A 56,854-nucleotide genomic window follows, 5' to 3' on the forward strand; every position below is an offset into this window, starting at 1 on the left:
CGGAGGTCGATCCGGCCGTTCTTGCGGTGCTGCGGCCCGGCGAGCAGCAGCTCGGCCGTCCCGTGCAGGAATCGCCGGGTGGTTTCCAGGACCGTCTCGGTCATCGTCGAACTCCTCTGTAACGCCGGGCGCCGGTCGGGGCACTGAGTCTGCCGTGAACGCAGTGTGCTGGACCATCGGAGGCGTTACATGACGGAGAACGGCTGGCACCGGATCGCCCCGGCGGACGTGCCCGCGGACGGCCGGGTCCGCAGCGTCACCGTCGACGGCCGCAGCGTCGCGCTGTCGCGCTGCGGTGCGCGGCTGGGTGCGCTGGAGAACCGCTGCCCGCACCAGGGCGGCCCGCTCGGCGAGGGCTCGATCGAGAACGGCCTGCTGCGCTGCCCGTGGCACGGCTACGACTACGACCCGATCTCCGGGCAGCCCCCGGAGGGCTTCTCCGACGGCGTCGCCACCTACCCGGTCGAGCAGCGCGAAGACGGGGTGTACGTCCGGCTGCCGGAACCGGCGAAGGCCGTGCGCACGGTCGCCGACGTGCTCGTCGAGACGCTCTTGGCCTGGGGTGTCACCCACGTGTTCGGCATGGTCGGGCACTCCAACCTCGGGTTCGCCGAGGCGCTGCGCCGCGCGGAGTCCCGCGGCGAGCTGACCTACGTCGGCATCCGGCACGAAGGCGCGGCCGCGTTCGCCGCGAGCGCCTACGGGAAGCTGACCGGCCGTCCGGCGGCGTGTTTCGCCATCGCCGGACCGGGGTCGACCAACCTGCTCACCGGGCTCTACGACGCGAAACTGGACGGCGCGCCGGTGCTGGCGATCTCCGGCCAGGTACCGTCGAAGGTGCTGGGCCGCGGCGCGTTCCAGGACGTCGACCTGTCCGCGGTCTTCCGCGACGTCGCCGTCTCGACCACCACCGTCCACAGTGGAAGCGACCACGCCGAGCTGGCCGCGCTCGCCGTCAAGCACGCGATCGACCGCCGCGGCGTGGCCCACCTGGTGCTGCCGGACGAAGTCCAGGTCCAGCCCAGTGACGCGCCCGCGTCCACCCCGGACGGGCGGGCGGCCGACCGCCGGATCCGGCCGGAGGACGCCGCGGTCGAAACCGCGGCCGCGCTGGTCCGGGACGCGCGGCGGCCGGTCCTGATCGCCGGGCACGGCGCTCGCGGCGCCGAAGCCGAGGTCCGGAGGCTGGCCGAGGCGCTCAACGCGCCGGTGCTGACGACGTTCAAGGCCAAGGGCCTGGTCCCGGACACCCACCCGCTCGGGGCCGGCGTGCTCGGCCGCAGCGGCACCCCGGTGGCGAGCTGGCTGATGAACGAGGCCGACCTGCTGATCGTCGTCGGCGCGTCGTTCTCCAACCACACCGGGATCGCCGCGTACAAGCCGGTCCTGCAGATCGACGACGAGCCCGCGGCGATCGGCCGGTTCGACGCGGTCACCACCTCCCTGCTCGGCGACGCCCGGCTCACGGTGGCCGCGCTGACCGCCGCGCTCGGCGTGCCCAAGGCCGAGGACCAGCGCCCGGACGTCGCGGCGCGCTGGGCGATCTGGCGCGCGGAGAAGGCCCGCCGGGCGCGCGACGACCGGGGCCGCGGGGTCGCCGCCGCGGCGGTGTTCGACGCGCTGTCCCGGCACCTGCCCGAGGACGCCGTGGTGACCGTGGACGTCGGCAACCACGCCTACTCCCTCGGCCGCTACCTGGAGTCGAAGGGCCAGCCGGTGCTGATGTCGGGCTACCTCGGCTCGATCGGCTTCGGCTACCCGGCGGCGCTCGGCGCGTGGGCGGCCGCGCCGGACCGCCCGATCGTGGCCGTCACCGGCGACGGCGGGTTCGGGCAGTACGCCACCGAGCTGACCACCGCCGTCAAGTACGGCATCCCGGTCAAGCACGTGCTGCTGAACAACAACGCGCTCGGCAAGATCAGCAAGGAACAGCTCGCCGTCGACTACCCGGTCTGGCAGACGTCCCTGGTCAACCCCGACTGGGCCGCCTACGCACGGCTGTGCGGGGCCACCGGCCTCCACGTCACCACCCACGACCGGCTCGACGACGCCATGACGGCGCTCTTCGCCGCCGACGGTCCCGCCCTGCTCTGCGTCGAGCAGGACGCCGAACTCCTGTGAGGGCGGGGTATCCGCCGTGATGCCGGGTCACCGCCCGGGTTCCGCCGGCCCACACGGCCTGCTGCCGACCGGCCACGAGCTGCTGGAGCGGACGGCCCCAGGCGATCAGCCCCGCGCCTGGATCTCGGTAGCCGGCTCCTCCCGCCCAGCCGCCCACGACGCCAGCAAAGCCAGGCCGTCTGCCATCGCCGTACCGGCCTGCGCGGTGTACACGTTCAACAGCAGGCCGGGTTCCGCCGGCAGCTCCAGTGACTCGACGTCCAGGTCGAGCCGGCCCACCACCGGGTGGTTCACGCGCTTGCGGCCCGACCGGTGGAGCCGGACGTCTCGCGAAGCCCACCGCTGCCGGAACGGTTCGCTGCGGGTGGACAGCTCGCCGACCAGGGCGAACAGCTCCTCGTCGTGTGGGTTGCGGCCGGCCTCCATGCGGAGCTTCGCCGCCACGTCGCCGACTATCCGGTCGTAGTCGACGAAGAACGCCTTGGCCGCGGCGGGATCCAGGTACACGAACCGGGCGGTGTTCGCCGGTCGGCGGGGGTTGGCCAGCATCGGTGCATACAGGGCGCGGGCGAGGTGGTTCGTGGCCAGCACGTCGTACCGGCCGTTGCAGATCCACGCCGGCGCGTCGGTGACGGCGTCCAGCACCTGCTGGAGCGCCGGACGCACCGTCGCCGCGGGTCGCCGGCGGCGTGCGCCGCCGGCGCCGGGTGACTGCCGGGCCAGGTGGAACAGGTGGTCGCGCTCGGCCTCGTCCAGTTGCAACGCAGCGGCCACCGCGTCGAGCACGCCGTCGGAGGCGCCGGTGAGGCTGCCGCGCTCCATGCGGACGTAGTAGTCGACCGACACCCCCGCCAACAGCGCCACCTCTTCGCGGCGCAGCCCCTTGACCCGCCGGTTGCCGCCGTAGGCGGGCAGTCCGGCCCGCTCGGGCGTGAGCCGCGCGCGACGGGAGCTCAGGAACTCCTTGATCTCGGTGCGCAGATCGATCTCGGCCACCTCGTCACCGTAGGCCCTCGCCGCGGGCCGAGGGAGGTTCTGCCGGTACCCCCCGGCGCTCAGGTCCCCGTTGCGGTCGTGGCGATGCCGCCGTCGACCGGGACGACCGTGCCCGTGACGTAAGCTCCGGCCCGGCCGGCGAGGAACACGGCGACGCCCGCCATGTCGTCGTCGCGGCCGAGCCGGCGCAGAGGGGCCTTCGCCGCGATCGCGTCGCCGACGGCCTCGAGCGTGGACGCCATCATCTGCGACGGGAACGGCCCCGGGGCCACCGCGTTCACCGTGATGTGCTGCGGGCCCAGTTCCCTGGCCAGCACCCGGGTGAGCTGGTGGAGCGCCGCTTTGCTGCTCGCGTACGAGTAGTTGGGCGCCTCGGCGACGTGGATCGCGGCGATGCTGCCGATGTTGACGACCCGCGCGGGATCATCGGCCGTACCTGCCTTGCGAAGGGCCGGGAGCAGCGCCTGCACCAGCCAGAACGGCGACTTGAGGTTGAGGTCGAGCACGGTGTCCCAGGCCTCGTCCGGGAACGTCTCCAGCGGCTCGCGCCACATCGCCCCCGCGTTGTTGACGAGGATGTCGAGACCGTCCGAGCCGTCCTGGACGAGCTCGGCGAGGCGCCGGCACTCCTCGTGCCGGGACAGGTCGGCGGGGATGGCTCGGACATCGCCGAACTCGGACAGCAACCGCTGTGCCTCGGCGCAGTTGCCGGCCTTCCGTGAGCTGACGACGACGCGGGCGCCGGCCTGGAGAAGGCCGCGCGCGATCATCAGTCCGATGCCCTTGGTGCCGCCGGTGACGAGGGCGTACTTGCCGCTCAGGTCGAAGAGATCGGCGTGAGCGGTGCATGGGTGGTCCACGGTTGTTGGTTCTCCTCGGAGTGGCAGTGAGCCGACTCGAACAGGTTGCCCGGCGTCCCGGGCGACTGGGAGACCCTGGTGATCCGGGTACCGCAAGAGCCCCTTTCAAGGCCGGAGCTCCACGAGGTACCGCGCCAGCTCGGCGACTGTGGGCCGGTCGAAGACGACGGTGACCGGCAACCTTCTCGCCCGTTTCAGTGCTCCCGTAGCCGTCGACGAGGGGACGGCCGAACAGCTCCCCGGACCGCGGTGCGGGTCGCCGGCGTGCACGGCGCACCGCCGGTCAGGCACAGCCTCGGCGGGGTCACCGGACCGACGGCCTCCTGGCGAAGCCGGTGGTAGGTGGCAGGCACCCCGGCGAGCAGCTCCGGCGTGCAGCCGTCGGCGAGCCGGGTGTGGGCGCCGAGCGCGATCGTGGTGGTGAAGGCGAGCGACAGGGCGTAGGCGTGGTGGGTCGGCAGCGGCCACACCACGGTGTCGCCGGCCTCGATCCCGAAGACGGGGACGTAGCAGGCGGCGGCCGACCACAGCATCGCGCGTTGCGGAAGGAGCACGCCTTTCGGCCGCCCGGTGGTGCCGGAGGTGCAGAGCAGCCAGGCCGGCTCGTCCAGCCCCAGGTCGTCCCGCGGCGGGCCCGCTGCCGGCGGCGGTGGCTCTTCGACGAACCGCGCCCGCAGCCGGCCTGGACCAGCACGCGATCGCCCCGGGCGACCTCGAGGCCCGCGGCCGGCTCGGCGCTTGCGCGGTCCAGCCGTAGGTCAGCGTCCGACGGCCGTCGGAGCAGGCGGGCCGGTCCGCGGGGTGCGCGGACAACGACTTCGGCAGCGGCTGGAGGAATCCGGTCCGGATTTCCTCCACCGCTTCGGGTACACCGCAATCACCGCGGCTTCGTCGGCGGCGTGGTGCCGGTCCGTTCGTCGCCGTAGCTCAGCCAGGTCCCGATCGGCGGACGCTGCCCGACGCCCGGGCGGCCGTAGTCGCAGACGCCCTCGGGGAACGCCGCCCGCAGCCGCGTGCGCTCCGCCGCGGTGAAGGTCACCGGGTAGTCGCGGAAGTCCAGGGGCTTCAGCCGGCACTTCAGCACGTCGAGGGCCAGGCTCTCCCCCGCGACCATCCGGGTGTTGGCCGCCACCGGGTACTGGGCGCCGCACCGGCCGCTCGCCGGGTACGTCAGCGGCTCGGTGATCCGCGATGCCGGCGAGAGGTAGCAGCCGTCGCCGAGGTCGCCCGGCCGGTTCGCCAGCACCTTCTGCTGCCGGCTGCGGTGTGAACGGTCGGCGTCGATCGCGGTGAGCCAGCGGTCCATGGCGTCGAGCTCGTAGGCGCCGGCGGCCGCGGCTTCGGCCGCGGTGGCGTGGTTTTCGATGATGACCTGGTTGCCCGCGGTGCCGTTGGCGCGCAGCAGCCGTTGGCGCAGCACGTAGGACCACTCGGTGGTGTGGATGTCGTTGCCGAACCCGGCGAGGTCGAGATCGGTCCGCTGGTCGATGATCGGCGTCTCCCGCAGGCCCTGCGACGCGGAGTTCAGGATGTCCTCGGCGTACACCGTGGCCAGTGCCCGCGGATCGGCCGCGATCCGCTGCGGCACCGGCGTTCCGGTGAAGTCGAGGCCGCCGATGGTGGCGTTGAGGTCGACGAACTGCGCCGCGGTGATCGTCCCGGCCGTCAACGCGGCCAAGCCGTACTGCACGCCGACGGTGTCCAGCGGGCTGCGCACGAACCCGGTCTTCGGGTCCCGCCCGAGCTGGTTCACCAGCTGCTCGTTCGAGTTGCACTTCACCCCGCCCGGGTTGGTGACCGGATCCCACCGCGCCGGAACCGGGATGGCCGCGTTGCAGCTGCCGGTCGCCGTGGCGCGGCTGGCGAAGGTCTTGTCCCACGAAACGCAGGTGTCGTAGCTGCCGAAGCCCGCGACGGCCTGCTTCTGCGCCGCGGTGAACGACGCGCCCGGCCCGGCGAAGTACCGCTCCAGCAGGCGGCAGTCCGACACCGGGCCGCCCGTGCTCAGCGGGTCGGGGAAGGAGACGCCGGGGATGATGCCGTCGACGATGCCGGGGTAGTTCTCCGCGATGTCGTACTGCTGGATCGCCCCGCCCGAGCCGCCCCAGCCGATGGTGTGGGCGACCGGGCCGTAGGTCTCGACGAAGTGTTCCTTGACCATCATCGCCGCCTCGGCCGAGATGATCGGGCTGCAGTTGGTGTCGAGCACGTTCAGGGTCGAAGACGCGACCGCGTAACCCCGGGCCAGGAACAGGTCGTTGACCACCCCGCCGGTCGAGCTGCCCTGGTGGTAGCCCGCGTTGCAGCCGCCGCCGAAGGTGTAGACCAGCTTCCCGTTCCAGCCGGCGTCCGGCGCGACGGGTGACGGCGTGCCGTCGTGGAGCGCCGCGATCTCGTAGACGGCGCGGTCGATCGTGCCGCGTTCGACGCGGACGACGTACGGCACCGCGTGGCCGTTCACCGTGGCCGTCGCGAGGTCCGCCGGCCGGGACGCCGGGTCCGCCAGCGGCGCGAAGGTCCCCGCGGTGGTCCGGTACTGGTAGCTCACCAGGGTCGGCGCGCTGCAGAGCGGCGGCGAAGCCGCGGGGAGGCCGAACGCCGTGGTCTCGCAGTAGAACGGACGCTGCTGGGCGCCGGAGAAGACGGGCCCGGTGATCGGGTGGTTGGTGACGCGCAGGTGCGCCTGCCGTCCCCTCGTCCGGGCGCTCAGGTCGTTGACGCCGTCGCGCAGCCCGGTCACCAGGCCCAGCAGGCTACCGTCCGGCTGGGTGCGGAAACCCGGCGTCACGTCGTGGCCGTTGGCACTGACGGTGACCCGCCCGTCCGCCGGGCCGACCCTGACCAGGACCTGTCCCCCGCTGACGAGCCCGGGCCGCGGGTTCGACACCGTCTCGATCGACGGCTGCCACCCGGGTCCCGCCACCGCGGTCGCGGCGCCCGGCAGGAGCAGCGACGAAGTCAGGACCGCCACCACGACGGATGAGCGCACAGCACGGTTCGCCACCGGACACTCCGCTCGCTAGTGGCGCCGCGCCCTCGCGACACCAGGCTGCAGCGGGTATAGCACCTGCGGCCCGCCCGGAACAACAGCCGGGCTGGCGAGATCCAGTCGTCTTGTGTCCGGATAGCCAGTGGTCGCCGACGCCCGGAGTGCGCAGCATGGCTGGTGATCATCACCGGCGAAAGGACCGTTCATGCCCCACCCCCGCGTCACCGGCGAACGGACCGGCGAGTGAAGGCGTTCCTGCTGTCCGTCCACGTGCTGGCCGCGATCCTCGCCGTCGGGCCGGTCGCGGTCGCCGCGAGCATGTTCCCGCCCGCGGCCCGCGCCGCCCTGCTGGCGCCGGACGATCCGCGCAAGAACGCGGTTCCCGGTGTGCTGCACCGGATCACGCGCGTCTACGCGGTCATCGGGATCGTCGTGCCGGTGTTCGGCATCGCCACCGGAGCCGCCTTCGGCGTGCTCGGCGAGGCCTGGCTGATCGTCTCGATGGTGCTGACCGCGGCCGCCGCGGGCCTGCTGGCCGGGCTGGTGCTGCCGGGGCAGCAACGGGTTCTCGACACGGGCGTCCCGGACCGGCGCCTGGCGATGTCGGCCGGGTTCTTCAACCTGCTGTGGGCGGTGGTCGTGGTGCTCATGATCGTCCGGCCGGGCTCGACCACCGGGGTCGGACGGTGAGCCGGCGCCGCGTCCTGCACGTCCTCGGCACGGCGGAACTCGTCAGCCTGGCCGTCCTGCTGCTGAACCTGGTCACCGTCCACCACCGGACGATCTCCGGCATCCTCGGCCCCGTCCACGGCTTGGCCTACACCACCACGATCGTCGCGGCGGCCCTCCTGGCCGACGGCCGGAGCCGGGTCTGGCTGCGCGCCCTCGTCCCGGGGATCGGCGGGCTGCTGGCCGCTCGTGCCGTCGGCTGAGCGTCGATCGCTCAACCGTGGTCGTTTTCGGCTTCCTCGGCGCGCTCGCGGTTGCGCTGCTGGCGCTCCTGCTCCCGCCGGCCGTAGGTCGCCCGGCGGACCCGGTCCTCGTCTTCGACGCTCGAACCCACCGCCCCGGCGACGATGCCCACCGACGTCGCCAGCCACACCAGCTTCAGATACGACCCCGGCCCAGCCGGATGCCCCAGAACCTGCCCGAAGTAGGTGCCTTCGACCAGCACGATCGACGCCACCAGCGCCAACCCGAACAGGATGGCGTACATGCACGCCACGCCGATCGACAACGTCAGCGCGGTGGACGCGTTGTACAGCAGGGCTTTGCGCCGATCGAGGTGCCCGGACGGCGAATCCCACAGGTGGTTGTGCACCATCAGCCAGCCCGCCATCACCACGATCGCCAGCACCGTGATCCCCGCCAGCCGCAACGCAGGCAGCGCTTCGGCGAGCTTCCAGAATGACGTCGTGATGATGCCGTACGCAGCAGTCGCCGCCGCGGCCGCCGTGGCTCCGGCGAGATTGGGCACCAGCCGCCACGGCCGGTTGTCCCGGATCATCCCGGCCAGCAGCCGCACCCGGCCGCGCAGGCCCACCAAAGCCAGGTGCTCGTCGGCGGGGCCGCGGCCGCGGATGTGCCGCGTCGGAGCCACCAGCTCCCGCAGCCGCTCGAGCATCCCCCGCGGCGGATCGGCCTCCTTCGCCGTACGGCGCGCCACCAAGTGCCGGACCAGGTGAACGACCAGCCGGGACACCCGGCCCCGCAGCCGCAACGCCCCGAGCGCAGGCAACGACACCATCGCCACGCCGTGGTCGACGTTGTAGTCCGAGGCGATCGGGACCGTGCCCGCCCGCCGCGGAAGATCGGTCACCAGCACCAGTAAGTCCCAGCCGTGCTCGGCCCGGCGCTGCCGCGCCAGATCCAGCATCGGGATGTCCCCCTCCTCGTTCAGCGGGAGAGACTGCGTCTCGTGCTCGACGCGCCAGTCCGTCCCCTCCCCGAGATCGCGGGAAAGGCGGGCGGGCAGACCGTCCGCGATCCTCCCGGCGAGCTGCCCCGGCAGCCCGTCATCGGTCAGCAGCCCCACTACCAGGGCCTCCGGCGCACGCTGGGCGGTCATCCTCGAGCCTTTCGGTTTCCGGGCGAAGATCTCCGGGTTCCCGGCCCGGCCCCCGGCAAACGAGCGCCTCGGTCACCCCGGCGAGATCGGCCGCGTGCGCACCGGGGCCGGGTCACCTTGCCCACCGTTGACCTGGGCTTCGGCTCCTGAACACCGCCGGAAGGCCGGGCCGCCACCGCCTCACCGAGTTCGAGGCTCGGCTTCTCCTCCGAGCTCCGGCGAGACCGCGCGGAAGCGCACCGGCTCGGGTCGCGGCCCCCTTGTGGGGGCGAGCAGACTGGGCTGATGGTGTCACCACCCCGCGAAGCGCCGAGCGCGCCGAGCCAGGCGGTTCCGGTCCCGGCGTCGCCGGTCGTCGCGCTGGTCGCGTCCGCGGGCGGGCTCGGGGCGATCACGTCCGTGCTGAGCACCCTGCCCGCCGGTTTCGGGTTCCCGGTGGTGGTCGCCCAGCACATGGGCGGGCACGGCGGGCTGCTGGTCGACATCCTGCGCCGCCGGCTGCCCCTGCCCGTCGAGTGGGCCGCCGAAGGTGCTCCGCTGCGGCCGGGCGCCGTGACCGTGTGCCCCGCGCGGACCGTGCTGGAGCTGCTGCCGGACGGCACGCTGTCGCTGGCCCCGGCCACCGGCCGCGGGTCCGGCGGCGTGCTCGACGCGTTGCTGGCCTCCCTCGCCGGTTCGGTCGGCGACCGCGCGGTGGCCGTGGTGCTGTCGGGGATGGGCCAGGACGGCCTCGAGGGCGCCCGGGCGATCAAGCAGGCCGGCGGCACCGTCATCGCGCAGAGCGAGCACTCGGCCGAGCACTCGTCGATGCCGCTGGCCGTGACCGACGCCGGCGTGGCGAACCTGGTGCTCGACCTGCCCGAAATCGGGCCGGTGCTGTGGGACGTCGCGCAGGGCGGCCCGGTGCCGCGCGACACCGGGGACCGTCCCGGCGCCGACGTCGTCTTCGCCGGGACCGGCGAAGTCGCCGCGCTGGCGCGGCAGGTCGACTGGAGCCAGACGCCGCTGGGGCCGGTCCGGCAGTGGCCGGCGCAGCTGGTCACCCTGGTGCGGACGGTGCTCGACAGCCCGGTGGGCATGTGCCTGCTGTGGGGCCCGGACCTGCTGCAGTTCTACAACGACGCCTACCGGCTGGTGATGGGCGCCAAGCACCCCGCGGGCCTCGGCCAGGCCGGCCGGGAGTGCTGGCCGGAGGGGTGGCACCTCAACGAACCCCGCTACCGGCGGGCGCTGGCCGGGGAAGCCGTCTCGCTCACGGACGCGCTCTACCCCATCACCCGCCACGGCGTCCCCGAGAACGCCTGGTTCGACCTGACCTTCAGCCCCCTGCGCGACGACGGGGCGGCACCGGTGGGCGTGCTGGTCACGGCCATCGAGACCACCCGCGAAGTGCTGGCCCGCCGCCGGCTCGACCTGCTGAGCACGCTGGCCGGGTACACGCGGAAGTCGGCGTCCGGGCGCGCGGCGCTCGAGGCGTTCGTCGGCGCGCTCGGCGACGACGCCCTGGACATCCCGTTCGCGGCCGGCTACCTCACCGACCACGCGCGGCAGCGAGCGGAACTCGTGGCCGCCGTGGGGACCCCGGCCGGCGGGCCGCTGGCGCCCCACACGGCCCTGCTGTCCTGGCGGCGGCCGAAGTGGCCGCTGGCCGAGCTGGTGGCGACCGGCGAACCCGTGCTCGCGACCGGCCTCGCGCACGCCTTCCGCGGGGTGACCGTCGGCGCGGACGACGAAGAACCCGGCTGCGCGCTGCTGTTCCCGCTCGGCGAGACCCCCGCCCGCACCCCCGCGGGCGTGCTGATCCTCGGCGTGAGCCCCCGGCTGCCGCTGGACGAGGCCTACCGGCACTTCCTGAGCCTGGTCGCCGCCCAGGCCACCGCCGCGCTCACCGACGCGGTGCACCGCCGTCGCCAGAGCGACCGGATCGAGCAGCTCGCCGAACTCGACCGCACCAAGACCCAGCTGCTCTCCACCGTCAGCCACGAGCTGCGCACCCCGCTCACCCTGCTGCTCGCCCCGCTCGACGACCTCGCCGCGCCCCTCACCGAGTTGCCCGCCGGCCTGCGCGACCAGGTCGGCATCGCCGCCCGCAACGCCCGCCGGCTGCTCGGGATGGTCGAAACCCTGCTCGACTTCTCGCAGCTCGAGGCGGGCCGGCTGCGGGCGCGATCCGAACCCACCGACCTCGCCCGGCTCACCCGGGACATCGCCGGCACCTTCCGCGGCGCGACCGACCACGCCGGGATCGCCCTGCTGGTCGACTGCCCCGCCCTGAGCGCGCCGGTCCCGGTCGACCCGGAGATGTGGGAGAAGATCGTCGCGAACCTGCTGTCGAACGCCGTGAAGTTCACCTTCACCGGCACGATCACCGTCACCCTGCGCGAACTGCCGCGGCACGTCCAGCTCGTCGTGCGCGACACCGGCGTCGGCATCCCGGACGACGAGCTGGCCGACGTGTTCACCCGCTTCCACCGCGGCACCGCCACGCGCTCGCGCACCCACGACGGCGCCGGCATCGGCCTGGCGCTGGTCCACGAGCTCACGCGGCTCCTGCACGGCCGGGTCAAGGTGCGCAGCACCGTGGGCGAGGGCACCGAATTCACCGTGTGGATCGCGCGCACGCCGGCGCAGACCGCCGACAAGCCGGCTGCCGGCCGCGTCCACCGCGCGACCGCCGTCGCCCTCGCGGAGGCCGCGGAGCACTGGGACACCCACGCCGACGACCCGCCGCCCCCGGCGCGGCCGGACCGCGCGCGGCTGCTGGTGGTCGACGACAACCGCGACATGCGGGACTACCTCACCCGGCTACTGGCACCGAACTGGGAGGTGCACGCGGTCGGCGACGCGCAGCGCACGCTCGAGTCGGCCCGCCGGGACCCGCCCGACCTGATCGTCGCCGACGTCATGATGCCGGGCATGGACGGGCTGGAGCTGGCGCACCGGCTGCGCGCCGATCCCGCGCTGCAGAGCGTGCCGCTGATCATGCTCAGCGCCCGGGCCGGCGAGGAAGCCACCGTCGAAGGCCTCACCGCGGGTGCCGACGACTACCTCGTCAAGCCGTTCGCGCCCAGTGAGCTCGTCGCCCGCATCGCCGCGCAGCTGGAGCGCCGCCGCGTCCGGGAGATCGGCGACCGCCGGTTCCGCGCGCTGGTCGCCGCCACCTTCGACGCGGTCTACCGGATGAACCCCGACTGGAGCGAGCTGCGCGGGCTCGACGGCCGCGGCTTCATCGCCGACACCACGTCCCCCAGCCATTCCTGGCTCGACAGCTACATCGCCCCGCAGGACCAGCCGGGACTGCTCGCCGCCATCGACGAAGCGGTCCGCACCAAGAGCGTGTTCGACGCCGTCCACCGCGTCCGCCGCGCCGACGGCACCCTCGGCTGGACCCACTCCCGGGCCGTCCCCCTCCGCGACGACAACGGCGAAGTCGTCGAGTGGGTCGGCACCGCCACGGAAGTTCCCGGTCCCGCCGGGCAGCCGTAGGGGGATCATGCGCGAAGAAGCCGAGGACGACGCTGCCCGGCTGCGCGACGACCGCGCCGAATACATCGCCCGCGCCGTGGCCAACGCCGACCGCCTGGAGCAGCGGGCGGACCGGCTGGCCGCGAACGCCGAACGGGCGTACGCGGAAGCGCGGGCCGCCCGGCAGCGCGCCGAGCAGCGCCGGCGCCAGACCCGGGCCCGGCTGCGCTCCACCGCGCCGGAGCCGTGACCGATCGATCGGGTCGGCGTCAGGACCCGAGGGCCCGGCAGAGCAGCGCGTCCGGCGTCCGGCTCGAACCGATCCGGCCGGTGTAGGCGACGCCTGCGACGTACTCCCCCGGCGCGCACTGGCCCTTGTAGTTCCCGGTCGCGAAGTCGCCGCCGGGGCCGCCGGAGGGCCGGTTGTCGCCGCGGTCGAACCACACCGTGCGGCCCGTGCGGCCCAGCGGTTCCACCGACCGGCCGCACAGCACCGCCGAGAAGGCCGCGCCCTGGACGCTGTACCCGACCACGGCGTGGCCGGGCGGGCACTGCGTCTTGGTGTAGCCGGAGGCCCAGTCGGTGTCGACGTAGGTCTCGTCGCGCACGACCACGTACCCGGCCGGCGCGGCGAATGTCCCGGTGCACAGGCCGCGGTTGCCGGTGTGGGCCAGCCCGGCGAGCCGCTGGCCGTCGGGGCAGACACCCTTGCGGGCGCCGGAGTTCCAGTCCGGCAGTGCGCGGACCTGGCGCGACTCCTGGAAGTCGGCGTAGTCGAGGTTCAGCATCGACCAGCGCTCGGCTGCCGGGACCGGCCCGGTCCGGGCGGGGGCGGAGATCAGCCGCCGCCACGCCGGGCCGCGCCAGTCCGTGCCGTCGAGCACGTCGATGCGGCGTCCCGCCGGGTCGTATTCGAGCAGGGCCCAGCCGTCGCCGGAGCCGTTGGCCTGGAAGCCGACCGCGGGCCAGTAGGCGAAGTCCGCGTCCGTCTCGGCCAGGTAGTCCACGAAGTTCTCGAAGAAGGCGCGCGACGCCGGGTCGGTCGTGTTGCGGCCTTCGCCGAACTCGCTGATCCACAGCGGGGCGGTGTAGTGCTTGCCGGTGTCGGCGGAGACGAAGAACGCCTGCCGGTAAAGGGTGTCCCGAAGGTCCTGCGGGGAAAGGTCGCGGTAGCGCGGGTCGTGCGTTTCGCCGATGCCGGTCGCGCCGGAGTGGTTCGGCCCGGTGTAGCCGTAGAAGTGCGCCGAATAGACCAGCTTGCCCGAGTCCACGAGCGTGTGCGACAGCGTCCGGGCGGGTTCCAGCGTCGGCCGTCCGTGCGGGAAGCCGTCGATCGGCAGCCCGGTCCAGTTGATGCCCTCGACGAAGATCAGCAGGTCCCGGTTGGCCTCGGTGAGGATGCGGTCGGCGACCTGCTGGCTCGCGCGCTGCCAGTCGGTGCCGTTGCCCCAGCCCCAGTTGGGGTCGTCGAAGGTGTTGCGGCGGACCTCGTTGTACAGGTCGGCGCCGACGACGCGCTTGTTGGCGGCGTAGCGGCGCGCCATGAACAGCCAGTCGTCCTGCCACTGCTGCTCGGTCTGCGCGGTGTTCCAGCGCTCGTTGCCGTCGAGCCCGCAGCACCAGCGGGACGTCGTGGTGTGGTTGTTGAGGATGACGGCGAACCCGCGCGCGGTCAGCCGGTCGACGACGCGGTCGTAGACCTGCAGCGGCGTCAGGCCGTGCAGGTCCGGGTTGGCGGCCAGGTCCGGGACGGGCCGGGTGTCGTGGAGCATCGCGTTGGAGAACTGCAGCCGGACGCTGTTGAGGCCGAGCTGCGCGAGCCCGTCGACGACGGTGTCGATCGACGCGCGGTCCAGCCCGAGCGGGGTCTGGTAGGCGATCTCGCCCGCGTGGTGGTTGGCCGGGTCGGTCACGTCGCCGGAGCCGGTCCACGTCCCGCTTGCGCCGTGCCAGTTGGCGGCCTTCAGCTTGAAGCGGTCCCCGTGCGCGTCGACGATGTACCGGCCGCGGGTGCTGAGCGGCCCGGCGAAGGACGGCGGGTCCGCCTCGGCCCGGGCGGCGGGAACGACGACGCCGGCGGCGGCGACCAGGACGGTGAGCAGCGCACCCGTGATCCTCACCCGGGAAGTCAACCAACTCGCGAGCCGCCGGGTAAGGGCCATAAGTCGGGAGTGGTATGGACCTTCCGGCTCAGCGGCGGACTGCGGGGCGACGCGCCGGCGTCGCCCCGCAGCCCGTCCCGCGCTACTGGATCGCGAACGGCGCCGACACGTCCACCGCGTACGGTGTCGTGCTGTTCTTGTTCAGCTGCAGCACATAACTGCCCGGCACCACGGCGGGCGGGCCGGCCGCGTTGACGTCCGGCGCGCTTTCGGCCAGCGCCGCCGCCGGGAAGGACACCCGCACGACCTGGGACCGGCCCGGGTCGAGCGTCACCCGCGCGAAGCCGACCAGCCGTTGCGGCGGGACGACCACCGGGCTCACCGGCTGGGCCACGTACACCGGCACGATGTCCGTGCCGGCACGGGTTCCGGTGTTGGTGACGGTGAACGTCGCGGTGGCGGTGCCGTCGCGCGCGACCTTCGGCGTCACCGCCAGGTTCGTGTGGGTGAACGTCGTGTACGACAGGCCGTAGCCGAACGGGAACTGCGGGTTGTACGCGTTGCCCGGCCCGGACGCGGTGCTGGGCAGCTGGTCGAAGAACTTCGGCTGATCGCCCAGCGGGGACGGGGCCGTGCCGGCGAAGTCGGCGCCGACGGCGAGTGCGTCGGACGGCCAGCTGATCGGCAGCTTGCCCGCGGGGTTCACCTTGCCGAACAGCACGTCCGCCACCGCCGTGCCGGCTTCGGTGCTGCCCTGGTAGGCCATCAGCACCGCGTTCGCCTTCTCCGCCGGGCCCAGCCCGACCGGACGGCCCGCGACGACCACGACGATCACCGGCTTGCCGGTCGCCTCCAGCGCGGAGATGAGCGCCTGCTGGTCGGGCGCCAGGGCCGGCGCCGGGTGGTCGCCCAGCCCTTCCGCGTAGGCCTTCTCCCCCACCACCGCGACGTACGCACTGGTGTCCGCCGCGGCCGCGACGGCGCTGGCCTGGTCCGGCGCGTAGACCGCGGCCGGGTTCGCGGCCCGGATGCCGTTCAGCACGGTGGTGCCCGGCGGGATCTGGTTCTCCGGGCCCATGCAGCAGACGTGCCCGGCACCGGCCACGCCCTGCCAGCTCACGCTCCAGCCGCCGAGCTGGTTGGTCATCGAGTCCGCGCTCGGGCCGGTCACCACGACCTTCGCGCCGGACGGCAGCGGCAGCGCGTTGTTCTCGTTGCGCAGCAGGGTGATCGACTCGCGCGCGGCCTTCAGCGTCTGTTCGCGGCCCGCGGTGACGGCGGCGTCGGCGGCGTTCGCGTCGACGCACGGTTTCGCCGGGTCGGCCGCGCACGGCTGGTCGAACAGGCCGAGCTGGAACTTCAGGGTGAGGATGCGGCGCACGGCCTGGTCGATCCGCCAGCGCGGGATCTTGCCGGTGTCGACGGCCTGCAGGATCGCGGCCTGCCACCCGGCCGGGTCGGCGACCTGCATGCTCATGTCGACGCCGGCGTTCACCGCGGCGGCGATGGCCCCCGGGAGGTCCGCCGCGACGTGGTAGGCGGTCTGCAGCGCGGTGACGTCCTGGTAGTCGCTGATCACGACGCCCTGGAAGTGCAGCTGGTTGCGCAGGACGTCGGTCAGCAGGTAGTGCGACGAGGTGGCGGGAACGCCGTTGATCGAACCGGAGTTGACCATCACCGTCCCGGCGCCCGCGTCGATCCCGGCCGCGTACGGGGGCAGGATCGTGGTCTGGAGGTAGTTCATCGGGAGCAGCGCCTCGGCCCGGTCGTGGCCGTTGACCGACTGCGAGTAGCCGGCGAAGTGCTTGACCGTCGCGCTGACGTTGAGCTCATCGCGCTTGCCGGGCGCCTGCATGCCCTTGATGTTCGCGGCGCCCATCGCGGCCGCCAGTGCCGGTTGCTCGGCCCACGTCTCGTAGGTGCGGCCCCACCGGTTGTCGCGCGCGATGTCCTGGACCGGGGCGAAGTTCCAGGTCCAGCCGGTGGCGCGCAGGGCGTCGGCGGTCGCCTTGCCGCCGGCCTGGGCCAGCGCCGGGTCCCAGGTGGCGCCCATGCCGATCGACTGCGGGAACAGCGGCGCCTGCCACGGGTGGCCGAAGCCGTGCACCGCGTCGACGCCGAACACGACCGGCAGGTGCAGGCGCGAGTTCTTGATCGCGAACTGCTGGATGGTGTTGTACTCGGTGGCCCAGTCGTAGCCGGTGTTGCCGACACCGCCCTTGCCGGTGGTGTCGACCGGGTTCTCGGTACCGCCCGCGAGAATCGAGCCGACGTTCGCGTCGATCAGGACCTTCCGCATGCAGTCGGGGTTGGGCAGGTTGAAGCCGTTGTTCCCGCACGTCGTGCCGTTCGGGTCGGTCAGCGTGCTGACCAGCTGCTGGTCCATCTGGCCGACCTTCTCGGGCAGCGTCATCACGTGCAGCAGCGCCTCCACCCGCGCCGGCACCGGCCGGCGGGCGTCCAGCCAGGGCGTGGCGGCGGGATCGGCACTGCTGCTGGCGGTGAACGCGGGAACCGCGAGCAGGACCGCCGCCGCGAGCACCGTGACGGTGGCGCGGGTACTGCGTCTGTGGTTGCGGAACACCTGACCTCCTTGAGCCGTGGTCGCGCGGACCGGCCGGATGGGTGCGAGCGCACCGTAGGCACCTTCCGCAGGCCTGTAAAGCGCCGAACGGCGGCTGGACGGCCATTCGTGCGGGACTTCAAGTAAGTGCTGTCCGCTGCCGGAGGCGGCCACCTCATCCGACGTACGGCGCGATCGCCGTGTAACCACCGTCCACGGCCAGCTCCGCGCCGGTCACGAACGAGGCGCGGTCCGACAGCAGCCACGCCGCCGCCTCGGCCACTTCCTCCGGGCGGGCCAGCCGCTTCAGCGCGTTCCACCCGGCGACCCGGTCGCGCTCGCCGGGTACCGAGTCGAGCCACGGCCCGGTCTGCGGGGTTTCGGTGACGCCGGGGTTCACGACGTTGACCCGGATCCCCGAGGCCCCGTATTCGGCGGCCGCCGCCTTCGACAGCCCGACCACACCGTGCTTGGCCGCGGAGTAGGCGGCGGAGAACGCGGTCCCGAAGAACGCGGCCGTGCTGGCGTTGTTGACGATCGCGCCGCCGGCGCCCGCCCGCATCGCCCGGATTTCGTGCCGCAGGCACTGCGCGACGCCGGTGAGGTTGATCGCGAGCGCCGCCTGCCACGCCTCCGGTGACGTGTCCGCGAGCGGCGTTCCCTCCGGGCCGATGCCGGCGTTGTTGAAAGCCACGTCGAGCCGCCCGAACCGCTCGACCGCCGCGGCGACGACCGCCGCGCAGTCCGCGTCCCGGGCGACGTCGGCGACCACCGCGGCGGCCTGCCCGCCCGCGGCCCGGATCTCCTCGGCCAGCGCGGCGAGCTTGTCCGCCGAACGCGCGCTCAGCACCACGGCCGCGCCTTCACGGGCGAACAGCCGCGCGGACGCGGCGCCGATCCCGGTGCTCGCTCCGGTGATCACGGCGACCTTGCCGGCCAGCAGCATGACGCGACCTCAACTCCCCGCGCCGGGCGAATCCACGGTTCGCGCCCGGCGGGCCACCACCCGGTACGCGTTGGACCACCCGCGCCGCCGTCCCCACGGCGCGACGACCCGGTCCACGATCGAGGCCGTCACGAACACGGGCACGCACAGGACGAACGTGGCCTTGCGCAGGATCCGCCGCCACCGCGACGGCGGGGAACCGCGCCACGGAAGGTCCTCCCCGGCGATGGTCAGTGCGTTGATCGCCATGAGCGACGCGGCCAGCACGTCGATCGCGGCGTGCGGCTCGGCCCGCTGCTCGGCGACCACGGTGAAGCCGAGGCTGGTGAGCGCGGCACGGAGGTTGCCGATCGGCACCAGGTTCAGGTGCTGGGGTTGCAGCCACGGCATCCACCACCGGCCGAGCAGCTTCGCCCAGCGGCAGTCCGGATCGGGCAGCTCGATCGCCAGCAGCCCGCCGGGCCGCAGGACGGTCAGCGCCGCCGCCAGCTCCCGCCGCGGGTCCGCGGTGTGTTCGAGGTAGTGGTACATGCTGACGACGTCGTAGCGCCCGGCGAGGTCCTCGGCCAGGTCCACGAACAGGCCCCGGTAGCCGGTGCGGACCCAGCCCTGCCGGCGCGCCAGGTCCACTCCCTCGCCGAGGTCGAGGCCGTCGAAGTCGACACCGGGCAGCACCGCGGCGGCTTCCCGGCAGAAATGGCCGTGCCCCATGCCGACGTCGAGCCACTCCCCGGCCGCGCCGGCGTCCCGGGCCAGCTCGGCCCGCGAGCGGTAGCCCGCCCGGTTGCTTTCGAACATCCCGGTCATGTTCTTTTCCCCGAGCCCGTCGTAGCAGTCCCGGTAGTAGAACTCGAGCCCGATGGGATTCAGCCGGGGATTCTGGAAGACGTGCCCGCAGTCCCGGCAGCCGTCGAGCACGAACCGCCCCGGCTTGTGCTGCAGCAGGTCGGTCGTGCGCAGCCGGGTGCGAAGCGCCTCGGAGCCGCACCACGGACACCGGCTGCGGCGAGGCTCGAAGAACCGATCCACACCACCGGAAAGGTCAGCCGAATAGCCTGGACGGCGCAAGGCGACCGGATCGGCCGGCGCGTGATCCTCGATCATGGACGCGGAGCCTAGTGGGCGAACCACCGGGAAGTGCACCGTCGAACGGACGAACCGGCGGCTTCCGCGACGGCGGCCCACGATTCGCTCCTGGACGGCTACGCGCGAACGAGGAGGCCGATCGCGGTTGCCATCCGGCCGAGGTACGTCTCCCGCGTCTCCACCTGGTGCTTCAACCCCACCGACACGCTGATCAAGGTCTGCGCGACACCCCGCTCCCCACCCACCGCGGCGGCGACGAGCTCTCCGAAACGCTTCGGAGCCTCGTGGGTGATCGCCCCCAGCAGGTCCGGGTTCTGTTCGATGACCTCCGGCAGGTCGCGGCTCATCGGCCCGACGTAGCGGCCGGCCCAGCGGTCGAACGCGCCGATCAGCCTTTCCTGCACCGGTTTTCCGGTGTCGGCGAGGATTTCCCCGGCCGCGGCGAGGTCCCGCTCGATCGCCCGGGTGACCGCCGTGCGAAACAGGTCCTGTTTGGACGCGAACAGGAAGTACAGCCCCGGCCGGGAGATCCGGGCCGTGCGCGCGACTTCCTCCATGGAGGTCTTGCGGTACCCGTACCGGGCGAACGTCAGCAGCGCCGACTCGAGCACCGCGTCCCGGCGACCGGACTCGGCGGCGTCCGGAGCTTCGGAAGTGGCCATGCGGCAACTCTACCTCACTATACAAGATGGGCTTAGTCTGTATAGTGCGTCGAGTGACCTCACCTCGGCTCATCACCACCCCGTTCACCGCCGCCAGTACGGCCGACGACGTCCTGGCGGGTGTCGACCTCTCCGGTGTCCGCGCGATCGTCACCGGGGCGTCGTCCGGGATCGGTGCGGAAACCGCGCGGGCACTGGCTGCCGCTGGGGCGGAGGTGACCCTGGCCGTCCGGAACACCACCGCCGCGGTACCCCGTTCGCGAGTCGCCCGGCTCGACCTCGCCGACCGGACATCCGTCCGCCGGTTCGCCCGCGAGTGGGTGGGGCCCTTGCACCTGCTGGTGAACAACGCGGGCATCGTCACCGGCGGACCGGCCTACACCGCGGAAGGCTGGGAACTGCAGTTCGCGACCAACCACCTCGGCCACTTCGCCCTGGCGACCGGCTTGCACGCGGCGCTCGCCCGCGGCGCCGCCGAGCGCGGCGAGGCGCGGATCGTCTCGGTCAGCTCGACCGCGCACATGCGCGCCGGCGTCGACTTCGCCGACCTGCACTTCACCCGCCGCGCCTACGATCCCCAGATCGCCTACGCCCAGTCGAAAACGGCGAACTCACTGTTCGCGGTGGAAGCAACCCGCCGCTGGGCGGCCGATGGCATCTACGCGAACACCGTCAACCCCGGCGGAGTCGCGACGGGGCTGCAGCGGAACTTCACCGCGGCCCAGAGGGAATCCCTTGCCGCGGCCGAAGCGGCGGGCATCTTCACCTACAAGACGGTCGGACAGGGAGCGGCGACGAGCGTCGTCGCGGCAATCGCACCGCAGTTCGCCCACACCGGCGGTCACTACCTCGACGACGCGCAAGAAGCGTACCGAGTCCCGGACGACGCCGAACTGGCCGACCACCCGCACGGGGTGAAGGAATGGGCCCTCGACCCGGCCACCGCCGAACACCTCTGGACGGTGTCGGCGAACCTGACCGGGGACTGACGACGTCACCAGTCGTACTCTTCGGCGACGGCGTCCTTGTCGCGCAGCAGCCCGCCCCCGCGGCGGCGACCGGCCTCACCGAAAACCGGGTTGGCGCCCAACGCCACCATGCGGAACCGGAGCGGGTGGCGCACGGTGAGGCCGGCCGGGCCGACGACCCAGTCGGCCTCGACGTAGTGGCGCGCCTCGTCGAAGTCGGCCTCCACGGCGTTCCGGAGGGTCAGCAAGTCCAGCATCTCGGGGCCCTCTCGTACGCCGTGCACGAGACCCGAGACCAGGGTCGGGGTGAACGGGCACAGCTGGTCACCGTTCGGCGGCCCGAAGCTGGACCCGGCGAGCACGAACGAGGCCGGCGCATGCTCCCGGAACGGCCCGGCGCCAACCCCGTCGAGCACGACGACGGACCGGACGGCCTTGGCGCCACCGATGATCCCGGCGATCTCGCCGAGACTGCCCACGACGTTTTCGGCCTGGTTCGGGCCGGACAGCACTTCCCCGGGCACCGGCCGGTAGGGCGACGTTCTGGCGGCAAGGTAGAACAGCAACGTGTCACCGGCAGCCGCGGCGGCCACCGACACGGCGTCGAGCACCTCACTCGGCTGCCGGGGGCTCAGAAGCACCTGGGTGTGCGCGGGGTCGAAGGCCGCTGTCGCGCTCGGCGCCGTGAGCGCTTCGGCGAGCTGGGTGGCCATCTTCTCGGGACCGCCGTGGCGCCGAGGCACACCGTCGTCACAGCCGACCAGCACGGCCCGGGAATGCCGAAGGTCCGGCAGAAGCGGGTGTCTCGTCACCCGCCCAACCATGCACGCCCCGAGCCGTGAACGCCATCCCCTGGGCCGCCGGCCGGTGAAGCTCGACCACCACCGGATAGCCGGTCCCTGGCCCGGCGAGTCACCTCTGTGCCGATCGAGCCGACCACGCCCCGTCGGCGATTTCGTGGGGCCGATTGCGCCGGTTCCCGGCATTGCCCTTCACGGCTACGAGATCATGCCTCGGCACGTCGTTGGCGAAGCAGTTCGGCGGCGATCGAGTAAGGCGGCGCCGCCGCCTCGGAGCGGGCTGCGTGCTCGACGATCGCGTCCTGCAGGAAGCGAGCACCGGCGGGTCGCGGGTACCGGGTGTAGATCGGCCGCACCCGGTCGGCGTCGAGGTCGGTGAAGCGACCGGCGTCGATGAACACGCCCTTGTGCGTGAGATAGGTCAGCAGACCGCGCCGGTCGGCCAGGCCCAGGGAAGAGTGCAGGGCGATCGCCTCCCACACCCGGTCGACGTCCGCGGCCGGGACGTCGTGCTCGGCCAGCACCGACGCGGCCAGGTCCGCTCCCTCCACCTCGAACCGGGCCTTGCCCGCCGCGAGGGTGCCCAGGCCCAGGTCGTGCATGACGCAGGCGGCGAAGAGCAGATCCTCTTCGTAGGCCGCGTCGTGCACGGAGCCTTCCTGCTCGGCCACGAGGCGGGCGAACAGGAAGCTGCGGATGCTGTGGTCGGCGACCGGCGTGCTCTCCGACTGCCGGGCCAGGGCGAGGCTCGCGTCGGCCAGTGGCCCGCTGGGCAAGGCAAGTGCGTCGAGGTTCATGTACTGAACCGTAGGAGCCGGCCGCTGCACCGAACAGTGGCCCGAGTGCCATTCATCGCTATCATCGGGCCATGGACACGTCAGCGGACCGGCACCGGGTCGCGGTCCTCGTCCTGCCCGGCGTGCCGGCGCTGGAATTCGGGATCGCGACCCAGATCTTCGCGACTGATCCGCACTACGAGCTGATCGTGTGCACGGCAGGCGGCCCGGGACCGGTGCCGGGCGCCGGGTTCACCGTCACCGCCACGGCCGGCCTCGACACGCTGACCGGGGCCGGCACCGTGATCGTCCTGGCCTACCAGGACATCGGCACACCGCCGGCACCCGACGTCCTGGACGCCCTGCGCGCGGCGCACGACCGCGGCGCCCGGCTCGTCTCCATCTGCGTCGGCGTCTTCGCCCTCGCCGCGGCCGGCCTGCTCGACGGACGCCCGGCGACCACGCACTGGCAGTACGCCGCTCAACTCCGCCGGCAGTACCCGAAGGTGCAGGTCGTGCCGGACCGGATGTACGTCGACGACGGCGACATCCTCAGCTCGGCCGGGGTGACCGCGGGGATCGACCTCTGCCTGCACCTGATCCGCCGCGACCGGGGCCCCGCCGCGGCCAACACCCACGCACGCTTCCTCGTCGCCCCGCCGCGGCGCACCGGCGGGCAGGCGCAGTACGTCGAACGGCTCCGCCCCGACGCGACCGGCGACCAGCTCGCTCCGCTGCGGGACTGGATGCTCGACAACCTCGCCGAGGAACTCACCATCGACGCTCTCGCGAAACGCGCCCACCTGTCCCGGCGGACCCTCATCCGCCGGTTCCGGGAGGAGACCGACACCTCGCCCATGGCCTGGCTGGCCGACGCCCGCATCGACCGCGCACGCGAACTACTGGAGACGACCACCTTGCCCGTGGAACGAATCGGCCGCCTCACCGGACTCGGCGCGCCTTCCTCGGTACGAGCGGCATTCCACCGGCACCTCGGCACCTCACCCCAGGAATACCGGGAACTTTTCCGGCACAGCACGACAGCGTTCGCACAGCGGACGAGTCGAGCGTGACGGTCGACCGGAACCGATCCGACCGGGGGGAAGAAGACGCAGCTCGAGCCTCGAACGCCGGCGCACTCTCCTGCCGCGATCAGCGGGGTCGCCGGGTAGGTGGGTAGGGTGCCCGCATGGAGTTCGCGGTCGCCGAGGACGACGTGTGGCTGTCCGCGTTCGGTCACCACACGAAGGGAACGAGCCGAGCCCGGCTCGCGGCAAACCGCCGGTAGCGGTCACCCAGAACCTCTTCGAGGGCGCGTTCCTCGATGCGGAGGCGGTGGATCAGGGCGACCAGCAACACAGCGCCGGCGCCCGCAGCACCGACCCAGTTGCCCGCGATCAGACCGCCGCCGGAGAAGACCAGCAGCAGACCGGTGTAGCTCGGATGGCGCAAGACCCGGTAAGGACCACGTTCCACGACGAGCTGCTCTTCGCTCGCCTGCACCGTCACCGTGAAGTACCTGCCCAGACTGACGAAGCACCACCAGCGCAGGAGCAGGCCGAACCACCCGATCACCACCCCGAGCGGGAACAGCCATGCTCCGCCGATGCCCGCGGCCGGAAAGATCGCCCGGCCGATCGGCCACAGCAGAATCGCACCGACGAACATCACCCTGAAGACGACCTCCGCGCGAACATCAACGAGCCGCGCGCCGCGACGCCTGCGGAACGCCTGCACCAGCTCGCCCGTCACGAAGGCACCGGCACTGACGACCAAGACCACCCGAGCCACGTCCGACGACTCCCCGAAGGATGCAAGCACGGTCGCATTGTCACACCGAACACACCACCGTCAACCGCACTACCGACCCGGCTGCGCCCTCCCGGTTCACGGTCGTCCGCAGAATTTGCGCTCAGCGTCGAAGGGATCCGGGGGAATGGTGACCTGGGTCCGGTGCCATGCGCCGGTCAGGTTGGCCCAGAAGCGCTTCACCGTCAGCGGTTCGCGGGTCGAACGTCGGACTTCCGCGAGGTCGCCGCAGTCGAGTGCGTGCCGGGCGGCGGCCACCTGCGCGGGCGTGACCTCGTCGCGGAAGACGAAGTTGCCCGCGGGCGAGGTCGGTGCCTCCGGGGCCGCGTAGTCGGCGACGAGCCAGGCGTTGCCCAGCGGTTTCGCATGACCGGGTTTGCCCTCCGGGAAGGCGAACCGGGCGCCGATCGGGTTGCTCAGCCCCCAGAAGTCGACGATCCCGACGTCGACGGGTGCCAGCATGCCGACCGTGCCGAGGTACACACCGAGCACCGCCGCCTTCCCCGGCAGGTCCGCGCGCAACGGGGCGGTGAGGATCTCGTTGTGCGGTCCCTGGTAAACCAGCACCCGCCTGCCGGAGTCCACCGCGTCGGCCACCGCGTCTCGGAGGTTCCGCTGTCTCGGCGTGAAGTCCGTGGAATCCGTCGGGTGTTCGCGGCCGGTCCACGCTTGGTAGTAGGCGCGTTCGTCGTCGATCGAGCGCACCGCGGCGGGCTCCTCCCGGTACCGGGCCGGCCCCGCGCACAGCGGCGCCCACACCACGACGACCAGCGTGAGCACCCCCGTGGTCCGCGAACGTGGGAGGACCAGGACCGGCAGCAGCACGAGGAACAGTGACGGCAGCAGCATGCGCGCGTGCATGTAGTCGCCGCCGACCTTCAGTACGTACCCCAGGAGCAGCAGGCCCGCCACCACCGGGGTCAGCGTCACCAGCAGGCCGCTCCGGTCCGCGCGCGTCCGCCGCAGGAGCCGCGCGAGCACGACCGTGACCGGTACCAGCGGGATCCACAGCAGGTACGGGTCCGCGAAGTCGGTGAGGTAGGTGAAGCCGCGGGCCCACCTCGACGCGTCGGCGTTCTTCGTGATCGCGGGCATCGGGACGAGGACGCCGTAGTAGCCCGTGCGGAAGATCTCGTACCCCAGCGGCAGCGCGGCCGCCGCCCCGGCTGCCGCGAGCGTCACCCGTCGGCCCGGCCGCGTCAGCAGCCACAGCGCGACCAGGAACACCGCGGCGACCAGCGCCTGTTCCGGCCGGACGAGCGGGCCGAGCCCGATGACCAGTGCCGCGCCGGTGATCGCCTTGCCCGACGTGTTTCCCCGCGCCCGCACCAGAAGCCACCAGCACGCCGCCATCCAGAACGTGTTGAGCCCGGTCTCCAGGCCCGAGGTCGCGTACTGCCAGACCGGGTGCAGCGCGAGCAGGACGAGGACGCCGACGGGCAGCAGCCAGGTTCCGGGCCGGTCGTGCAGGCGCCGGGTCGCGGCCACCGCGAGGGCGAATCCGCCCGCGGTCAGCGCCAGGCCGAGCATCCAGGAGATCGCCGAGGTGTCGGTGTTCCCGGAAACGAATCCGGCGAGGGCGAGCAGCCATTGCCAGAGCGCGCTCGTGGATGCTTCCGCGCGTTCTCCCACGGAATAGACCGGGCCGTTCCCGGACAGGATCTGCGCGACGATCCGGGTGAAGATCAGCGCGTCGTCGCAGATCCAGCGAGTGAGGTAGCCCAGGACCGCGATGATCAGCGCGGTGACCGGCGCAAGCAGGCCGTTCCAGCGAATTCTCGCCCGCGACCGTGGCACGTCGAGCGACGGCAAAAGGGCGCGCGATGCCGCGACAGGAATGGTGTCCACAAGAAATCCTTGTCCGGGAATAGAAGGTACCGAGAAGTCTCAGTGATTCACGACGGTCCGGCGGTAGTCACGGATTCCGATGACGGTCAGGGCCACCACTACCAGCCCGGCCAGACTGACTTGGGCGATCGCAAGCACGTCGAAAGGGAAATGGAACCCGCGCTTCTCCACCATGGTCTGCGCCACCACCAGCGCGAGGCACACGGCGAGCGCCAGTGTCGACGCCGCCGCGCGCGGTTCGGTGCGGCGCCGGAGCAGCAGGTATCCGGCACCGGCCATCGTGCACAGCCAGAGGAGCGGGGACAGCCCGCCAAGCCTGCCGACGCCGGACGCGAAGACGTACCCGGTTGTCACGGCGGCGACCAGGCTTCCGCCGATGGTCCACCACCACGGGCGCGCCGGCGGCAGCGGGGCGTCGGCGTGGAAGGCCAGCAGCAACAGCACCAGCGGAAGCCACTGGGGGGCGTAGTTCACGACCAGATCCGGGCCGAGGCTGAGCGAGTACCTGGTCAGGCCCCAGAGCGCCCCGGCGGCCAGAATCGCCCCGGCGGCGATCCGCGCCGCGCGACGCCACCCGTCCACCAACAGAGCGAGCGGAACCAGCCCGGCCGCCAGCAGGACAAGGCGCCTGATCAGGTAGGACCTCAGCGCGGAGTGCATGAGCGGGGACAGCTCGTCGCCAGGATGCTCGATCACGAGCCGGAGCTCGTTGCCGACGTGGCCGGCGGACTTGAGCGCACCCCAGAGCAGGCCGAGGAGCACACCCGCCCGCACCAGGTCACCCAGTGCGACCGTGCGGGCAGGTGCCGCCCGGCCCGCGAGCCGCGTCCGCACACCCAAAGCCAGCAGGGCCCACAGCTCGGTCCAGAGTGCCGCGCGGGCCCGCTCACCGTGCAGGTCGAGCAGGGTGCCGACCATCTCGTCGCCGCGTTCGGCGCGATACCAGGCCGGGAGCACCCGCACCAGCGCGCGGTACCGGGTCTCGGCGTCGATCATGCCCGCAGCTCCCCCACCTGGGGCCACTGGCCACGGGCCCGCAGCACCTTGCTGGCGGTTTCGACGTTCGCAGCCAGCCGCCGGGTCTGCTCGGCCAGTACTGTGCTGCCCGCCCCGGTCAGCCGGTAGTAGCGCCGGAGCCTGCCCTGGTGGATCTCCTCCCGGTCGTGCTCGGCCCAGCCGTCGGCGACCAGCCGGTCCAGCACACCGTAGAGGGTGCCGACCCGCAGTCGCACCCGTCCCTCGGACAGCTCCTGTACCCGCTGGACGACTCCGTAGCCGTGCCGAGGCTCGTCCGCCAGCGCGACTAGCACCAAGAACACCTGCTCGGACATGCTCCGCTCTGCCATGCGTCCACATATATCAGAAGACGATATATAGCGGGCCGCGTTGCCTCGTCGTTCGCGAAATTTGGCAGCGACCTGACCCGACAGGTGCAGCCCGTGTTCGAGGGGGCACTGAGCGTCGATCGTCCGCAGGCGGCGGGTCGGCCGGCGCTACCGTCCGAACGTCCCACGCCCCGGGCCGTGGCATGAGCAACCGTCCCAGGTCGTTCGTCAGGGCGTCCTGCCCGAAGACAGCGTGATCGGCTCGTGCGTATTTGCCTCGCGGTGGAGGGCCTGCTGCGCCACGATGGGGGGTGCGGACAGGGGCGACGTTTCGGCTCGCCGGCGATCACGGCGGAAGCGCCGCGACCGTGACTCGGCTTCTCGATCTGAAGCCATCTCAGGCATTCGAAGCCGGAGACCGGGTGGGACGCCATCCGAGTGCCCGACGGTGAAGTCACCGATCATCTTCACTGGCTTCTCGACCGGCTCGAGCCGAAGACCGATACCCTGTGGCAGCTGACCGACCACGGCTACGTGGCCGACTGGTTCTGCCTGGCGGCATCACAAGCGACCGAACACGCCATCGAGCTCGACCGACCGCTTCTCCGACGACTGCTCACGCTGCCCGGCAACCTGCTCCTGGACGCCATGGGCGGCGACTGACACCAATGGTCGCTCGTGCCGCTGATCGGTTGTCCGTCGGGACCGCACGCTCATGCGCCCGTACCGCTTCGTACTAGTCAAGGGGGGAAGCCGGTGGATCTCACGGATCGGCAGGCAGCAGTCAGGACACTTTTCGAGGCCCATCGCCAGGCGCCGTTCCCGAGCCGGTGGCGGGGTGCCGATGTGGGAGGCATCGACCTGGTGATGCTCGACGCAAACCCCGCCGGTTGTATCTCCGCTTGGCTGGAGCAACAGTGTCTCCTGGACGACCGGAGTCGGAAAATCCTCGCCGAATGCGAACGGCGACTCATCCGGGTCCTCCCGGAGCTGGACGCTCCTGGTCGCGAGTACTACCAACGGATTCTGGACATGACGGTATTGGTGCTGGAGGCCAACCGCCCGTAGCGGCCTGGGAGCCCCAGCGATCTCCGGCGATCAGCCGAGCAACCTTGCGGGACCGCCCTCCGCCGGCGCCACCCACCTCTGAAACAAAGCGCTAGGGAGCCACCCTCTTGATCGACTCAGTCAATCGCCGATGTCACCTCAAGTTCGCAACCTAGCCGAGCGTCTGCTTGCGGAGCCCCAGAACGCACTCTTCTGCCGCTGATCGTGCTGAAACTGGGCTGCTCGGACCACCGGCCTGTGGGACCGTTCGTCTGTGACTCCGAAGGACCTCGCGTCTCGGGTTGGGTGCCTGCCTTCCTTCCCGCCGACGAGCAACTCGACCGGCAAGCAGCACGGCTGCGGTCCCTGACGGGACATCGAATTGCCCAGACATGGACAGTCTGGGCTCTCGAACACGATGAGTGGTTCGCCGACCTGCCCGTTGTCCTGCGCCTGGATCACGGACCGCAACTCGAAGTGTGCTGGGAGAAGTTTGACGAGCTCTCCATCACCTGGAACACCATCGACGTGACGGACACGCCGAAAGCCTGGGTGGAGTCGCCGCTGGAATGGCGGCAGGCAGCGCACCCCGCACTCGCGACGATCGCGGACGCGACGGTGGATCAGATAGCCGCGACCTCATCTCGGTTCGCGACCGAGAACGCCGCTGAACCGCTCGGCACCAAGGCGACCTGGCTGACAACCGGCCTCTGGCTGGCGACCAGCCGCGGCGACCTCCACATCTTCAACGCCCTGGACGAGAACGGATTGTCGCCCCAACACCCTTCTCTCGACGCCGAACACACCTGGCGCCACATCTAGCGTCCCGACTCACGGGGCGCACCGTCGCGACGCGCGCTCATGCCGATGATCGTGCGCACACCGCCGAATCGACGGGCGCTTTCGACACGACGAGCGGAACGGCCCATGACCGAACCCATCACAGGCCGTTCCCCGGCGTCGGGTCAGGATTGGATGAACGCGAGCAGGTCCGGGTTGAGGACGTCCGCGTGCGTGGTCAGCATTCCGTGCGGGTATCCCGCGTACGTCTTGAGCGTTCCGTTCTTCAGGTGCTCGACCGCCCGGGGCACCGAACTGCCGAACGGCACGATCTGGTCGTCCTCGCCGTGCATCACCAGGACCGGTACCGTGATCCGCTCGAGGTCCTCGGTGTAGTCCTCCTTCCACGAGAACACCGTCTCGTAGGCGGCCTGGATGCTGCCGGCCATGGCCTGGCGCCACCAGTTCGCGATGACCGCCTCCGAGGGCACCGCACCCGGCCGGTTGTAGCCGTAGAACGGGCCTTCCGGCACCTCGCGGAAGAACTCCGCACGGTTGCCCAGGACGCCCGCCTGCACCGCGTCGAACCACTCCGGCGGCTGCCCGGCCGGGTTGTCCTCGGTCTGCACCATGTTCGGCGTCAGCGAGGCGACCAGTACCGCTTTCGCCACGCGGTCCTGGTACCGGGCGACGTACCGGGCGACTTCGCCGCCGCCGGTCGAATGCCCGATGTGCACCGCGTCGTGCAGATCCAGGTGCTCGGTCAGCGCCGCCAGGTCGGCGACCCAGTGGTCCATGTCGTTGCCGGTGCCGGTCTGTGCCGACCGGCCGTGGCCACGCCGGTCGTGCGCGATCACGCGGTAACCCTGGTGCAGGAAGTAGATCAGCTGGGCGTCCCAGTCGTCGGCCGACAGCGGCCAGCCGTGGCTGAAGACGATCGGCCGGCCGGTACCCCAGTCCTTGTAGTAGATGTCCACGCCGTCGGAGGTGGTGATGGTAGGCATCGCGTCGTTCCTCTCTGTCGCGGTCCCCCCGCATCCAACGAGATCCGACACGATTCTTTGTGAGCGAACGCCGCGAGCGATCCACTGCCCGTCAACTGCGCGTCAACAAGGTCACGCCAACCCGGCCAGGAATTCGTCGGTCCGGCGGGCGAACAGGTGAGCACCGCGTTCGGCCGACAGGGTCCTGGCCTTCTCGGCCGCCGCCCGGACGACCGCGTCGGGCTCGCCGTCGGCGTGGAGCAGCCGGGCCCGCAACAGCAGGAGCAGGCCTTCCGCGTACCGCTGGCCGTGCGCCTCGAGGAACCACTCGGCCCGCTCGAGGGCGGCCCGCGCCTGCTCGGTCATCCCCGCGGCGAGAAACATGTCGACGATCAGCCCGTAGTGGAACGCGATGCCGAACCGCACCGGGTCGAGCAGCGTCGTGACCAGGACCTGCTCGGCCTCGACCGCGGCGCCCGCCGGATCTTGGCCGGTCAGGGCACGAACCCAGCACCAGGTGATTCTCAGGTACGAGTCGACGGAGAGGAAGAGGTGCCCCGGGTCGGCGGCGATCCACCGCCGGGTGGCTCGCGCCGCCTGGTCGAGATCGCCGGCCATGGCCGCCGCCATGGCGGAAAAATGGGCCCAGACGGTGATCGATTGCGGGTCGTCGCCCGCGTCGGCTTCCTGGTCGTCGAGCAGCGCGCGGGCCGCGGCCGGCTCGTCGTGCATGGTTTCCACCACGGCTTGCAGCAACGGGCCGATCGTCCGTACCTCACGGGGCAGCTGATCCCGCTCTCGCGCGGGCCCGGCGTCGACCGGCGACCTGCTGCTCTGCCGGAGGTACCGCAACGACTGGTTGATGTCGCCGAGATCCCATTGGTGGATTCCCCATGCCGCGGTTCCGAGCGAGCGCAGTACCGGGTCGGTGGCGGCCTCGCCCTGCTCGAACAGCCGGCGGGCGAGCTGAACACGCTCGGGCCAAGCGCCGCTGGTGGCCAGGGCCAGGTGGAGCAGCAGGAACTCGGCGGCCCGGGTCGTCCGGCCGAGGTTCTCGGCGAGGTGCCGGGCGCGTTCCAGGATCTCGACGTACGAGCGAACGAAGTCGTGCTGGCTCCAGAAGACCGTGGCCAGCAGCGAGACCGCGGACAGCTCGAGTTCCGCCCGGCCGGCCTCGACGGCGACGCGGGCCGCCCGGTGCAGGTGCCGCTCGGCGGCTTCGAAGGCGAACTTGGTCACCGCGTGCCGGCCGGCGCGCACGAGCGCGGTCGCCGTGCGGACCGGGTCGGCCGGCGGGCCGGCGGCCCACAGGTGGTGCGCGAGCTGCTCGGCACCCGATTCGCCGGCCCCGCCCCCGCGTTCGAGCGCGTCCGCGATCCGGAGGTGCAGGACGGCCGAACGCGCCACCGGAAGGCCGGCCACCACGGCTTCCCGGACGAGGTCGTGGGCGAAGCGGAAGGTGTACGGATCATCCGGGACCGGCTCGACCAGCCCCAGCGATCCGAGGGGTTCGAGCAGGTCGAGGCAGGCCTGGACGTCGAGCTCCAGCGCGGCGGCCAGTAAGCGCAGCCGGACCTGCCGTCCGATGAGCGCCGCGGTCTGCAGCAGGTCGAGGGCGGTCTCGTCCAGACCGGCCGTCCGCGTCCTGACCACGTCGCGGACCGTGGCCGGGACGGTCCCGGCGGAAGACGAGACGCCGTCGAGCCGTCGCGACAGCTCCACCACGAGGTAGGCGTTGCCCGAGGTACGGGCGTGGATCTCGGCGGCCGCCCCGCCGGGGTCCCGGCCGGACTCGCGGTGGACCAGCTCCGCCACCTCGCCGACGGTGAACGTCCGGAGCCGGATGCGGCGGTGTTCCGGCATCCGGCTGACCGCCGCCAGCGTCCGCGACAGCGCCGCGGTGGGTGCCGGGGCGCGATCGCGGAGCGCGGCGACGATCACCGTCCGGTTGGGTGGCCGGGCGACCAGGTGACCGAGCAGCTGCAGCGAAGCGGTGTCGGCCCAGTGCAGGTCGTCGATGACGATCTGCACCGGACGTTGCTCCGCCACCTCCCGGACCAGGGCCACCACCTGCTCGAACAGACGGAACTGGGTGCCGCTCTCCGGCAGCGGCCGGCCACCGTTTCCGCCGTCGCGTGACTCGATCAGGCGGCCGAGCTCACCGTCGAGCCACGGCTTGCGCGTGGCGGCGGGCAGGCTCTCGAGGATGGCCCGGACCGCTTCCAGCCACGGCCACATCGACGGCGTTCCCCCGCCCTCCAGGCACGAACCCCACACCACGAGTGCGCCCCGCCGCTCCGACTCGGCGGCCGCCGCTCGCAGCAGGCGCGTCTTGCCCACGCCGGGCTCGCCCTCGATCACGACGATCCCGCTTCCGCCCGCCAACACGGCCGTGAGGGATTCCCGCAGCACGGCCAGTTCTCCGATCCGCCCGACCAGGCCCGCTCGGGCGCTCCGGCCGCCGTCGTCGGCCGCCGCCGTGGGAAGGGTCTGGGTCAGCGCACGCCGATGGGCCGTGCGCAGCGCCGTTCCGGGATCGATGCCGAGTTCCTCGGCGAGACGGGCCCGGATGGCCCGGAAGACGGCGAGAGCCTCGACCCGGTGGCCGCCGGCGGCCAGCCCGATGACGAGCGCCGCGTGCACCGCTTCGTCCAGCGGGGCCATCGACGCGGCCAGGCGCAGCGCCGGAAGAACCCGCTCCGGCCGGCGCCGGCGTACCGCCAGCTCCGAAGCCGCCAGGCAGGCGTCGGAGAACTCACGATCGAGGGCGACGAAAACCGGCGCTTGTTCGAGACCGTCGGCGGCCGGCCCCCGCCACAGGGCAAGCGCTTCCACGAACCGGTCGAGCGCGACTTCCTGTTCACCGCCGGCAACCGCTGTGCGTCCCTCCTCGACGAGCCGCCGGAACGTGAGCAGGTCCAGCTCGCCGGCGCCGCAGCCGAACACGTAACCGTCGCCGCGCCGCTGGAGGTACGACCCCGCTTCCCGGGCGGTGAGGCCCGGTTCGAGGAGCCGGCGCAACGCGCCGACGTACTTGTGGATCACGTTGAGCGCGCTGGCCGGTGCTTCCTGCCCCCAGAGCAGGTCGATCAGTTCCGCCCGGCCGACCGGCTGCCCGACCCGGGCGAGGAGCACGGCCAGCAGAACAGCCTGCTGGCGGGGCCCCACGGCGAGTTCGGCCCCGTCACGCCACAGGCGGACCCGCCCCAGGATCTGCAGACGGATCCGGGCACGAAGCGGAGCGGGCGGCTGGGCCAACGCCTGGTGACTCCCCCGAATCGGTCTGACCGGCGGACTCTCGGAATCTATCACCGCGGTGGCGCTCATGGAGCGGTGTCACGAGGGCGTCCGGCAGACTGGCCGCCATGAACCAGGCCGTTCGCGAGTTCACGCGGTTGCGGAACACCATCGAGCGGCTGCTCCCGGAGACCGCGCCCTTCCTGCCCGGCGCCACCGGACACGACCTCGACCGGCTCGCCACCGAAACCGGCCTCACCCTCCCGGACGAACTCTGCGCTCTGCTCCGCGTCTCGGCCGGCCAGGACGATCCCGGTCAACTGTACGGCCCGCTCAACTTCCACCACTTCCTGACCATCGACGAAATGATCGGGATGCACCGCATGCTGACCGACGCCGTCGGCGAAATGGCCACGCCCGTCCGGCAGCCCGCGTACTACCGGTGGACCGTGTGGTCACCGTCCTGGCTGCCGTTCCTCGCCTTCGAGGGCGACTGCTACTTCCTGGACCTCGACCCCGGCGAACGCGGCACGTCGGGCCAGGTCGCCTTCCGCGCCAACGTGCCGGTCCTGGACGAGCCCAAAGCGCCCTCGCTCACCGCGTTCCTCGCCCGTGCCGCCGATCTCATCGAAACCGGGCACGCCACCACCGAAGAGAGCACCCTCGTCTTCCTCGACCTCTGCTGAAACCGGCTCGCCTCACGCCCGTGGCCGACGACAAGCACTTCTCGGACACGGTGTCTTGACAGAGTGTCCGATACAGTTCACCCTGGTCGGGACCCGAGTGGGAGGACCGCGATGAATTCCGGTGTGTCTCGTTGCGCGGCAGGGGAAGCCCGGTGACCGCGGTGCTGTGGGTGATGCTCGGGCTGGCGTGGGTGGCGTTCGCCGGCACCACCGCACTCTGGTTCTACCTGGCGCGGCGGAGCCGGGGCGGGGACACCGGAGCTGACATGGCCCTGGTCGCCCTGACACCCCTGTGGGTCGTCGACTTCGTGCTCGCCGCGCTCGGTGTGGTTGCGGGCGGCTGGCTCGCCGTCCGGCTCGACGGTCTCGGAGCCCGGCTGGTCGCCGGCATCGGGGCCGCGGTGCTCCTGGCCCGCATCGCGCTCGGGGCGGCACAAACGTGGCGGTCTCGGTCGGCCGGGTGACTCGCCGCGCGGGCGGTGCCGAGCGGATGACCCTGGTTTTGGGAATCGCCCGTCCCAGATCCACCGTGCCGGCGTGGTGAACAACTGCACGAATACTTGATCGAGATATAGGTACGAATACCGCATTCTGCCCGTCAATCTGCCCTTCCGGTCAGGCGAATGTGACAGTCTCCGTGTGACCATCGACCGATGCGCACCACGGGCGAACTGCAGAAGGCGCAACCCGGCGGTGCGACCGGGCGGATCCGGCGCTCGCGGGCAGTCGGGAATGTCCGTGCGCGAATGCCCCGTTGACTTCGCCGGCAACTGCTCCGGCTGAGCTGCATCGCAAGATGGCAAAATCCGGACATCAATCGCCGGGACGGCTGACGCGCCTGCGAGCTACGCGCACGGCCGGCCACAATGTGTCCTCCCTGACCCACCGGCGCCATATTGGCTTGCCGCCTCGCGGAACCGGTGGCTACGTTTCGGTGATGCGGCTGCTGGCGGTGACCTTCGAGGCGGAGAACCCGGCCGCACAGGCTCGCTTCTGGGCCGGCCTGCTCGGCCGGGACGTCGTCGAGGACGCCGGCGGCCTGCTCCTGCCCGGCGCGGACGCCCAGCTCGGCCTCCGGTTCGCACCGGGCCGCGACGGCCTGCTCGGCGCGAACCGGATGCACCTGCACCTGACCAGCACCGACCTCGACGACCAGCGGCGCACCGTGGCCAGGGCGCTCGAGCTCGGTGGCCGCCACCTCGATGTCGGGCAGCGGCCCGAGGAGACGCACGTCGTCCTGGCCGGCCCGGCGGGCTACGAGTTCTGCGTGATCGAGCCCGGCAACGACTATCTCGCCGGGTGCGGTCCGCTGGGCGAGCTCACCTGTGCCGGCACCCGAACGCTCGGCCTGTTCTGGAGCAAGGTCCTGGGGTGGCCTCTCGTGTGGGACCAAGGCGCGCAGACCGCGATCCAGGCACCGCACGGCGGCACGAAAATCGCCTGGGACGCCTGGGACGGCACGCCCGTGGCACCGGACCGGCAGCGCTTCGAACTGCTCCCCACCGACGACGACCAGCCGGCGGCGGTCGACGCGCTGCTCTCCCTCGGCGCCACCCGGCTCGGCACCCGCGACGACAGCACCGTCGTGTTGGCCGATCCGGACGGCAACGAGTTCTGCGTGCGGCCGGCCGGTGCGTAAGCGCAGACCCGCTCGGCGCGGGCGCCACCGCCCTGCTGTTCAGGTGGCATCACGGCGCGAAGCCGGACGTGCAGGGGAAGACGTGGCGACCGAATCCGTGCGGAGGATCCGCCAGCACAGGTACAGACAGAGCCCTGCCGAGGGCGCGCCTCCCAGCAGGGTGGCGGCGATGGCGAGTGCGGTGGTCTGCCCGGCCAGGTACAGCGGCAGCTGCACCGCCGTCGCGAGGGTGCACTTCACCACGAACACCGCCGTGCAGAGCCGGTAGCGCCGCCAGGCCGCCGGATCGTGGCGGCGGCCGAGCCGCTCGCGGCGCAGCACCCCCAGCACCACCCCGACCGCCGGCCACCCCACCAGCAGGGAAAGCAGGAACACCGCCCCTTCCGCGGCCTGGGTGACCACGGCCGGGAGATAGAAGTCGATCGCCTGGCCGGTGGCCCCGGCCAGCAGCGCCGAGGCGCCGACGATGGCCAGCCCGATCGCCGCCGGCCAGTAGCGCCGGTCGGTCCACGCCCGCACGACCGCGAGCACCGCCACGCCGCCGACCGCGATCAGCGCGGCCGTCCACACCCGGCCGGTCAGCAGGTAGGCGATCAGGAACACCACGCGGGAGGCGACGGCCTCGGCGACCGTGCGCCAGCCGCCCACCGCGTCGAACAACGACAGGGATTTCCGCGTCAGCACGTCGAGGCTCATGCGCCGGCCTTCGCCGCGACGGGCGGGAAGCTGGTGCGCCGCATCGTGTCCTCGTAGGCGCCGATCGCCTCGAGCAGGGGACGCCGGCCGCGGTCCGCCTCGACGAGGGCCTCGCCGAGGCGGTGCGCGTCCCGCATCGCCAGGTTGCCGCCGAAGCCCGGGGCCAGGTGGATGGCGTCGCCGATGAGCGTGACCGGACCGGCGGGCCAGGCGGGCACCGGCGGGATCGTCCCGATCCGGAGCGCGGCCGTGACAGCCGGCCACGCGCCGGCGACGATCGGCCGCAACACCGGGTGCAGGTCCGTGGCCAGGTCCTGGTGCCACCCCGTGGCCGGCGAGCCGAGCTCCCGCGGGCCGGGCACGGCCCACATGACGTAGTCCTCGACGCCGGCGACGGCGTGGGAACTCAACGCGGGCAACAACTCCTCCCGCGCGGTCGACGGCCGCCGGGTGAACCGCAGCACGCCCAGCACCGTCGTCGTGCCGCCCACCCGCACGACGGCCGGGCTGTCGCCGATCAGCGCCGGCACCCCGGTGGCGAGCACCGCACTCAGCGGCGTCGCGCCCATGATCATGCGCCGTCCCGTGTCGGCCACCCGCACGTCCGGCAGGTACCGGCGGCGCACCGCCGAGCCGACGCCGTCCGCGCCGACCAGGACGTCCGCGATGTCCGCGCCGCCGTCGGCGAAGTGCACCCGGACCGTGCCGTCGCTGCGCCGCTCGAACCCGGTGAACTCCTTCCCGAACCGCACCACGTCGGCCAAGCCCGTCAGCAACACCGCCCGGAGCAACGGCCGGTGCACCTGCCGGCCCGGCCGCGCCCGCCCGGCCTCGCCGTCGGCGGGCTGCGAGCCCACGGCGGTGAGCTCCCCCGCCACCTCCGTCAGCGTCAGCGTCCGCTCGCGCGGCCCGCCCGTGGTGGCCTCGACCATCGCGACGTGCGCCGGCGGCAGGCACGCTCGCAGCGCCGTCAGGCCGCGATCGTCGAGGTGCAGGCTCACCCCCTGCGGGCGGCCCTCCACGGCATCCCGCTCGTACACCGCGACATCGATCCCGGACCGGCGGAGCAGGTGCGCCAGCGTCAGCCCGCCGAGGCCGGCACCGATCACGACCACCCTCATCTCGGCTTCCCTTTCTTCACCACTCGATGAAGAACACGCTACGGCGGTTCCGCGCGAAACTCCACCGACTGGTGAAGAAAGAGTGCTAGGCTGCGGTGGTCATGACAGGAGAAGGCACCAACGCCCGCCCCGGACGCTGGCGGTCCGGCGCGGAAAGCAAGCAGCGGATCCTCCAGGCCGCGCGCGAACTTTTCGGCCGGCACGGCTACGGCGCCACGACCGTGCGCACGATCGCCGCCGCGGCGGAGGTCGACCCGGCGATGGTGTTCTACTTCTTCGGCACCAAGCAGGGCCTGTTCGGCGCCGCCGTGGAGATGTCCGGCAACGTTCCCCCGGCCATCGAGTCGATCTTCGCCGGCGGCCTCGACACGATCGGCGAGCGCATCGTCCGGACCCTGGTGGAGAACATCGAAAAGTCCGGCCGCACGCCGCTGGTGATGCTGACCAGATCGGCCCCGACCGACACCCGGTCCGAAGAGCTGCTGCGCGAGTTCATCGACCGCGAGATCACCGACCGCCTCGCCGCGATGCTCGGCACGCCGGACGCCGCGCTGCGGGCCGCGATGGTCAACGCCCAGATCCTCGGCCTGACGGTGGCGCGGTACATCATGAAGATCGAACCGATCGCGTCGGCGTCGGTCGACGAACTGGCCGGCCGGTTCGGTCCCCTGGTGCAGTTCTGCCTGACCGGCCCCGCGACCTCGTCGTGAGCCTCAGCCTTCGGTGACGTCGAGCCGCTGGTTGTTCCGCCGCAGCAGCAACCCGGTCAGGACGCCGGCGACGGCGGACGCGATGCCGAGGACGGCGAGCGCGCCTCGGAGCCCGCCGGTGCCGGTGCCGATGGCGGCGAGGGCGAGCGGGCACACGAACTCGCCGAGGAACAGCGAGCCGGTCCACAGGCCGGTGCCGCGGCCTCGCTGGTCGAAGGTGAGCCGGTTGACCGCCCACGCCAGCAGGGTCGGCAGCAGCATGCCGGTGCCGAAGCCGGTGAAGACCGCGCCGGCGGTGATGACGACCGGTGAGGCCGTGGCGAACACCAGGAGGAGGCCCACGGCGGCGAGCCCGAACTCGACCGGCAGCAGCACGCGCGGCGTCCTGCCGGACAGGCGGCTGAACGCGATCGCGCCCGCGGCCGTCGCGAGGGACATGATCGCGGAGATCGCGCCGATGGTCCCGGTGGCCGTCACGCCGACGCCGGTGAGCACAAAGGACAGTTCGACGATCAGGGCGTAGAAGACGATACCGCCGAACAGGCTGACCAGGCAGGGCGCGACCAGCCGGCGCCAGGGCACCTTCGCCGGGCGCGTGGCGGAACGGCCTTGCGGCTGCCAGAGTTTCCGCGCCATGGGGATCGCCAGCGGGGCGGCGACGGCGTACAGCCAGAACGGCGTGCGCCAGCCCGACGCGCCGAGAAGGCCGCCGAGCGCGAGGAAGGCGGTGGCCGACAGGGTGGCCACCAGGGTCTGCAGGCCGAGGTAGCGCGCCCGGCGCGCGCCGGACCAGTAGTCACCGATGAGGGTGGTGCAGCAGGTCATGATCGCGCCCTCGCACAGCCCGACGAGCACGCGGCTGGCGAGGATCGTGCCGAGCGAGTCCAAATAGAGCGGAGCCGTCCCGAACACGGCGTAGGCCAGCATGGCCAGCAGCAGCAACCGTTTCCGGTCGATCCGGTCGGCGACGACGCCGGCGAACGGCGCGGTCAGCCCGATCAGCAGCGCCGGCGCGGTCAGCACGATCGGGACGAGGACGCCGGCGCCGGGCGTGTCCGCGAACGCCTGGGAAAGCTGCGGCAGCACGGGGGCAATGAGCACGGCGCCGAGCACCGACAGGCAGCTTCCCGCGAGCAGCAGGGAAAGCTGGACCGGTCCGGCGGTCGCCCCTTGGCCGGCGGACGAGATGGCTGGTGACCGGTTCACGGCCGGGCTTTCGGGCATTTCGGCACCTGAGTTCCGTCGTTGGGTCAGGGAAGGTGCCGAAAGTGTGAGTTCCGCGGTGGGCGCAGCGGAAATCACTTCTGGTGAACCGCGGTATCAGCGCGATGGATGCTCGGCGACGCCGGCCGCGATCCGCGCCAGCAGGTCGCGGAGGTACTGGTGTTCCGGATCGTGTTCGTACATCGGGTGCCACCAGACCGCCTCGACCAGCGGCCCGGCTTCGAACGGGCAGGGCAGCGCGCGCACGTTCGTGTCGGCCGGGATGCGCTCGGCGAGCCGCCGCTGCAGCAACGCCACCCGGCCGGTGCCGGCCACCAGGCCCGGCACGGTCAGGAAGTTCTCCGTGACGACCTGGACGCGCGGTTCGATGCCGAGGATCCGCATCTGCAGCGCGGCCGGGGTCGACGCGGTGGGCCCGTGGTAGGAGACCACCCACGGCATGGTCTGCAGCTGCTCGACCGTCAGGCCGGTTTCCACCGCCGGGTGACCGGCGTCGACCAGGCAGACCCAGTCGTCGCGGTGGAGGTCCCGGTGCGGCAGGCCGTGGAGGAAACCGTGCGGCAGCACCAGCAGGTCGATGCCGGTGAGGGACTGGCGGGCGTTGTCGACGATCGCCGGGGTGTTGGCGATGAACCGCACGCGGGCGCCGGGTGCCTCGAGGTCGAGGGCGGCGGCGAGCGGGGCGCCGAGGACCGCGACGCCGTAGTCGCTCATGGCGAGGGAGAACTCCCGGACGGTGGTCGCCGGGTCGAAGTCCGGCTCGGCGGCGAACACGCGCTCGACGCCGTTCACCGCGGTGCGCACCCGGCCGCGCAGCTGGACGGCCAGCGGCGTGAGGCGGTACTGGTTGCCGAAGCGGGCCAGCAGTTCGTCACCGAAGTGCCTTCGCAGCCTGGCCAGCTGGGCCGACACCGCGGGCTGGCTGAGGCCGACCTGCTCGGCCGCGCGGCTCACGCTGCGGTGTTCGAGCAGCGCGTCGAGCGTCACGAGCAGGTTCAGGTCCAGGCTCGCCAGGTTCACCACCTCAGGTTATCCACCGGCTGGATAGCGCGCATCAACTATTTCGTCTTCCCTGATTCGCCCGGACTGGCGCACCGTGAGCGGCATGGACCGCACCGATCCCGAAGCCGCGATCGCCGCCGCCGCCAAGCGCTGTTCCAACTGGGGCCGCTGGGGTGCCGACGACGTCCTCGGCACCCTGAACTTCCTCGACGACGCCAAGCGCTCCGAAGGCGCGGCCCTGGTCCGCCGCGGGGTGAGCTTCTCGCTGGCGCAGCGCTTCGACGCCGACGGCCCGCAGAAAGGCTGGCGCCGCCGCACGAACCCGGTGCACACCATGCTGGACACCGGTCTGGACGCCGAGCGCGGCACCCAGGGCTTCCCGCACGGCATCGGCGGCGCCGACGACGTCGTGTTCATGCCGCTGCAGGCGTCGACGCAGTGGGACGGGCTCGGGCACATCTTCGACCACGGCGTGGCGTGGAACGGCCGCCGGGCCGGCGACGTCGTGACCAGCGAAGGCGACCGCGTCACCGGCATCGAGACCGCGTCGGGCCGGATCGCCGGGCGCGGGGTCCTGCTCGACGCCGGCCGCGCGCTCGGCACGGACGGCGAACTGCCGGACGGGTTCGCCATCACCGTGGCGCACCTCGAGGAAACGATGGCCGCGCAAGGGGAAACCGCCCGCGTCGGCCGCGGCGACGTGCTCCTGGTGCGGACCGGGCGGCTCTCCCGCGCCCGGCGCGAGGGGTGGGGCGACTACGCGGGCGGGCCCGCCCCCGGGCTGTCGTTCACCACCGCGGAGTGGCTGCACGACACCGAAATCGCCGCCATCGCCACCGACACCTGGGGCTTCGAGGTCCGGCCCAACGAGTTCGACGAAGCGTTCCAGCCGCTGCACCAGGTCGCCATCCCGCACATCGGGCTGTACCTCGGCGAGATGTGGGACCTCGACGCACTGGCCGCGGACTGCGCCGCCGACGGGCGGTACGAGTTCTGGCTGACCGCCGACCCGCTGCCGGTGACCGGCGCGGTCGGTGCGCCGGTCGCGCCCATCGCCGTCAAGTAGCTCCCGGACCGGACGAAGGAGTCCCCATGCCCGCCGTGCACACCGTCCTCGTGGTCGGCAGCGGTCTCGCCGGCACCGCCGCCGCGATCCACCTCGCCGACCACGGCGTCGCCGTCGACCTGATCGAGCTCAAGCCGGACATCGCCGCCGTCGGTTCCGGGATCACCCTGCAGGGCAACGCCTTGCGCGAGCTGCGCAAGCTCGGTCTCTGGGAGGCCGTGCAGGCGCGGGGGTACAGCTTCGACAGCCTCGGCCTGCGTGCTCCCGACCCCGCCGGGACGCTGCTCGCCGAGTTCCCCGACGTCCGGACCGGTGGCCCCGACCTGCCGGCCACGCTGGGGATGCCCCGGCCGGACCTGGCGCGGCTCCTGCACGAGCGCGCCGGTTCGGCCGGGGTCAAGGTCCGTTTCGGGCGCACCGTGGCCGCGCTGGCCCAGGACGCGAGCGGCGTCGACGTCACCTTCTCCGACGGCACGACCGGCCGCTACGACCTCGTCGTCGGCGCCGACGGGATCCGCTCGGCGGTCCGCCGCCTGCTCGGCATCGAGCCGGGGATCCGCGCCACGGGCATGGGCATCTGGCGCGCGTTCGGCCCGCGGCCGGCGTCGGTGACCCGGACCGACCTGTTCTACGGCGGGCCGTCCTACATCGCCGGCTACTGCCCGACCAGCCAGGACACGCTCTACGCCTACGTCGTCGAGGCCGCGCAGGACCGCAGCGGCCTGTCCCCCGCCGAACGGCTCGCGACCATGCGCGAGCTCGCTTCGGCCTACCACGGCCCCTGGGACGACGTCCGGGCCACGCTCACGGATGCGTCCCGGGTCAACTACACCTTGTTCGAGACCCACGTCCTGCCGGCGCCGTGGCACCGCGGGCGCGTGGTGCTGATCGGCGACGCCGCCCACTCCTGCCCGCCCACCCTGGCCCAGGGTGGCGCCCAGGCCCTCGAAGACGCCGGCGTGCTGACCGGATTGCTGCTGGCGTCGGAAACCCTCAACGACCGCCTCTGGGCCGAGTTCGCCGGCCGCCGCTGCGCGCGAGCGGCGACGGTGGTCGAGGCGTCCGTCCAGCTCGGACAGTGGCTTTTGGACCGGGAGCAGGGCGACGTGCCCGGGCTGATCGGCCGGATCGCCGCCCTCGTCGCCGAGCCCGCCTGAACCCCCACGAGGAGAACGAGATGATCACCCACCTGCGGCACGTCGACCTCGCCGTGCCGGACCTGGCCCGCCAGCGGGACTTCTACACCGGCGCCTGGGGCCTCAAGACCGAGCACACCGACACCGGTGTCGCGTTCCTCGCCGCGGAGGGCTCGCCCGAGCAGTACGTGGTGCGGCTGCGCCAGGCCGACGACAAGCGGATCGACCTGATCGCCTTCGGCGTCGCCACACCGTCCGATGTGGACACACTGGCCGCCCGCCTGGCCACCGCGGGCGTCACCCTCGTCCACGAGCCGCGGGCCCTGCACACCCCGGGCGGCGGCTACGGGTTCCGGTTCTTCGACAACGAGGGCCGCACCATCGAGATCAGCGCCGACGTCACCGTCCGGAACCACCGCCGGATCGAGGCCGGCGAGGCGGTCCCGGTCCGCCTGTCGCACGTGGTGATCAACTCGGCGAACCCGGAGGCGACCCGGGCGTTCTACGAGAAGCACCTCGGGTTCCGGCTGTCGGACATCCTGATGCACCCCCGGATGGGGGAGATGATGTGGTTCCTGCGCGTGAACTCCTGGCACCACAGCATGGCCATCGCCCGCTGCCCGCACCCGTCGCTGCACCACGTGTCGTTCGAGATGCGCGGGCTGGACGAGTACATGCGCGGCACCGGACGGCTCCTGCGCGCGGGCGTCGAGAAGATCTGGGGCCCCGGACGGCACCTGGCGGGCAACAACACCTTCAGCTACTTCCTCGACCCGCACGGCAACACGGTGGAGTACACCACCGAGCTGGAGCTGGTCGACGAGGACACCTGGCATCCGCACCTCTACGACTTCAGCGACCCCGAAGTGTCCGACCAGTGGGGCACGGCGAACGCAATGAACGAGTTCGTCGCGCGGAAGTCCTTCAACGACCCCGACAAGGGCCTGTTCGTGGCCCCGCCGGTCTGATGCGCTTCGCCACCTACGAGCACGGCGGAACCGTGCACGCGGGCGTCGTCACCGGCGACGGCGTCCGCGCGTTCCCGGCCGGGGTGACCGTGCTGGACGTGGTCCGCGGCGCACCCGCCGTCCCCGGCGGACCCTCGGTCCCGCTGGCCGAGGTGCGGCTGCTGCCGCCGCTCGATCCGCCGAGCGTCCGGGACTTCGTGGCGTTCGAGGAACACGTCGAAGGCATGGTCGCCCCGGGGTCCGTACCGCCGGAGTGGTACGAGGCGCCGACGTTCTACTTCACCAATCCCTGCGCGCTGGTCGGCGCGCACGACGACGTGCCGATCCCGCCGGGTTCGCGGCTGTTCGACTTCGAGCTCGAGGTCGCCGCCGTTACGGGCCCCGACGGGATCTTCGGCTACACGATCCTCAACGACTGGTCCGCTCGCGACCTGCAGCGCCGCGAGATGAAGGTGAACCTCGGGCCTGCCAAGGGCAAGGACTCCGCCACGACGCTCGGGCCCTGGCTCGTCACGGCCGACGAACTCGAGCCGTACCGCGACGCGGACGGCTTCCTGGCCCTCGACATGCGAGTCGCGGTCAACGACGTCGGAGTGGGGCAGGACCTGCTGTCCAACATGGGCTGGCCGTTCGAGGAACTGGCCGCCTACGCCGGCCGGGGGACGCGGCTGCGCGCGGGGGACGTCCTGGGGTCCGGGACCTGCGGCAACGGCGGTTGCCTGGCCGAGCTGTGGGGCCGCGGCGGCACGCAGGAGCCGCTGCGGCCCGGTGACGTCGTGGAGATGTCGGTCGAAGGCCTCGGGACGATCCGCAACACCGTCGTCGCCGGGGTCGAGCTGCCGCCGGTCCGCCCGGCGCGGCCCCGGCCCCGACGGCGGTCGCGGTGACCGGCAAGGTCGTGGTCGTCACCGGCGCGGCGCAGGGCATCGGCGCGGCGACCGCACGGCTGCTGGCCGAGGAAGGCGCGCGCGTGATCGGGGTCGACCGCGCCGAGGACCCCGGACTGCCCGGCGTCGAGCACCGCCGGTTCGACGTCACCGACGACGCCGGCTGGGCCGGGCTCGCCGCGGGCCTCGAGCGGGTCGACGGGCTCGTCGCGGCGGCTGGTGTCACCTGGCGGGCGCGGCTCGGCGACCTGGACGCGGCCGACCTGGCGCGCGTGCAGGAGGTCAACGTCGGCGGCGTCCTGCGGGCCGTACGGGCGGTGGTGCCGCTGATGCCCTCCGGCGGGTCGATCGTCGTGACCGGCTCGGCCGCGGCGCTGACCGGGCACTACCCGCTCGCCTACACCGCGAGCAAGTGGGCGCTGCGCGGCTTCGTCAAGGCCGCCTGCCTGGAGCTGGGCGGCCGGGGCATCCGCGTCAACGCCGTGCACCCGGGCTACATCGAAACCCCGATGACCGCCTCGGCGCCGCCCGGCTTCCGGGCCGCGAACGTCGCCGAAACCCCGCTCGGCCGCACCGGAACCGCCGAAGAGGTCGCCGCGCTCGTCGCGTTCTTGATCGGCGACGCGGCCTCCTACGTCTCCGGCGCCGAGATCCCCGTCGACGGCGGCATGACCGCGCACGGCGGCGTCAAGTCGATCAGCGAAGCCGCTCTGACCTGAGAGGAACCCCGTGTTCGAATACTTCCCCGGCAACTACGTGTGGAACCTCGGCGTGGTCGCCGCGCTCAACAGCGGCGGCCTGATCGACGAGGTGGACCGCGCCTGCCGGCCGATCCGCGAAGCCGCGGCCCAGAGCTCGGACGCCGGAACGCCGGACTTCCTGCGCGCCTGGACGGCGTTGACCGACCAGCTCGTCACCCAGGCCGAGCAGGCCGAAAAGGCCGGGCACACCCGCACGGCGGGCGAACTGTACTTCCGGGCCACGAACTACCTTTGCCAGGCCGAGCGCATGCTCGCCCACTCCGACCCGAACCGGCTGCCGGCCTACCGGCGGGTGCTCGAGCTCGCGCGGAAGTCCTTCGACCTGCGCGACTCCCGGATCTCCCGGGTGGCGATCCCGTACGAAGGCACGACCCTGCCGGCCTACCTCTCCCTCGCCCCGGCCACCGACACCGGGCCGGCGCCGGTGATCGTCCTGGTCAACGGGCTGGACTCGACCAAGGAGCACATGTACACCTCGTCGCACTGGCGGGAGCTGGCCGACCGGGGCATCTCGTGCCTGATGCTCGACCAGCCCGGCACCGGCGAAGCCCTGCGCCTGCAGGGGCTCACCGCCCGCATCGACGCCGAAGCCTGGGCGGGCGCGGCCGTGGACTGGCTCGAAACCCGGTCCGAAGTGGACACCGGCCGGATCGGGATCGTCGGCTGGTCCCTCGGCGGCTACTACGCACCCCGCGCCGCGGCGTTCGAGAAGCGGTTCGCGCTCTGCGTCGCCTGGGGCGCCAACCACAACTGGGGCGCGGTGCAGCGCCGCCGCCTCGAACGCGAAGGCGAGCGGCCCGTCCCGCACTACTGGGAGCACGTGCTGTGGGTGTGGGGCCACGACGACCTGGACGCGTTCATCGCCTTCGCCGACGACGTGCACCTCGACGGCGTGGTCGAGAAGATCACCGTGCCGTTCCTGATCGCGCACGGCGAGAACGACCGGCAGATCCCGCTGGCGTACGCCCACCGCTCCTACGACCAGGCCGTCAACGCACCGCGGCGCGAACTGCGGGTGTTCACGCCGGAGGAGGGCGCGACCGAGCACATCGGACTCGACCACCTGCCCCACGTGAGCACCTTCGTCGCCGACTGGGTGGCGGACACGTTAGGCGGGCGGTCCTGACCGGAACCCGACGCTGTCCGGAGGCCACTCGTCGGCCGCTCTGCCGTTGACGATTGCTCCTCGAAAGGACGTGCCGCTCCCGAAGCGAACCACGTTGAACGAGGCCTCGTCGATCCGCGCGCCCTCGAAGTGCGCGGTGCGGCGCACGGTGATGCCGTCGAAGATCACCCGGGCGAAGGTGGCGCCGGTGAACCACGCGGTGTCGGTGATGGTGGCACCGAAGAAGTTCGCGGTGCCGGTGAACGTCGCGCGCGTGCAGATGAGGGCGCGGGCACGGCACTGCACGAACGTGAAGTTGATCAGCGTGGCGCCGGTGAGGTCGAGGTCGAACGGGCCGGCCCAGAAGCCTTCGCGGTTCCCCTCGTGCAGGTGCTCGCAGACGATGCGCTGCGCGGTCAGCCGCACTTCGCGTTCCTGGGCTCGCTCCCGGCGGTCGGCTCGGTCCGCGTCGGTCGCGTCGTCGCCGAGCTCGGTGGGGAGTTCGTAGGGCATGCGCAGGTACGCGCAGAGGACGTTGACGATGCTCTGGCGCTGCCGGACGTTCCCGTGCGCCAGGCGTTCCAGGGCGTAGAGCCCGGCCAGCCGCACCGGGGCCTTGTCCGACCCGAGCTGGTCCGCGGCTTTGGTGTACAGCTCGGTCACGTTCTTCTCGGTCGCGTCGAACTCGGTGTGCCACTGGCGGCGCAGGGCGAGGGTGACGGCGAAGATCCCGGTCGCACCCGCGCCGATCCCCAGTCCGGTCTTGATCGCTTCGACCTGGGCCGCGGCGACGTCCTGGGCGGCGGCGGCCTTCGTCAGCAGGAGGCTGGTCGCGCCCCACGTCACCGCGATCACCACCACCGCGGCGGCGACGATGAGCCACCACTTCACCATCGGGGTGGTCGTCGGCCGGGGTTTGGCCCGGAGCGTCAGCCGTGCCCCGGCGAGGAGGCACAACCCCGCCGCGGCGAACAACGCCACCGGGATCGAGTGTGCTCTCGTCCAGCGTCCCAGTGCCGGCCAGTCGACCCACTGCCACGCCACCGACGTCCCCAGCAGGAGCAGGAGCCCGCCGACCACCAGCACGCCGATCGCGTCGCGCCGGCCCGAGTCCGGCCACCTCTTCATGGCAGGTCAGTCGCGCGAGCGTCCCCCGCCGCTACCGAGGCCGGCCCGGACGCAGCCCCTGCCCCCACGGGCAGCGGATTCTGCCCCCGATGGCGTGCGCCCGCCTCTGGCCGCCCCCGGCGGGGGCGCCGACGGTTGAGGGACCGTGCCCCCGGGAGGTGCCCGTGACGTGGACCGTACCCGGACGATGGGCCCGCCGCGGTTTCCCGGTCACCGGCGCCGCCGGGCTGGTCCTCGCCCTTCCCCCGAGCCTGCTCCTGGCCCGCGCGACCGGCCTGCCCGTCGCCCTGGTGCCGGCCCTGGGCGCCGCCATGCTGCTCGCCTTCCTGGCCGTCGCGGCCGGGGCCGGGCTCGTCACCGGACGGACGCGGCTGGTCTGCCTGCACGGCGAGGCGGCGGCGTTCGCGGCCGCGGCCGGGCTGCTCCTCCTGCTGCACCGGCCGGTCCTGACGGGGCTCGGCGTGGCCGCCCCGGGCGTCGGGCTCTTCCTGGCCGCCGGGCGGATCGGCTGCCTGTCGGCGGGCTGCTGCCACGGCCGTCCGGCCCGGTGGGGCGTCCGGTACGGCGAGCGGCACGTGGCGGCCGGGCTGCCCGCCGAGTACGCCGGCGTGCCGCTGGTCCCGGTGGCCGCGGTCGAAGCGGTCGCGCTGGCCGCCGCGGCGGTGGTCGCGGCTCTGGTGACGGCGGGTGGCGGGCCGGGGTTCGGCTGGTACCTCGGGCTGCACCTGGCCGCCCGGTTCGGCCTGGAGTTCCTGCGCGGCGACGAGGCCCGGCCGGTGCTCGGCTGCCTGACCGAGGCTCAGTGGTCGGCCCTGGCCGGGACCGGGGTGCTGGTGTCGACCCCCGCCGCGCCGCCGCCCCGGGTGAGCGCCGTGCTCGTGGTGCTGCTGCTGGGCGGGGTCTGCGTCGCGGCCCGGCGGGCCGAAGCGACGCGGCTGTGCCACGACGGTCACCTGCGCCGCCTGGCCGGGCTGGTCCGGCGGGCCGGCGCGGCCCCCGGTGGCGCCGTGCTGATCGACGAAGACCGGGGCGTCCGGCTGTCGGCGTCCCACCGCCACTACGCCTTCTCCCGCCGCGGTGCGCCGCTGGGCCGGGCCGGCCTGGCCGCGCTCGGCCGGGTCGTCGCGGCGGCCGGACCGGCCGGGCACCCGCGGTGGCTGAGCTCGGCGAGCGGCGTGCACCACATGACGATCGGAGCGGGCCGATGACGGCACGGGAGCGGCGCCCGGCGCCGGACGGCGACGCGACGGCCGCCGCGCGCACCCCGGAACGCCGCGGTTCCTTGCCCGTGACCCTGCCGACCCACGGCGACGCGGGTTCCCGGGCCGCCCTCGTCTCGCAGCTGCAGCAGGCCGCGGGCAACGCCCGGGTCCAGCGGCTGCTGGCGAGCCGGGCGGCCGACGACGCGGGCGGGACCGGGGCCGGGTTGATCGTGCCGGACTCGGCGGCCGGCCTGGAGCCGGGGCAGATGCGACGCGGGCCGTTCCTGGCCGCGCTGCGCGGCGCGGCCGAGGAGGCGCTGGCCGGGGCCGATCCGGTCACCCAGGCCGACGCGCGTGCCCACTTCGCGGAAGTCTTCGGCGGCATCGAAACCCAGGACTGCCCCGGGCTGGAGCGCTCGCTGCGGGAGAACCTGCCCGGGGCGCAGATCACCGACGCCCACTCCTACGTGACGTCGGCGGCCGCGGCCGTGCGGGACCGGGTCGGCGGCTCCCCCGCACCGGCGCCGGGCGGGCTGATCGGCCGGCTGGTGTCGGCCGTCGGAAGCCTCGCCAGTGCCCTGTTCAAGGCCCGCGACGGCGCCGCAGGCGACCGTGACGTCCGGGTCGTGCGCGGCCGGCTCGGCGCCGGGCAGGCCCTCGACGGCGGGGTGCGGAGCGACCTGGAGTCCGCCTACGGGCGGGACTTCGGCGGGGCGCGGGTGCACACCGACGCCCGGGCCGGCGCGCTGGCCGAAGAGCTCGGCGCGCGGGCGTTCACGGTCGGCGAGGACATCGCGTTCGCCCCGGGCGAGTACCGGCCGGGCACCCTCGGCGGGGACGCGCTGATCGCGCACGAGCTGGCCCACGTCCAGCAGCAGCGGGATGGCGCCGGCGGAGAAGGCGTCGACGGGCTGGAAGAAGACGCCGACCGGGCCGCCGTCGGGGCCGTGGTGTCGCGCTGGTCGGGATCGGCTCAAGGGCTGAGTGACGGGCTGCTGCCCCGCTTGCGGGCGGGACTGCGGCTGCAGCGCTGCGCGGGCGCCCCGACCCGCCCGGCCGGGCCGCAGACCTCGGCCCAGCTCACCCCGGACCAATGGCGCGCGGCGGTCACCGCGGCCACGCACCTGCCGGCCGACCAGCGGGGCGCGGCCATGACCACGCTGGCCCAGCAGGCCCTCGGCGGGCTGGGCATCACCGTGCGCCAGGCCGGCACGGGCCACCCGAACCAGGTCCACCCGGACGACTACGCCGAGACGCCCACCCTCAACTTCGACCCCCGGCTCAACCTGAAGACCCGCTTCGGCCAGAGCGGCGGGGGCCGGCCGATCGGCGACAACGTGGGCTACAACTTCGTGGTCGGCGGCCAGCGGACGGGCATCCGGCGGTACGCGATCATCGGGCCCAGCTCGCTCAACCCCGACACCCCGTTGACCACCCAGCAGTACGCCCAGCACGAGCTGTCCCTCGTCGCGGCGACCCAGCCCGGTCCGGGGCAGGACGCCAACGCCCAAGAGCTGCGTCAGTGGACCGAGGACTTCCGCGGCTACTTCCACCAGTACGCCGCCCTGCCGATCCCCCAGCGGCCGCCCTGGGCCCCGCTGGCTGGCTACTACGAGCAGGCCGGCGCCGCCGACCGGCAGGCGGCCGTCCGGCGGCTCGTGGAGTACTACAACGGGCAGCCCGAGGCGGTCCAGCGGGCCATGCGCTCCTGGGCCCGGCGCCATCCCGGCACGCTCACCACCGACCTGACCGCCGCGCTGCCCACCGCCCCCTGAGCGGGAGTAACGACGCCGGTACTTCCGGCGACCACCAGTCATGGATCCCGTCACCCCGGGCTCGGCGAGAGACGCCGGCGGAACCACCCGCTGAGCCCCATGGCCGACTTCCAGCCGCGCGCCGACGGCAACGCCAGGCAGGTGAACATCGCCGGGGACAACTACGCCCCCATCGTCGTCGCCGGCCCGCTGCCGCTGCCCGCGACCACCCACCAGCTGCCTCCCGACATCCCGGACTTCACCGGGCGGGCCGGTCTCCTCGCCGAGCTCCAGCGGTTCCGGGACAAGCCGATCATCAACCTGTACGGCCCGCCGGGGGTCGGAAAATCGGCGTTGGCGGTCCACCTGGCGCACCGGATTTCGGGCCACCTCGAAACGGAACTGTATTTCGACTTCAGCGCGGCACCGGATCCCGAACCCCGCGCGGCGCTCGCCCAGTTCGTCGGCGCGCTCACGCCGGAGGAGTTCAACCCCTCCCACCCGGTCAACGAGCTCCAGGCCCGGTACCTGACCTCCACCCGGACCGGGCGGTGCCTGGTCCTGCTCGACAACGTCCGGGAAGCGGCTCAAGTACGCCCGCTGCTCCCCGGCAACCCGTCGTCGGTCGTCATCGTCACCAGCCGGGCGCAGCTGACCACCCTGGCCGGGGCCCACCCGCGGCGCGTGGAACTGCTCGACGAAGCGGAGTCGATCGCGCTCTTGGACACCGTCGCCGGAAGGCCGCCCGGCAGCGAACCGGCGGCCGCCGCCCTCGCCGCGCTGTGCGGCCGCCTGCCGCTGGCCATCCGGGTGGCCGGCGCCATCGCCAAGAAGCGGCCCTACCTCGGCTACGACCACCTGGCCGAATCCCTTCAGGACGAACGCACCCGGCTTTCGTCCCTCACCGAAGCCGACCTCGACGTCCGCAGCGCTTTCGAGCTCAGCTACCAGGCGCTGACCGCCCCGGCCCGGCTCGCGTTCCGGCGGGCCGCCCTCAGCCTCACCCCGGAGTTCTCCCTCGCCGACCTCGCCGCCCTGCTGGACGACGACCACACCGCCGTCGCGAAGGCCGCGTACGAACTGGCCGACGCCCAGCTCGCCGAGACGGCGGACGGCCGCTGGTTCCGCTACCACGACCTGATCGCCCTGTTCGCCCGCGAAAAAGCCAAGGCGGACAAGCCGAGCGACACGATCGACGCGACGGAACGCCTCGTCGGCCACCTCCTGGACGAATTCGTCACCGGCTACCGTGCGGCGGTCACTTCGACCCGCCGGCTGGCTCAGACGCGCTGGTTCGAAGGACTCGCCTTCAGCCAGGCCGCCGACTTTCCGGACGCGCCCTACGTGCCGCAACGCCTGTTCCGCGGCGACGTGCCCGCAACCTGGCAGGAGCAGCTTCGGTCCCGGGCCCGCGTGCTCGTGTTCGGCGATCCCGGCTCCGGGAAGACCATGCTGGCCGAGCGCATCTGCTTCGAGCTGGCGAAGGAGGACGCCGGCCGCCTGGCGCTCTCCGTCCCGATGCGGCACTACCGGGGCCAGGACGACCTGGTGGACCTGGTCACCGCCTCGGTCGGGCAGCGGTTCAACCTCCGCCTTCCCCGGCCGGTCCTCGAAGCCGTGTTCAGGCGGTACCGCACGGTCCTGGTCCTGGACAGCCTCGACGAACTGCCCCGCCCCGCTCGCTCCCGGGCCATCGCCGCCATCGAACGCTTCTGCGCGGACCACCCGTCGATCGCCGTGCTGGTGACCAGCCGGCCCGACGAGAAGCTGCGGCGGGACGGGATCGCGGAGTTCACGGAGTTCCGGATGGCACCGTTCACCGACGACGAAATCCGGGAGTTCTCGAAGGCGTGGCTCCGCGAGGCCGGGGCTCCCGGCCAGACCGTCTTCGAGCCGGCGGCGTCGCCACCCTGGGCCGCGAACCCCCTGCTGCTGAGCTGGGGCCTCACGCACTTCCTGCGCTTCGGCCGGATGTTCGAGAGCGAGCTGGACCTCCACGAGGCGACGTTCGACCTGACGATCGGCGCACGCGACGTCGGCCGTGGCATCACCCGGGCGAGCGTGCCGGGGTGGCAGCTGGCCAGATCGACGCTGTTCCTCGCCGCCTGGATGAAATCCGACCCGGACCGCACCGCCGGGGTGACGCGGAGCCGGCTCCTCGCCGCGTTGGGAACCGCGGCCGGAGGCTCCTCGCCGCCCGGGCTTCCGGACGAGCAGCTGGACGGAACCGTCACCGCGATCTACGAGTCCGGCGTGGCCCCCGACGGAGAGCCCTTGTACGCCGTCGTCCAGGACACCTTCGGCGAGTACCTCGCCGCCCGCTGGGTCTCCGAGGACGCCCGCGACGACGAAGACCTCGCCCGGCGGGTGGCCCGCATGATGGCCGTCGGCCGGTTCGACGAGGGCTGGCGGTACGTGCTCGAACTCGCCGAGCGGCGCGGGCGTCCCCGTGCGGACCTCCTGGTCCGGCTGCGCCGGGCCGCCGCCGAGCTCCCGGACCCCGTCGACCGCGCCCGCGTGGCCGGGATGGTGCGCTGAAGCCTTTCAGCCGCCGGACGCGGCCGCCCGCCCGGCGCGGCCGGCCAGTTCCGCGAACGCTTCCCGCAGCGCCGGCGGGCCGGCCACTTCGACTTCGCACCCGAACCGCAGCAGCCCGGCGGCCAGCGCGCCCCAGGACCAGGAGCCGGTCCGCAGCCGGGTCTTCCCCGGAGCGGCTTCCTCGGCGACGCCGTCGCCGGTGAACGGGGCGACTTCGCCGATCGGCAGGCCGAGGACCACCTCGCCGCGGCACGGCCACACGTCGGCGGTGTCGGAGCCCTTGAACCGGGCGGCGAGGAACGTCGCGACGTCGCCGCCCGGCACCTCCCGCGGGGTGAACCGCGGCCCGTTCGGCACGCGCAACGCCATCCGGTCGACGCGGTGGGTCCGCCAGTCCTCCCGGGCGGCGTCCCACCCGACCAGGTACCACCGGCCACCGCGGACCACCAGGTGGTGCGGCTGCACCCGGCGCGGCGGGCGGGGTGCGGCCTCCTCCGGGCGTGACGGCGAGTCGTAGTCGAACCGCACCTCTTCGGCGGCCCGGATGGCCAGGCTCAGCGCCAGCAGGACGTCGGTGCCGACCTGCGGGGCGCCCTCGGCCGCGGTGACCTCGAGCAGGTCGACGCGCTGCCGCAGCCGTGACGGCAGCACCTGGCGCACCGTGGCCAGCGCCCGAGCGGCGGCCTCCTCGATCCCCGCGCCGGCGCCGACGGCGATCCGCAGCGCCACCGCCAGCGCGACCGCCTGCTCCTCGTCGAACAGCAACGGCGGCAGCCGGCTCCCGGCTTCGAGCCGGTAGCCGCCTTCCGGGCCCTTGACCGCCCGCACGGGATAGCCGAGCTCACGCAGCCGGTCGACGTCGCGGCGCACCGTCCGTTCACTGACGCCCAGGCGGTCGGCCAGCAGCGCGCCCGGCCAGTCCCGGCGCACCTGGAGCAGGGACAGCAGCGACAGCAGACGACCCGAGGTCGCCGTCGAAGGAGAAACCGGCATGAATCCGATGGTGCCACGAGAAGCGGACGTTCCCTGACCGCTACCGCTGCGATCGTGGCTCTCGTCGCCGGATCCCCCGGCACCACCACCACTCGAGAAAGACTCCGAACCCATGTCGCTCACCGCTGTCGCCCACCTCAACTTCACCGGCCAGGCCCGCGCGGCCCTCGAGTTCTACCGGTCGGTCTTCGGCGGCCAGGCCACCGTCATCACCTACGGCGACTTCGGCGTGCCCGCCGAGCTGCCCGACGCGGGCAAGGTGGTCTTCGGCCAGGTCACCGCGGACAACGGCTTCAGCGTCATGGCCTACGACGTCCCCGGCGCCGACGGCCCCGCCGCCCCGGCCACGCCCACCACCCGCCGCGAGCACGGCACCACGATCACCGAGGAGCGGTTCTTCCTGTCGGTCCGCGGCGCCACCGTCGACGAGGTTTCCCCGGTGTGGAAGGGCCTCGCCGAAGGCGCGACCGTCATCGAAGAATTCGGCCCCGCCCGGTGGGCGCCCGCGTTCGGGATGCTCGTCGACCGCTTCGGCGTCACCTGGATCGTCGACGTCGCCGCCGAGTACCAGGGCTGATCGGGCGCGGCGGTGGTCTCGCCGGGCCACGGCTGCTCGACGGCCGAACCACCACGGCCGAGCTACCCGGCGAGGCACGCGACCCGCTCGGAGTCCAGTTCGGACAGACGGAAGCGCACCGCCCGCGAAGACGTCAAACGCCGCCGTGCCGGTGGTTGTCCGCGAAGGACCGTCCCTGGGCCGGCCCTTGGCGCGGCGCCGGCAGCGAGAGCAGGGCGGCGATCACCGACCGGGCGTCACCTCGGTAGGTCCAGACGGCCTCCTCGCCCGAACCGGCTCGCGTGCGGGCCGCCGACGCCTCGTGCTCGCCGTGGATCTCGATGCGGTCGCTGAACTCCGGCCACCCGTACGTGCCCACGAGGATCGCCAGCTCGCCCCGCCGGTCGTCGATGTACTGGAACCGGAAGCCGCGGGCGACGAGCACGTGCAGCCCCTTTTCGACGGTGGTCACCGGCGATCCCGCTCGTCCGGGGCCCGCCGGGCGGTCCCGGTGTCCCGGCCGGCCGGGGTGGCCGCGCGGGCCGGCGCGGCCGGTGCCGCCCGGACGCGCTCCTCCGGTGTCCCGCCGCCGCGGGCGCTCTCGACCCAGCGCACGGTCATGACCGCCGCCGCGGGCCGGTACCAGCGGTGTCGCGCAGACGGGACACGAGTCCTCCACTCTCCTCCGGTGCAGCGGTCCAGCGTTCCCCACCGGCGCGGCCGGGCGGATTCCCGCCGGACGGGAGTTTCGGCCGGAGTTTTCCGCGCGGTTTCCGGTGCTGTGGCGGCAAGCGGGGATGCGCTACGGTGATCGACCGTCGGCGGTGGGGTGGATCACCTATTCGGTCTCGGAGCGGCGTCATGGGAACCAGCGGATCGAAGCCCGGCAGCAAGCCGGAGCGGGAACGGCTCCGGCACCGGCTGCTCGCCGGCGGCAGCAGCCCGGCCCGGATCGCGGCCGAGATGGCCGGCCGCTGGCGGTTCAACCCGCGGCAGGCCTGGCGGTACACCCACGGCCTGTCCCAGACGGCGGTCGCCGCGCGCTGCAACGACCTGCTCGGCGACGGCCGTGCCCCGATGACCGGCAAGCGGATCAGCGAATACGAGGCGTGGCCGCAGCGGGGCGTCCGCCCCACCGTGTACGTCCTCGCCCTGCTCGCCCGGGTCTACGGCACCGTCCCGCGCGCCCTGCTCGGCGAGGACGAGCTGCCGCTGCTGCCCGAGTCGGAGCGGCTCGTGCTCGACCAGCTCCCGCCGGCCGAGCCCGACGCCGCTCCCCCGGCCCCCGGCACCGGCCGGCTCAGCGCCGCCGCGGTCCGCGCCGCCGCCCACGCGTCCGGGGCGCACGCCGAACGCGCCGAGGTCACCGAGGTCGGCGCGATCACGCTCGAGCAGCTCGACCACGACGTCGTCCAGCTCGCGCGCACCTCCATCCTCACCCAGCCCGCCGAGATCTTCGGCGAGCTCGTCCGCGTCCGCGACCGCGTGTTCCGGCTGCTGCAGCGGCACGCCCACCCGGCCCAGCAGTCGCACCTCTACCTGCTCGCCGGCCAGACCTGCGGGCTGCTGGCGAACGCGAGCATGGAGCTGGGGTGCTACGGCGCCGCGGCCGAACAGTCGCGCGCCGCCTGGGTCTACGCCGAGATCATCGGCCACAGTGGACTCAAGGCGTGGCTGCGGGGCACCCAGGCGCTCATCGCGTTCTGGTCGGGAAACCCGCGGGAGGCGGCCCACCTGGCGAAGGCCGGCCGCGAACACCTGCGGCACGGCACCGGCTTCGTGCGGCTGTGCAACATCGAGAGCCGCGCCTGGGCCCACCTCGGCGACGTCCGCGAGACCCGGAAGGTGATCGGCATGGGCCACCACGCGCGCGAGCACGTCACCGAGCCCGACGAGCTGCACGACCTCGTCGGCGGCGAATTCGGGTTCGACGAGGCCCGGCAGTCCTTCTGCAACGCGGGCGCCTGGGTGCAGGTGGGCAAGCCGGTGCTGGCGATCGAAGCCGCCGAACGCGCACTGGGGCTGTACGCGACGGAGGCCGAACGCAACCGCCGCTACGGCGGCGAGGCGTCCACCCGGCTGGAAATGACCGACGGCCACCTGGCGAACCGGGAGCTGGACGCCGCCGACGTGGCCCTCGAGCCGGTGATCGGCACGTCCGCCACCGCCGGTGTCGCCCACCTGGCCGCGCGCCTGTCCGACATCTGCGCGACGCTGGACACCCCGCCCTACCGGAACTCCCGGGAAGCCC

52 protein-coding genes (2 of these 52 only partly in view) are annotated in these 56,854 nt (G+C 72.7%); 25 read left to right on the plus strand and 27 right to left on the minus strand.

From position 1 onward, the window contains the following. Positions 1-104: the start of a hypothetical protein gene (locus ACWEGE_RS13725; RefSeq protein WP_449660765.1), read on the minus strand. Its footprint begins 523 nt before the window's first position; 104 of the gene's 627 nt are visible here — the first part of the coding sequence; it begins with the start codon at positions 102-104; its stop codon lies beyond the left edge, outside the window. Positions 105-189: 85 nt separating this feature from the next. Here ACWEGE_RS13725 and ACWEGE_RS13730 point away from each other — a divergent pair, with 85 nt between their 5' ends. Continuing rightward, positions 190-2,121: a thiamine pyrophosphate-binding protein gene (locus ACWEGE_RS13730; RefSeq protein ID WP_449660766.1), complete on the plus strand. Its 1,932-nt coding sequence runs from the start codon at positions 190-192 to the stop codon at positions 2,119-2,121. Between the two features lie 105 nt (positions 2,122-2,226). Here ACWEGE_RS13730 and ACWEGE_RS13735 read toward each other — a convergent pair whose 3' ends face one another. The 4 genes from ACWEGE_RS13735 to ACWEGE_RS13750 all read right to left on the minus strand — a co-directional run bounded on the left by ACWEGE_RS13735 (position 2,227) and on the right by ACWEGE_RS13750 (position 6,981). After that, on the minus strand, positions 2,227-3,117 hold the full coding sequence (locus ACWEGE_RS13735; protein WP_449660767.1) for a helix-turn-helix transcriptional regulator: 891 nt from the start codon (positions 3,115-3,117) through the stop codon (positions 2,227-2,229). 59 nt (positions 3,118-3,176) lie between these two features. Next, positions 3,177-3,977 carry an SDR family oxidoreductase gene (locus ACWEGE_RS13740; protein ID WP_449660768.1) on the minus strand — a complete coding sequence of 267 codons (801 nt, stop codon included), beginning with the start codon at positions 3,975-3,977 and terminating at the stop codon, positions 3,177-3,179. A gap of 194 nt (positions 3,978-4,171) precedes the next feature. Beyond that, a complete protein-coding gene (locus tag ACWEGE_RS13745) occupies positions 4,172-4,654 on the minus strand; it encodes an AMP-binding protein (protein WP_449660954.1) in 483 nt (160 codons plus the stop codon). Positions 4,655-4,854: 200 nt separating this feature from the next. Continuing rightward, positions 4,855-6,981, minus strand: coding sequence for a DUF6351 family protein (locus tag ACWEGE_RS13750; protein ID WP_449660769.1), 2,127 nt, complete (start codon positions 6,979-6,981; stop codon positions 4,855-4,857). 228 nt (positions 6,982-7,209) lie between these two features. Here ACWEGE_RS13750 and ACWEGE_RS13755 point away from each other — a divergent pair, with 228 nt between their 5' ends. Both ACWEGE_RS13755 and ACWEGE_RS13760 read left to right on the plus strand, forming a co-directional pair. Next, the gene (locus tag ACWEGE_RS13755) at positions 7,210-7,656 is read left to right on the plus strand and encodes a hypothetical protein (RefSeq protein ID WP_449660770.1); all 447 of its coding nucleotides are present in this window, start codon (positions 7,210-7,212) and stop codon (positions 7,654-7,656) included. Then, positions 7,653-7,898 carry a hypothetical protein gene (locus tag ACWEGE_RS13760; RefSeq protein WP_449660771.1) on the plus strand — a complete coding sequence of 82 codons (246 nt, stop codon included), beginning with the start codon at positions 7,653-7,655 and terminating at the stop codon, positions 7,896-7,898. Before ACWEGE_RS13755 ends, ACWEGE_RS13760 begins: the two co-directional genes overlap by 4 nt. 11 nt (positions 7,899-7,909) lie before the next feature. On the opposite strand, the gene ACWEGE_RS13765 is transcribed toward ACWEGE_RS13760, so the two are convergent. After that, positions 7,910-9,034 carry a hypothetical protein gene (locus ACWEGE_RS13765; protein WP_449660772.1) on the minus strand — a complete coding sequence of 375 codons (1,125 nt, stop codon included), beginning with the start codon at positions 9,032-9,034 and terminating at the stop codon, positions 7,910-7,912. Between the two features lie 285 nt (positions 9,035-9,319). Between ACWEGE_RS13765 and ACWEGE_RS13770 the strand changes: the two genes are divergently transcribed. Together ACWEGE_RS13770 and ACWEGE_RS13775 are read left to right on the plus strand one after the other, a co-directional pair. Next, positions 9,320-12,520, plus strand: a complete 3,201-nt coding sequence (locus tag ACWEGE_RS13770; RefSeq protein WP_449660773.1) for a chemotaxis protein CheB — start codon at positions 9,320-9,322, stop codon at positions 12,518-12,520. A gap of 7 nt (positions 12,521-12,527) precedes the next feature. Beyond that, positions 12,528-12,749, plus strand: a complete 222-nt coding sequence (locus ACWEGE_RS13775; RefSeq protein ID WP_449660774.1) for a hypothetical protein — start codon at positions 12,528-12,530, stop codon at positions 12,747-12,749. A gap of 19 nt (positions 12,750-12,768) precedes the next feature. On the opposite strand, the gene ACWEGE_RS13780 is transcribed toward ACWEGE_RS13775, so the two are convergent. From ACWEGE_RS13780 to ACWEGE_RS13800, 5 genes are all read right to left on the minus strand, one after another. Then, positions 12,769-14,619 (minus strand): glycoside hydrolase family 5 protein, encoded by a 1,851-nt coding sequence (locus tag ACWEGE_RS13780; protein WP_449660775.1) that lies wholly within the window; start codon positions 14,617-14,619, stop codon positions 12,769-12,771. Positions 14,620-14,743: 124 nt separating this feature from the next. Beyond that, complete coding sequence (locus ACWEGE_RS13785) at positions 14,744-17,185, minus strand: glycoside hydrolase family 3 N-terminal domain-containing protein (protein WP_449660776.1); 2,442 nt, start codon at positions 17,183-17,185, stop codon at positions 14,744-14,746. Between the two features lie 154 nt (positions 17,186-17,339). Next, complete coding sequence (locus ACWEGE_RS13790) at positions 17,340-18,110, minus strand: SDR family NAD(P)-dependent oxidoreductase (protein WP_449660777.1); 771 nt, start codon at positions 18,108-18,110, stop codon at positions 17,340-17,342. Positions 18,111-18,119: 9 nt separating this feature from the next. After that, on the minus strand, positions 18,120-19,214 hold the full coding sequence (locus tag ACWEGE_RS13795; RefSeq protein WP_449660778.1) for a class I SAM-dependent methyltransferase: 1,095 nt from the start codon (positions 19,212-19,214) through the stop codon (positions 18,120-18,122). A gap of 98 nt (positions 19,215-19,312) precedes the next feature. Then, positions 19,313-19,858: a TetR/AcrR family transcriptional regulator gene (locus tag ACWEGE_RS13800; RefSeq protein ID WP_449660779.1), complete on the minus strand. Its 546-nt coding sequence runs from the start codon at positions 19,856-19,858 to the stop codon at positions 19,313-19,315. Positions 19,859-19,911: 53 nt separating this feature from the next. Here ACWEGE_RS13800 and ACWEGE_RS13805 point away from each other — a divergent pair, with 53 nt between their 5' ends. Beyond that, positions 19,912-20,847 (plus strand): SDR family NAD(P)-dependent oxidoreductase, encoded by a 936-nt coding sequence (locus ACWEGE_RS13805; RefSeq protein ID WP_449660780.1) that lies wholly within the window; start codon positions 19,912-19,914, stop codon positions 20,845-20,847. Between the two features lie 5 nt (positions 20,848-20,852). On the opposite strand, the gene ACWEGE_RS13810 is transcribed toward ACWEGE_RS13805, so the two are convergent. Together ACWEGE_RS13810 and ACWEGE_RS13815 are read right to left on the minus strand one after the other, a co-directional pair. After that, positions 20,853-21,638 carry a hypothetical protein gene (locus ACWEGE_RS13810; protein ID WP_449660781.1) on the minus strand — a complete coding sequence of 262 codons (786 nt, stop codon included), beginning with the start codon at positions 21,636-21,638 and terminating at the stop codon, positions 20,853-20,855. Positions 21,639-21,832: 194 nt separating this feature from the next. Then, positions 21,833-22,423: an HD domain-containing protein gene (locus tag ACWEGE_RS13815; protein WP_449660782.1), complete on the minus strand. Its 591-nt coding sequence runs from the start codon at positions 22,421-22,423 to the stop codon at positions 21,833-21,835. 71 nt (positions 22,424-22,494) lie between these two features. Between ACWEGE_RS13815 and ACWEGE_RS13820 the strand changes: the two genes are divergently transcribed. Next, positions 22,495-23,475 carry a GlxA family transcriptional regulator gene (locus ACWEGE_RS13820; protein ID WP_449660783.1) on the plus strand — a complete coding sequence of 327 codons (981 nt, stop codon included), beginning with the start codon at positions 22,495-22,497 and terminating at the stop codon, positions 23,473-23,475. Between the two features lie 163 nt (positions 23,476-23,638). Here the strand turns inward: ACWEGE_RS13820 and ACWEGE_RS13825 are convergent, their stop codons facing one another. From ACWEGE_RS13825 to ACWEGE_RS13840, 4 genes are all read right to left on the minus strand, one after another. After that, on the minus strand, positions 23,639-24,223 hold the full coding sequence (locus ACWEGE_RS13825; protein ID WP_449660784.1) for a methyltransferase family protein: 585 nt from the start codon (positions 24,221-24,223) through the stop codon (positions 23,639-23,641). Between the two features lie 66 nt (positions 24,224-24,289). Further along, a complete protein-coding gene (locus ACWEGE_RS13830; RefSeq protein WP_449660785.1) occupies positions 24,290-26,059 on the minus strand; it encodes a hypothetical protein in 1,770 nt (589 codons plus the stop codon). Positions 26,060-26,098: 39 nt separating this feature from the next. Continuing rightward, positions 26,099-27,055 (minus strand): hypothetical protein, encoded by a 957-nt coding sequence (locus ACWEGE_RS13835; RefSeq protein WP_449660786.1) that lies wholly within the window; start codon positions 27,053-27,055, stop codon positions 26,099-26,101. Next, complete coding sequence (locus ACWEGE_RS13840) at positions 27,052-27,405, minus strand: PadR family transcriptional regulator (RefSeq protein WP_449660787.1); 354 nt, start codon at positions 27,403-27,405, stop codon at positions 27,052-27,054. Before ACWEGE_RS13840 ends, ACWEGE_RS13835 begins: the two co-directional genes overlap by 4 nt. 417 nt (positions 27,406-27,822) lie before the next feature. On the opposite strand from ACWEGE_RS13840, the gene ACWEGE_RS13845 reads away from it, so the two are divergent. The 3 genes from ACWEGE_RS13845 (at position 27,823) to ACWEGE_RS13855 (ending at position 29,253) form a co-directional block, all read left to right on the plus strand. Beyond that, a complete protein-coding gene (locus ACWEGE_RS13845; RefSeq protein ID WP_449660788.1) occupies positions 27,823-28,047 on the plus strand; it encodes a DUF4279 domain-containing protein in 225 nt (74 codons plus the stop codon). 93 nt (positions 28,048-28,140) lie between these two features. After that, positions 28,141-28,452, plus strand: a complete 312-nt coding sequence (locus ACWEGE_RS13850) for a hypothetical protein (RefSeq protein ID WP_449660789.1) — start codon at positions 28,141-28,143, stop codon at positions 28,450-28,452. Positions 28,453-28,656: 204 nt separating this feature from the next. Continuing rightward, complete coding sequence (locus tag ACWEGE_RS13855; RefSeq protein WP_449660790.1) at positions 28,657-29,253, plus strand: hypothetical protein; 597 nt, start codon at positions 28,657-28,659, stop codon at positions 29,251-29,253. Between the two features lie 143 nt (positions 29,254-29,396). On the opposite strand, the gene ACWEGE_RS13860 is transcribed toward ACWEGE_RS13855, so the two are convergent. Both ACWEGE_RS13860 and ACWEGE_RS13865 read right to left on the minus strand, forming a co-directional pair. Next, the gene (locus tag ACWEGE_RS13860) at positions 29,397-30,215 is read right to left on the minus strand and encodes an alpha/beta fold hydrolase (protein WP_449660791.1); all 819 of its coding nucleotides are present in this window, start codon (positions 30,213-30,215) and stop codon (positions 29,397-29,399) included. 111 nt (positions 30,216-30,326) lie between these two features. Then, entirely contained in the window at positions 30,327-33,452 is a 3,126-nt protein-coding gene (locus ACWEGE_RS13865) for an ATP-binding protein (RefSeq protein WP_449660792.1), read from the minus strand. A 107-nt stretch (positions 33,453-33,559) separates the two neighbouring features. Here ACWEGE_RS13865 and ACWEGE_RS13870 point away from each other — a divergent pair, with 107 nt between their 5' ends. From ACWEGE_RS13870 to ACWEGE_RS13880, 3 genes are all read left to right on the plus strand, one after another. Next, positions 33,560-34,117: an SMI1/KNR4 family protein gene (locus ACWEGE_RS13870; protein WP_449660793.1), complete on the plus strand. Its 558-nt coding sequence runs from the start codon at positions 33,560-33,562 to the stop codon at positions 34,115-34,117. A gap of 152 nt (positions 34,118-34,269) precedes the next feature. Then, positions 34,270-34,581, plus strand: a complete 312-nt coding sequence (locus ACWEGE_RS13875; protein ID WP_449660794.1) for a hypothetical protein — start codon at positions 34,270-34,272, stop codon at positions 34,579-34,581. A gap of 473 nt (positions 34,582-35,054) precedes the next feature. Then, complete coding sequence (locus tag ACWEGE_RS13880) at positions 35,055-35,756, plus strand: VOC family protein (RefSeq protein WP_449660795.1); 702 nt, start codon at positions 35,055-35,057, stop codon at positions 35,754-35,756. Positions 35,757-35,795: 39 nt separating this feature from the next. Here ACWEGE_RS13880 and ACWEGE_RS13885 read toward each other — a convergent pair whose 3' ends face one another. Next, on the minus strand, positions 35,796-36,452 hold the full coding sequence (locus tag ACWEGE_RS13885) for a DUF3159 domain-containing protein (RefSeq protein WP_449660796.1): 657 nt from the start codon (positions 36,450-36,452) through the stop codon (positions 35,796-35,798). Continuing rightward, positions 36,449-37,573 (minus strand): FAD-dependent oxidoreductase, encoded by a 1,125-nt coding sequence (locus ACWEGE_RS13890; RefSeq protein ID WP_449660797.1) that lies wholly within the window; start codon positions 37,571-37,573, stop codon positions 36,449-36,451. Before ACWEGE_RS13890 ends, ACWEGE_RS13885 begins: the two co-directional genes overlap by 4 nt. 101 nt (positions 37,574-37,674) lie before the next feature. Between ACWEGE_RS13890 and ACWEGE_RS13895 the strand changes: the two genes are divergently transcribed. Further along, positions 37,675-38,283 carry a TetR/AcrR family transcriptional regulator gene (locus ACWEGE_RS13895; protein ID WP_449660798.1) on the plus strand — a complete coding sequence of 203 codons (609 nt, stop codon included), beginning with the start codon at positions 37,675-37,677 and terminating at the stop codon, positions 38,281-38,283. Positions 38,284-38,286: 3 nt separating this feature from the next. Here ACWEGE_RS13895 and ACWEGE_RS13900 read toward each other — a convergent pair whose 3' ends face one another. After that, positions 38,287-39,507 (minus strand): MFS transporter, encoded by a 1,221-nt coding sequence (locus tag ACWEGE_RS13900; RefSeq protein ID WP_449660799.1) that lies wholly within the window; start codon positions 39,505-39,507, stop codon positions 38,287-38,289. A 96-nt stretch (positions 39,508-39,603) separates the two neighbouring features. Continuing rightward, positions 39,604-40,527, minus strand: a complete 924-nt coding sequence (locus ACWEGE_RS13905) for a LysR family transcriptional regulator (RefSeq protein WP_449660800.1) — start codon at positions 40,525-40,527, stop codon at positions 39,604-39,606. 85 nt (positions 40,528-40,612) lie between these two features. Here ACWEGE_RS13905 and ACWEGE_RS13910 point away from each other — a divergent pair, with 85 nt between their 5' ends. The 6 genes from ACWEGE_RS13910 to ACWEGE_RS13935 are packed head-to-tail and all read left to right on the plus strand — an operon-like array spanning position 40,613 to position 46,453. Further along, the gene (locus tag ACWEGE_RS13910) at positions 40,613-41,575 is read left to right on the plus strand and encodes a cyclase family protein (RefSeq protein WP_449660801.1); all 963 of its coding nucleotides are present in this window, start codon (positions 40,613-40,615) and stop codon (positions 41,573-41,575) included. 26 nt (positions 41,576-41,601) lie between these two features. Beyond that, positions 41,602-42,732 carry an FAD-dependent oxidoreductase gene (locus ACWEGE_RS13915; protein WP_449660802.1) on the plus strand — a complete coding sequence of 377 codons (1,131 nt, stop codon included), beginning with the start codon at positions 41,602-41,604 and terminating at the stop codon, positions 42,730-42,732. 20 nt (positions 42,733-42,752) lie between these two features. After that, positions 42,753-43,679, plus strand: coding sequence for a VOC family protein (locus ACWEGE_RS13920; protein WP_449660803.1), 927 nt, complete (start codon positions 42,753-42,755; stop codon positions 43,677-43,679). Then, on the plus strand, positions 43,679-44,566 hold the full coding sequence (locus ACWEGE_RS13925) for a fumarylacetoacetate hydrolase family protein (RefSeq protein WP_449660804.1): 888 nt from the start codon (positions 43,679-43,681) through the stop codon (positions 44,564-44,566). The genes ACWEGE_RS13920 and ACWEGE_RS13925 overlap by 1 nt, the downstream gene beginning before the upstream one ends. Further along, positions 44,563-45,285, plus strand: coding sequence for an SDR family NAD(P)-dependent oxidoreductase (locus ACWEGE_RS13930; RefSeq protein WP_449660805.1), 723 nt, complete (start codon positions 44,563-44,565; stop codon positions 45,283-45,285). The genes ACWEGE_RS13925 and ACWEGE_RS13930 overlap by 4 nt, the downstream gene beginning before the upstream one ends. Before the next feature lie 10 nt (positions 45,286-45,295). Beyond that, positions 45,296-46,453, plus strand: a complete 1,158-nt coding sequence (locus tag ACWEGE_RS13935; protein WP_449660806.1) for an alpha/beta hydrolase family protein — start codon at positions 45,296-45,298, stop codon at positions 46,451-46,453. Here the strand turns inward: ACWEGE_RS13935 and ACWEGE_RS13940 are convergent. After that, a complete protein-coding gene (locus ACWEGE_RS13940) occupies positions 46,436-47,560 on the minus strand; it encodes a pentapeptide repeat-containing protein (RefSeq protein WP_449660807.1) in 1,125 nt (374 codons plus the stop codon). The genes ACWEGE_RS13935 and ACWEGE_RS13940 overlap by 18 nt on opposite strands. A gap of 164 nt (positions 47,561-47,724) precedes the next feature. Between ACWEGE_RS13940 and ACWEGE_RS13945 the strand changes: the two genes are divergently transcribed. The 3 genes from ACWEGE_RS13945 (at position 47,725) to ACWEGE_RS13955 (ending at position 53,054) form a co-directional block, all read left to right on the plus strand. Next, positions 47,725-48,768 carry a prolipoprotein diacylglyceryl transferase family protein gene (locus ACWEGE_RS13945; protein ID WP_449660808.1) on the plus strand — a complete coding sequence of 348 codons (1,044 nt, stop codon included), beginning with the start codon at positions 47,725-47,727 and terminating at the stop codon, positions 48,766-48,768. Then, the gene (locus tag ACWEGE_RS13950; protein ID WP_449660809.1) at positions 48,765-50,537 is read left to right on the plus strand and encodes an eCIS core domain-containing protein; all 1,773 of its coding nucleotides are present in this window, start codon (positions 48,765-48,767) and stop codon (positions 50,535-50,537) included. Before ACWEGE_RS13945 ends, ACWEGE_RS13950 begins: the two co-directional genes overlap by 4 nt. 99 nt (positions 50,538-50,636) lie before the next feature. Next, a complete protein-coding gene (locus ACWEGE_RS13955; RefSeq protein ID WP_449660810.1) occupies positions 50,637-53,054 on the plus strand; it encodes an NACHT domain-containing protein in 2,418 nt (805 codons plus the stop codon). 6 nt (positions 53,055-53,060) lie between these two features. Here the strand turns inward: ACWEGE_RS13955 and ACWEGE_RS13960 are convergent, their stop codons facing one another. Continuing rightward, positions 53,061-54,047, minus strand: coding sequence for a helix-turn-helix transcriptional regulator (locus tag ACWEGE_RS13960; protein ID WP_449660811.1), 987 nt, complete (start codon positions 54,045-54,047; stop codon positions 53,061-53,063). A 112-nt stretch (positions 54,048-54,159) separates the two neighbouring features. Here ACWEGE_RS13960 and ACWEGE_RS13965 point away from each other — a divergent pair, with 112 nt between their 5' ends. Next, positions 54,160-54,624 carry a VOC family protein gene (locus ACWEGE_RS13965; protein ID WP_449660812.1) on the plus strand — a complete coding sequence of 155 codons (465 nt, stop codon included), beginning with the start codon at positions 54,160-54,162 and terminating at the stop codon, positions 54,622-54,624. A gap of 133 nt (positions 54,625-54,757) precedes the next feature. On the opposite strand, the gene ACWEGE_RS13970 is transcribed toward ACWEGE_RS13965, so the two are convergent. Continuing rightward, complete coding sequence (locus ACWEGE_RS13970) at positions 54,758-55,075, minus strand: hypothetical protein (protein WP_449660813.1); 318 nt, start codon at positions 55,073-55,075, stop codon at positions 54,758-54,760. Then, the gene (locus ACWEGE_RS13975) at positions 55,072-55,224 is read right to left on the minus strand and encodes a hypothetical protein (RefSeq protein WP_449660814.1); all 153 of its coding nucleotides are present in this window, start codon (positions 55,222-55,224) and stop codon (positions 55,072-55,074) included. The genes ACWEGE_RS13970 and ACWEGE_RS13975 overlap by 4 nt, the downstream gene beginning before the upstream one ends. Positions 55,225-55,464: 240 nt before the next feature. Between ACWEGE_RS13975 and ACWEGE_RS13980 the strand changes: the two genes are divergently transcribed. Then, positions 55,465-56,854, plus strand: partial view of a hypothetical protein gene (locus tag ACWEGE_RS13980; RefSeq protein ID WP_449660815.1) — the 5' portion only. The gene runs 53 nt beyond the window's last position; 1,390 of the gene's 1,443 nt are visible here — the first part of the coding sequence; the start codon lies at positions 55,465-55,467; its stop codon lies off the right edge, out of view.

The organism is Amycolatopsis sp. NPDC004747 (assembly GCF_053601335.1).

Excerpts from the sequence above, each read along its gene's own strand:
- ACWEGE_RS13900 (WP_449660799.1), bottom strand. The coding sequence starts at position 39,507 with ATGCCCGAAAGCCCGGCCGTGAACCGGTCACCAGCCATCTCGTCCGCC.
- ACWEGE_RS13940 (WP_449660807.1), bottom strand. The coding sequence starts at position 47,560 with ATGAAGAGGTGGCCGGACTCGGGCCGGCGCGACGCGATCGGCGTGCTG.
- ACWEGE_RS13920 (WP_449660803.1), top strand. The coding sequence starts at position 42,753 with ATGATCACCCACCTGCGGCACGTCGACCTCGCCGTGCCGGACCTGGCC.
- ACWEGE_RS13860 (WP_449660791.1), bottom strand. The coding sequence starts at position 30,215 with ATGCCTACCATCACCACCTCCGACGGCGTGGACATCTACTACAAGGAC.
- ACWEGE_RS13965 (WP_449660812.1), top strand. The coding sequence starts at position 54,160 with ATGTCGCTCACCGCTGTCGCCCACCTCAACTTCACCGGCCAGGCCCGC.
- ACWEGE_RS13880 (WP_449660795.1), top strand. The coding sequence starts at position 35,055 with ATGCGGCTGCTGGCGGTGACCTTCGAGGCGGAGAACCCGGCCGCACAG.
- ACWEGE_RS13890 (WP_449660797.1), bottom strand. The coding sequence starts at position 37,573 with ATGAGGGTGGTCGTGATCGGTGCCGGCCTCGGCGGGCTGACGCTGGCG.
- ACWEGE_RS13895 (WP_449660798.1), top strand. The coding sequence starts at position 37,675 with ATGACAGGAGAAGGCACCAACGCCCGCCCCGGACGCTGGCGGTCCGGC.
- ACWEGE_RS13815 (WP_449660782.1), bottom strand. The coding sequence starts at position 22,423 with ATGAACCTCGACGCACTTGCCTTGCCCAGCGGGCCACTGGCCGACGCG.
- ACWEGE_RS13795 (WP_449660778.1), bottom strand. The coding sequence starts at position 19,214 with ATGATCGAGGATCACGCGCCGGCCGATCCGGTCGCCTTGCGCCGTCCA.
- ACWEGE_RS13790 (WP_449660777.1), bottom strand. The coding sequence starts at position 18,110 with ATGCTGCTGGCCGGCAAGGTCGCCGTGATCACCGGAGCGAGCACCGGG.
- ACWEGE_RS13800 (WP_449660779.1), bottom strand. The coding sequence starts at position 19,858 with ATGGCCACTTCCGAAGCTCCGGACGCCGCCGAGTCCGGTCGCCGGGAC.
- ACWEGE_RS13775 (WP_449660774.1), top strand. The coding sequence starts at position 12,528 with ATGCGCGAAGAAGCCGAGGACGACGCTGCCCGGCTGCGCGACGACCGC.
- ACWEGE_RS13910 (WP_449660801.1), top strand. The coding sequence starts at position 40,613 with ATGGACCGCACCGATCCCGAAGCCGCGATCGCCGCCGCCGCCAAGCGC.
- ACWEGE_RS13765 (WP_449660772.1), bottom strand. The coding sequence starts at position 9,034 with ATGACCGCCCAGCGTGCGCCGGAGGCCCTGGTAGTGGGGCTGCTGACC.
- ACWEGE_RS13915 (WP_449660802.1), top strand. The coding sequence starts at position 41,602 with ATGCCCGCCGTGCACACCGTCCTCGTGGTCGGCAGCGGTCTCGCCGGC.
- ACWEGE_RS13835 (WP_449660786.1), bottom strand. The coding sequence starts at position 27,055 with ATGATCGACGCCGAGACCCGGTACCGCGCGCTGGTGCGGGTGCTCCCG.
- ACWEGE_RS13840 (WP_449660787.1), bottom strand. The coding sequence starts at position 27,405 with ATGGCAGAGCGGAGCATGTCCGAGCAGGTGTTCTTGGTGCTAGTCGCG.
- ACWEGE_RS13870 (WP_449660793.1), top strand. The coding sequence starts at position 33,560 with ATGAACCAGGCCGTTCGCGAGTTCACGCGGTTGCGGAACACCATCGAG.
- ACWEGE_RS13950 (WP_449660809.1), top strand. The coding sequence starts at position 48,765 with ATGACGGCACGGGAGCGGCGCCCGGCGCCGGACGGCGACGCGACGGCC.
- ACWEGE_RS13730 (WP_449660766.1), top strand. The coding sequence starts at position 190 with ATGACGGAGAACGGCTGGCACCGGATCGCCCCGGCGGACGTGCCCGCG.
- ACWEGE_RS13770 (WP_449660773.1), top strand. The coding sequence starts at position 9,320 with ATGGTGTCACCACCCCGCGAAGCGCCGAGCGCGCCGAGCCAGGCGGTT.
- ACWEGE_RS13960 (WP_449660811.1), bottom strand. The coding sequence starts at position 54,047 with ATGCCGGTTTCTCCTTCGACGGCGACCTCGGGTCGTCTGCTGTCGCTG.
- ACWEGE_RS13885 (WP_449660796.1), bottom strand. The coding sequence starts at position 36,452 with ATGAGCCTCGACGTGCTGACGCGGAAATCCCTGTCGTTGTTCGACGCG.
- ACWEGE_RS13955 (WP_449660810.1), top strand. The coding sequence starts at position 50,637 with ATGGCCGACTTCCAGCCGCGCGCCGACGGCAACGCCAGGCAGGTGAAC.
- ACWEGE_RS13975 (WP_449660814.1), bottom strand. The coding sequence starts at position 55,224 with ATGACCGTGCGCTGGGTCGAGAGCGCCCGCGGCGGCGGGACACCGGAG.
- ACWEGE_RS13820 (WP_449660783.1), top strand. The coding sequence starts at position 22,495 with ATGGACACGTCAGCGGACCGGCACCGGGTCGCGGTCCTCGTCCTGCCC.
- ACWEGE_RS13925 (WP_449660804.1), top strand. The coding sequence starts at position 43,679 with ATGCGCTTCGCCACCTACGAGCACGGCGGAACCGTGCACGCGGGCGTC.